Origin of the sequence: Janthinobacterium leeuwenhoeki (assembly GCF_051380795.1) — a bacterium.
Lineage (GTDB): Bacteria > Pseudomonadota > Gammaproteobacteria > Burkholderiales > Burkholderiaceae_D > Janthinobacterium.
Map to the genome: position 1 here is coordinate 1 of NZ_JBNYXT010000034.1, position 56,501 is coordinate 56,501.

The 56,501-nt window shown below is 62.9% G+C and carries 54 protein-coding genes and 1 pseudogene (1 of these 55 running past the window's edge); 36 read left to right on the forward strand and 19 right to left on the reverse strand.

Translation table 11 applies throughout. The annotated features are described in order from the left end of the window. The 12 genes from ACQ4WS_RS20925 to ACQ4WS_RS20980 all read left to right on the forward strand — a co-directional run. On the forward strand, window positions 1–2,094 hold a 2,094-nt coding region (locus tag ACQ4WS_RS20925; protein WP_436478947.1), incomplete at its 5' end, for a beta strand repeat-containing protein. A gap of 7 nt (window positions 2,095–2,101) precedes the next feature. Next, on the forward strand, window positions 2,102–3,796 hold the full coding sequence (locus ACQ4WS_RS20930) for a ShlB/FhaC/HecB family hemolysin secretion/activation protein (RefSeq protein WP_436478948.1): 1,695 nt from the start codon (window positions 2,102–2,104) through the stop codon (window positions 3,794–3,796). A 75-nt stretch (window positions 3,797–3,871) separates the two neighbouring features. Beyond that, a complete protein-coding gene (locus tag ACQ4WS_RS20935; RefSeq protein WP_436478949.1) occupies window positions 3,872–5,269 on the forward strand; it encodes a sensor histidine kinase in 1,398 nt (465 codons plus the stop codon). 7 nt (window positions 5,270–5,276) lie between these two features. After that, on the forward strand, window positions 5,277–5,969 hold the full coding sequence (locus ACQ4WS_RS20940) for a response regulator transcription factor (RefSeq protein WP_436478950.1): 693 nt from the start codon (window positions 5,277–5,279) through the stop codon (window positions 5,967–5,969). 297 nt (window positions 5,970–6,266) lie between these two features. After that, on the forward strand, window positions 6,267–6,767 hold the full coding sequence (locus ACQ4WS_RS20945) for an arsenate reductase ArsC (protein ID WP_436478999.1): 501 nt from the start codon (window positions 6,267–6,269) through the stop codon (window positions 6,765–6,767). Window positions 6,768–6,998: 231 nt separating this feature from the next. Beyond that, window positions 6,999–8,285 (forward strand): arsenic transporter, encoded by a 1,287-nt coding sequence (locus ACQ4WS_RS20950; RefSeq protein ID WP_436478951.1) that lies wholly within the window; start codon window positions 6,999–7,001, stop codon window positions 8,283–8,285. A gap of 141 nt (window positions 8,286–8,426) precedes the next feature. Beyond that, a complete protein-coding gene (locus ACQ4WS_RS20955; RefSeq protein ID WP_436478952.1) occupies window positions 8,427–9,080 on the forward strand; it encodes an NADPH-dependent FMN reductase in 654 nt (217 codons plus the stop codon). Window positions 9,081–9,289: 209 nt separating this feature from the next. Beyond that, a complete protein-coding gene (locus ACQ4WS_RS20960) occupies window positions 9,290–9,547 on the forward strand; it encodes a hypothetical protein (protein ID WP_436478953.1) in 258 nt (85 codons plus the stop codon). Between the two features lie 134 nt (window positions 9,548–9,681). After that, entirely contained in the window at window positions 9,682–12,228 is a 2,547-nt protein-coding gene (locus ACQ4WS_RS20965) for a cation-translocating P-type ATPase (RefSeq protein WP_436478954.1), read from the forward strand. 9 nt (window positions 12,229–12,237) lie between these two features. After that, window positions 12,238–12,555, forward strand: a complete 318-nt coding sequence (locus ACQ4WS_RS20970) for a hypothetical protein (protein WP_436478955.1) — start codon at window positions 12,238–12,240, stop codon at window positions 12,553–12,555. Between the two features lie 568 nt (window positions 12,556–13,123). Next, entirely contained in the window at window positions 13,124–14,689 is a 1,566-nt protein-coding gene (locus ACQ4WS_RS20975) for a M28 family peptidase (protein WP_436478956.1), read from the forward strand. Window positions 14,690–14,949: 260 nt separating this feature from the next. Further along, complete coding sequence (locus ACQ4WS_RS20980) at window positions 14,950–16,332, forward strand: chitinase (protein ID WP_436478957.1); 1,383 nt, start codon at window positions 14,950–14,952, stop codon at window positions 16,330–16,332. A gap of 36 nt (window positions 16,333–16,368) precedes the next feature. On the opposite strand, the gene ACQ4WS_RS20985 is transcribed toward ACQ4WS_RS20980, so the two are convergent. Continuing rightward, on the reverse strand, window positions 16,369–16,953 hold the full coding sequence (locus tag ACQ4WS_RS20985; protein WP_436478958.1) for a TetR family transcriptional regulator: 585 nt from the start codon (window positions 16,951–16,953) through the stop codon (window positions 16,369–16,371). A 92-nt stretch (window positions 16,954–17,045) separates the two neighbouring features. Between ACQ4WS_RS20985 and ACQ4WS_RS20990 the strand changes: the two genes are divergently transcribed. From ACQ4WS_RS20990 to ACQ4WS_RS21010, 5 genes are all read left to right on the forward strand, one after another. Next, entirely contained in the window at window positions 17,046–17,447 is a 402-nt protein-coding gene (locus tag ACQ4WS_RS20990; protein ID WP_436478959.1) for a nuclear transport factor 2 family protein, read from the forward strand. A gap of 139 nt (window positions 17,448–17,586) precedes the next feature. Next, entirely contained in the window at window positions 17,587–18,642 is a 1,056-nt protein-coding gene (locus ACQ4WS_RS20995) for a sensor histidine kinase (RefSeq protein WP_436478960.1), read from the forward strand. Then, entirely contained in the window at window positions 18,639–19,430 is a 792-nt protein-coding gene (locus ACQ4WS_RS21000; RefSeq protein WP_436478961.1) for a LytR/AlgR family response regulator transcription factor, read from the forward strand. The genes ACQ4WS_RS20995 and ACQ4WS_RS21000 overlap by 4 nt, the downstream gene beginning before the upstream one ends. A 166-nt stretch (window positions 19,431–19,596) precedes the next feature. Continuing rightward, the gene (locus tag ACQ4WS_RS21005) at window positions 19,597–20,328 is read left to right on the forward strand and encodes a DUF4386 family protein (protein WP_436478962.1); all 732 of its coding nucleotides are present in this window, start codon (window positions 19,597–19,599) and stop codon (window positions 20,326–20,328) included. Between the two features lie 150 nt (window positions 20,329–20,478). Beyond that, the gene (locus tag ACQ4WS_RS21010) at window positions 20,479–20,901 is read left to right on the forward strand and encodes a DUF2061 domain-containing protein (RefSeq protein ID WP_436478963.1); all 423 of its coding nucleotides are present in this window, start codon (window positions 20,479–20,481) and stop codon (window positions 20,899–20,901) included. A 20-nt stretch (window positions 20,902–20,921) separates the two neighbouring features. Here the strand turns inward: ACQ4WS_RS21010 and ACQ4WS_RS21015 are convergent, their stop codons facing one another. Next, on the reverse strand, window positions 20,922–22,025 hold the full coding sequence (locus tag ACQ4WS_RS21015; RefSeq protein WP_436478964.1) for an amidase: 1,104 nt from the start codon (window positions 22,023–22,025) through the stop codon (window positions 20,922–20,924). A gap of 169 nt (window positions 22,026–22,194) precedes the next feature. Between ACQ4WS_RS21015 and ACQ4WS_RS21020 the strand changes: the two genes are divergently transcribed. Further along, window positions 22,195–23,103: a LysR family transcriptional regulator gene (locus tag ACQ4WS_RS21020; RefSeq protein WP_436478965.1), complete on the forward strand. Its 909-nt coding sequence runs from the start codon at window positions 22,195–22,197 to the stop codon at window positions 23,101–23,103. Between the two features lie 3 nt (window positions 23,104–23,106). Here ACQ4WS_RS21020 and ACQ4WS_RS21025 read toward each other — a convergent pair whose 3' ends face one another. After that, window positions 23,107–23,913, reverse strand: a complete 807-nt coding sequence (locus ACQ4WS_RS21025) for an SDR family NAD(P)-dependent oxidoreductase (RefSeq protein ID WP_436478966.1) — start codon at window positions 23,911–23,913, stop codon at window positions 23,107–23,109. 71 nt (window positions 23,914–23,984) lie between these two features. On the opposite strand from ACQ4WS_RS21025, the gene ACQ4WS_RS21030 reads away from it, so the two are divergent. The 7 genes from ACQ4WS_RS21030 (at window position 23,985) to ACQ4WS_RS21065 (ending at window position 28,925) form a co-directional block, all read left to right on the forward strand. Further along, entirely contained in the window at window positions 23,985–24,377 is a 393-nt protein-coding gene (locus ACQ4WS_RS21030; RefSeq protein WP_436478967.1) for a MerR family transcriptional regulator, read from the forward strand. 3 nt (window positions 24,378–24,380) lie between these two features. Further along, window positions 24,381–25,031 carry an SMI1/KNR4 family protein gene (locus ACQ4WS_RS21035; RefSeq protein WP_436478968.1) on the forward strand — a complete coding sequence of 217 codons (651 nt, stop codon included), beginning with the start codon at window positions 24,381–24,383 and terminating at the stop codon, window positions 25,029–25,031. Window positions 25,032–25,226: 195 nt separating this feature from the next. Next, window positions 25,227–25,682: a DUF4142 domain-containing protein gene (locus ACQ4WS_RS21045; RefSeq protein WP_495542693.1), complete on the forward strand. Its 456-nt coding sequence runs from the start codon at window positions 25,227–25,229 to the stop codon at window positions 25,680–25,682. Between the two features lie 111 nt (window positions 25,683–25,793). Further along, complete coding sequence (locus ACQ4WS_RS21050; protein ID WP_436478970.1) at window positions 25,794–26,180, forward strand: hypothetical protein; 387 nt, start codon at window positions 25,794–25,796, stop codon at window positions 26,178–26,180. 13 nt (window positions 26,181–26,193) lie between these two features. Beyond that, window positions 26,194–26,619, forward strand: coding sequence for a hypothetical protein (locus ACQ4WS_RS21055; RefSeq protein ID WP_436478971.1), 426 nt, complete (start codon window positions 26,194–26,196; stop codon window positions 26,617–26,619). A gap of 227 nt (window positions 26,620–26,846) precedes the next feature. Further along, on the forward strand, window positions 26,847–27,314 hold the full coding sequence (locus tag ACQ4WS_RS21060) for a cache domain-containing protein (RefSeq protein WP_436478972.1): 468 nt from the start codon (window positions 26,847–26,849) through the stop codon (window positions 27,312–27,314). A gap of 60 nt (window positions 27,315–27,374) precedes the next feature. Continuing rightward, window positions 27,375–28,925, forward strand: a complete 1,551-nt coding sequence (locus ACQ4WS_RS21065; RefSeq protein WP_436478973.1) for a methyl-accepting chemotaxis protein — start codon at window positions 27,375–27,377, stop codon at window positions 28,923–28,925. Here ACQ4WS_RS21065 and ACQ4WS_RS21070 read toward each other — a convergent pair. Both ACQ4WS_RS21070 and cadR read right to left on the reverse strand, forming a co-directional pair. Then, window positions 28,922–30,004, reverse strand: a complete 1,083-nt coding sequence (locus tag ACQ4WS_RS21070) for a hypothetical protein (RefSeq protein ID WP_436478974.1) — start codon at window positions 30,002–30,004, stop codon at window positions 28,922–28,924. The genes ACQ4WS_RS21065 and ACQ4WS_RS21070 overlap by 4 nt on opposite strands. Window positions 30,005–30,016: 12 nt before the next feature. Next, a complete protein-coding gene (cadR, locus tag ACQ4WS_RS21075; RefSeq protein ID WP_034787498.1) occupies window positions 30,017–30,448 on the reverse strand; it encodes a Cd(II)/Pb(II)-responsive transcriptional regulator in 432 nt (143 codons plus the stop codon). A gap of 99 nt (window positions 30,449–30,547) precedes the next feature. Here cadR and ACQ4WS_RS21080 point away from each other — a divergent pair, with 99 nt between their 5' ends. Then, a complete protein-coding gene (locus tag ACQ4WS_RS21080; RefSeq protein WP_436478975.1) occupies window positions 30,548–32,818 on the forward strand; it encodes a heavy metal translocating P-type ATPase in 2,271 nt (756 codons plus the stop codon). A gap of 127 nt (window positions 32,819–32,945) precedes the next feature. Here the strand turns inward: ACQ4WS_RS21080 and ACQ4WS_RS21085 are convergent, their stop codons facing one another. After that, the gene (locus tag ACQ4WS_RS21085; RefSeq protein ID WP_436479000.1) at window positions 32,946–34,445 is read right to left on the reverse strand and encodes an MFS transporter; all 1,500 of its coding nucleotides are present in this window, start codon (window positions 34,443–34,445) and stop codon (window positions 32,946–32,948) included. 128 nt (window positions 34,446–34,573) lie between these two features. Further along, a complete protein-coding gene (locus tag ACQ4WS_RS21090) occupies window positions 34,574–35,158 on the reverse strand; it encodes a GNAT family N-acetyltransferase (RefSeq protein ID WP_436478976.1) in 585 nt (194 codons plus the stop codon). A 97-nt stretch (window positions 35,159–35,255) separates the two neighbouring features. Between ACQ4WS_RS21090 and ACQ4WS_RS21095 the strand changes: the two genes are divergently transcribed. Both ACQ4WS_RS21095 and ACQ4WS_RS21100 read left to right on the forward strand, forming a co-directional pair. Continuing rightward, complete coding sequence (locus ACQ4WS_RS21095) at window positions 35,256–36,137, forward strand: LysR family transcriptional regulator (RefSeq protein WP_436478977.1); 882 nt, start codon at window positions 35,256–35,258, stop codon at window positions 36,135–36,137. Window positions 36,138–36,302: 165 nt separating this feature from the next. Further along, the gene (locus tag ACQ4WS_RS21100) at window positions 36,303–36,761 is read left to right on the forward strand and encodes a hypothetical protein (protein ID WP_436478978.1); all 459 of its coding nucleotides are present in this window, start codon (window positions 36,303–36,305) and stop codon (window positions 36,759–36,761) included. A 17-nt stretch (window positions 36,762–36,778) separates the two neighbouring features. Here ACQ4WS_RS21100 and ACQ4WS_RS21105 read toward each other — a convergent pair whose 3' ends face one another. Further along, on the reverse strand, window positions 36,779–37,135 hold the full coding sequence (locus tag ACQ4WS_RS21105) for an FAD-dependent oxidoreductase (RefSeq protein WP_436479001.1): 357 nt from the start codon (window positions 37,133–37,135) through the stop codon (window positions 36,779–36,781). Window positions 37,136–37,191: 56 nt separating this feature from the next. Beyond that, window positions 37,192–38,337: pseudogene (locus ACQ4WS_RS21110) on the reverse strand (FAD-dependent oxidoreductase); the annotation flags it as partial. 100 nt (window positions 38,338–38,437) lie between these two features. Here ACQ4WS_RS21110 and ACQ4WS_RS21115 point away from each other — a divergent pair. The 3 genes from ACQ4WS_RS21115 to ACQ4WS_RS21125 all read left to right on the forward strand — a co-directional run bounded on the left by ACQ4WS_RS21115 (window position 38,438) and on the right by ACQ4WS_RS21125 (window position 40,718). Further along, complete coding sequence (locus ACQ4WS_RS21115) at window positions 38,438–39,622, forward strand: citrate synthase (protein ID WP_436478979.1); 1,185 nt, start codon at window positions 38,438–38,440, stop codon at window positions 39,620–39,622. A 45-nt stretch (window positions 39,623–39,667) separates the two neighbouring features. Continuing rightward, on the forward strand, window positions 39,668–40,192 hold the full coding sequence (locus ACQ4WS_RS21120) for a MarR family winged helix-turn-helix transcriptional regulator (RefSeq protein WP_436478980.1): 525 nt from the start codon (window positions 39,668–39,670) through the stop codon (window positions 40,190–40,192). 73 nt (window positions 40,193–40,265) lie between these two features. After that, entirely contained in the window at window positions 40,266–40,718 is a 453-nt protein-coding gene (locus ACQ4WS_RS21125; protein ID WP_034748275.1) for a PaaI family thioesterase, read from the forward strand. Between the two features lie 649 nt (window positions 40,719–41,367). Here the strand turns inward: ACQ4WS_RS21125 and ACQ4WS_RS21130 are convergent. Continuing rightward, window positions 41,368–42,387: a tyrosine-type recombinase/integrase gene (locus ACQ4WS_RS21130; RefSeq protein ID WP_436478981.1), complete on the reverse strand. Its 1,020-nt coding sequence runs from the start codon at window positions 42,385–42,387 to the stop codon at window positions 41,368–41,370. Window positions 42,388–42,608: 221 nt separating this feature from the next. Between ACQ4WS_RS21130 and ACQ4WS_RS21135 the strand changes: the two genes are divergently transcribed. Further along, window positions 42,609–43,631, forward strand: a complete 1,023-nt coding sequence (locus ACQ4WS_RS21135; protein ID WP_436478982.1) for a DNA-binding protein — start codon at window positions 42,609–42,611, stop codon at window positions 43,629–43,631. 277 nt (window positions 43,632–43,908) lie between these two features. On the opposite strand, the gene ACQ4WS_RS21140 is transcribed toward ACQ4WS_RS21135, so the two are convergent. After that, window positions 43,909–44,448 (reverse strand): hypothetical protein, encoded by a 540-nt coding sequence (locus tag ACQ4WS_RS21140; protein ID WP_436478983.1) that lies wholly within the window; start codon window positions 44,446–44,448, stop codon window positions 43,909–43,911. Between the two features lie 162 nt (window positions 44,449–44,610). Next, window positions 44,611–45,219 (reverse strand): hypothetical protein, encoded by a 609-nt coding sequence (locus tag ACQ4WS_RS21145; protein WP_436478984.1) that lies wholly within the window; start codon window positions 45,217–45,219, stop codon window positions 44,611–44,613. Between the two features lie 184 nt (window positions 45,220–45,403). On the opposite strand from ACQ4WS_RS21145, the gene ACQ4WS_RS21150 reads away from it, so the two are divergent. Next, on the forward strand, window positions 45,404–46,345 hold the full coding sequence (locus ACQ4WS_RS21150) for a VirK/YbjX family protein (RefSeq protein WP_436478985.1): 942 nt from the start codon (window positions 45,404–45,406) through the stop codon (window positions 46,343–46,345). A 405-nt stretch (window positions 46,346–46,750) separates the two neighbouring features. Here ACQ4WS_RS21150 and ACQ4WS_RS21155 read toward each other — a convergent pair whose 3' ends face one another. The 3 genes from ACQ4WS_RS21155 to ACQ4WS_RS21165 all read right to left on the reverse strand — a co-directional run bounded on the left by ACQ4WS_RS21155 (window position 46,751) and on the right by ACQ4WS_RS21165 (window position 50,267). Beyond that, complete coding sequence (locus tag ACQ4WS_RS21155) at window positions 46,751–47,104, reverse strand: hypothetical protein (RefSeq protein WP_436478986.1); 354 nt, start codon at window positions 47,102–47,104, stop codon at window positions 46,751–46,753. Beyond that, a complete protein-coding gene (locus ACQ4WS_RS21160) occupies window positions 47,101–48,669 on the reverse strand; it encodes an EAL domain-containing protein (RefSeq protein ID WP_436478987.1) in 1,569 nt (522 codons plus the stop codon). Before ACQ4WS_RS21160 ends, ACQ4WS_RS21155 begins: the two co-directional genes overlap by 4 nt. A 92-nt stretch (window positions 48,670–48,761) precedes the next feature. Further along, window positions 48,762–50,267 (reverse strand): MFS transporter, encoded by a 1,506-nt coding sequence (locus ACQ4WS_RS21165; RefSeq protein WP_436478988.1) that lies wholly within the window; start codon window positions 50,265–50,267, stop codon window positions 48,762–48,764. Between the two features lie 63 nt (window positions 50,268–50,330). On the opposite strand from ACQ4WS_RS21165, the gene ACQ4WS_RS21170 reads away from it, so the two are divergent. Then, window positions 50,331–51,224, forward strand: a complete 894-nt coding sequence (locus ACQ4WS_RS21170; RefSeq protein ID WP_436478989.1) for a LysR family transcriptional regulator — start codon at window positions 50,331–50,333, stop codon at window positions 51,222–51,224. A gap of 13 nt (window positions 51,225–51,237) precedes the next feature. Here the strand turns inward: ACQ4WS_RS21170 and ACQ4WS_RS21175 are convergent, their stop codons facing one another. Further along, a complete protein-coding gene (locus ACQ4WS_RS21175; protein ID WP_436478990.1) occupies window positions 51,238–51,804 on the reverse strand; it encodes a helix-turn-helix domain-containing protein in 567 nt (188 codons plus the stop codon). A gap of 91 nt (window positions 51,805–51,895) precedes the next feature. On the opposite strand from ACQ4WS_RS21175, the gene ACQ4WS_RS21180 reads away from it, so the two are divergent. Then, window positions 51,896–52,426 (forward strand): GNAT family N-acetyltransferase, encoded by a 531-nt coding sequence (locus ACQ4WS_RS21180; protein WP_436478991.1) that lies wholly within the window; start codon window positions 51,896–51,898, stop codon window positions 52,424–52,426. Window positions 52,427–52,439: 13 nt separating this feature from the next. On the opposite strand, the gene ACQ4WS_RS21185 is transcribed toward ACQ4WS_RS21180, so the two are convergent. From ACQ4WS_RS21185 to ACQ4WS_RS21195, 3 genes are all read right to left on the reverse strand, one after another. After that, the gene (locus ACQ4WS_RS21185) at window positions 52,440–53,630 is read right to left on the reverse strand and encodes a low temperature requirement protein A (RefSeq protein WP_436478992.1); all 1,191 of its coding nucleotides are present in this window, start codon (window positions 53,628–53,630) and stop codon (window positions 52,440–52,442) included. 49 nt (window positions 53,631–53,679) lie between these two features. After that, window positions 53,680–54,630 (reverse strand): 2-hydroxyacid dehydrogenase, encoded by a 951-nt coding sequence (locus ACQ4WS_RS21190; protein WP_436478993.1) that lies wholly within the window; start codon window positions 54,628–54,630, stop codon window positions 53,680–53,682. A gap of 113 nt (window positions 54,631–54,743) precedes the next feature. After that, the gene (locus ACQ4WS_RS21195; RefSeq protein ID WP_436478994.1) at window positions 54,744–55,364 is read right to left on the reverse strand and encodes a hypothetical protein; all 621 of its coding nucleotides are present in this window, start codon (window positions 55,362–55,364) and stop codon (window positions 54,744–54,746) included. Between the two features lie 289 nt (window positions 55,365–55,653). Here ACQ4WS_RS21195 and ACQ4WS_RS21200 point away from each other — a divergent pair, with 289 nt between their 5' ends. Then, window positions 55,654–56,501, forward strand: the beginning of a protein-coding gene (locus ACQ4WS_RS21200) for a TonB-dependent receptor (protein ID WP_436478995.1). It continues 1,351 nt past the right edge of the window; the window shows 848 of its 2,199 coding nt (coding positions 1–848); its start codon is at window positions 55,654–55,656; the stop codon falls past the right edge of the window.

The following is a 56,501-nucleotide window of genomic DNA, read 5'->3' on the forward strand; positions in this document are numbered from 1 at the left end:
GCTACGGGCGTGGCGGGACAGACTTTCAGCGTCAGCGGTTCCGGCGATGTTTCCAACCTGGCCAGCAAGAATGTGCAAGCAGGAGCGGCGCTTGCCAGCGCCACGGGTCTGGTCCTGGGCGGCAGCGGCAATGGTGGCGTGTCCGGCAACTACAATGTGCTGGGCACGGCCGGCAGCCGCTATACGGTGACGGCCAGGGGCATCACCCTGACGGGCATCGGCGCCATCGACAAGACCTACGATGCGACGACGACAGCGGGATTGAGTACGGCGAACGTGGCGTATGCCGGCATGGTCGCGGGGGATAACCTCAGCCTGGCCGGCCAGGGCGTGGGCAGCTTTGCGACCAAAGATGCGGGCGCCAACAAGACGGTCAGCGTGTCCGGCTTCAGCCTGGGCGGCGTGGATGCCGGCAATTACGTCGTCACGCAGCCGACGGGCTTGATGGCGACCATCGGCAAGGCGGATCTGGCGGTGTCGGGCATCAGCGCCGTGAATAAAACCTACGATGCAAGCGCCGGCGCAACACTGAGCGGCACGGCCGGCGTGAACGGCTTGCTGAGCGACGTCGTCTCGCTCGTCGGCACGGGTACAGGCAGCTTTGCCGACGCCAACGCCGGTACTGGAAAAACCGTCAGCGTCAGCGGCTATGCGCTGACGGGCATGGATGCGGGCAATTACAACCTGGTGCAGCCGGCTAGCGTGACGGCCACCATCCACAAGGCCGACCTGGTCCTGTCCGGCAGCAAGACCTACGATGGCACGGCGTTGGTCGCGGGTGGCACGCTGACGGCTACGGGCGTGGCGGGACAGACTTTCAGCGTCAGCGGTTCCGGCGATGTTTCCAACCTGGCCAGCAAGAATGTGCAAGCAGGAGCGGCGCTTGCCAGCGCCACGGGTCTGGTCCTGGGCGGCAGCGGCAATGGTGGAGTGTCCGGCAACTACAATGTGCTGGGCACGGCCGGCAGCCGCTATACGGTGACGGCCAGGGGCATCACCCTGACGGGCATCGGCGCCATCGACAAGACCTACGATGCGACGACGACAGCGGGATTGAATACGGCGAACGTGGCGTATGCCGGCATGGTCGCGGGGGATAACCTCAGCCTGGCCGGCCAGGGCGTGGGCAGCTTTGCGACCAAAGATGCGGGCGCCAACAAGACGGTCAGCGTCTCCGGCTTCAGCCTGGCCGGCGTGGATGCCGGCAATTACGTCGTCACGCAGCCGACGGGCTTGAGCGCCACCATTCGCAAAGCCGATCTGTCACTGGCGGGCCTGACTGCCGCCGACAAAGTCTACGATGCCACGGCCACGGCGGCGCTGAACGGCACCGCCAGTCTGTCGGGCCTCATGGGGCACGACGTTGTCTCTCTGAGCGGTGCGAGAACTGCCAGCTTTGCGGACAAACATGTCGGCGCCAGCAAAGCGGTGACTGTCAGCGGTTACGCGCTGAGCGGCGCTGACGCCGGCAACTACAATTTCGCCGATCACAGCGTGTTGAGCGCCAGCATTACGCCGGCATCGATCACGGTCAGCGGCATCACTGCGGTCGATAAAGCATATGACGCCACCACGGGGGTCACTGTCAACACCGGCAATGTCACGCTGGCCGGCAAGTTCGGGTCGGATGTGATTACGATTGCTTCGACTGGCCAGTTCTCTGACGCGGCCGTTGGTGACGGCAAGGCGGTTAGTCTGAGCAGTGTTTATGGCGGGGCCGATATCGGCAATTACACCATTGTGGGACAATCGCGCGCATTTGCCAGCATCCGGGCCGTGCCCGTCGTCGTGCCCGATACGCCGATCGTGAACGTCAGTGCCACGCAGAGGCAGCAGATTCAGAGCGCGGTAACGCAGTTGCAATCGTCCGTGTTGCCGCCGCAGGCCCTGGCGCAACCGCAGGCATTGGACCTGTCTTCCACGCTGCTAGTGCAGCAGACCGAGCCTGGCACCAGCGGCACCGGGCGTTCACAGGAAACGGCCGTCACCCGCTTGTTCGATACCCGCAGCGGATTTGGCACGCCAGCGCCGACGCTGCAAATTCTGAATGGCGGCATACAGTTGCCGCTCGTCGCCAACAGCATCACAAAATAAGAAATACATGACCACCAAAACCAAGCAATCCTTCCTGATGAAGCCCTTGTGCGCCGCATTGCTGCTGGCACCACTTGAATCGTATTCCGCCGCCCCTCAGACGCCGCCCGATGCCGGTTCGATTCTGCAACAATTAAAACCGGCGCTTCCTGCAGCAGCGCCGCCGAATGCACCGACGCTGGAAGTCAGACCGAAAAGCGATGCCGGTTTGCCACCGTCGCAGCCGATTCAAGTGAATGCGCTGCGCATTACCGGCAATACCGCGTTTTCCACAGAGACGCTGCATGCGCTGGTCGCCGATCAGGAAGGTAAAAGTCTGACCTTGCCGCAACTTGACGAACTGGCGGGACGCATCACGGCGTATTACCAGGGCCATGGATTTCCAATGACACGGGCCCTCATCCCGGTCCAGCCGATTACCGGCGGCGTCATCGCCATCCAGGTCGTCGAGGCACACTACGGCAAAGTCCGTCTCAATAACCACAGCGAAGTCAGCGACGCCTTGCTCCAGGCCAGCCTGATTCCGCTGAGTGGCGGGCAATTGATTGCCGATGCCGAACTGGACCGTGCCTTGTTATTGCTGTCCGATGTGCCCGGCGTGCGCGTGAATGCGGTCCTTAAGCCAGGCGCGGCGGTAGGCACCGCCGACATGGATGTCGAAGCGCGCTACAACCGCCTTGCCCTGGCGAATGTGTCGCTGGATAACTACGGCAACCGCTATATCGGGCGCACCCGCCTGAGCGCTAACTTTCATATCGTCAATCCGTTTCATCATGGCGATATTCTGAGCGCCAACGTGATCAGCACGGCTGAGGGCATGAATTATGGCCGGGTGGGATATGACACCTTGCTCAACGGCCAGGGGGCCAGGGTAGGGGGCGCCTATTCGGCATTGCACTACAAACTGGGCAGCACCGCCAGTGCGCTCGATGCCAATGGCACTGCCAAGGTTGCCAGCCTGTGGGCGAAGCAGCCATTGATACGCAGCAAGCGCCACAACCTCTTTGCGCAATTGCAATACGATGCCAAAAATCTGCGCGACCATATCGATGTCAGCAGCCTGCGTACCGACCGGCACCTGGATAACTGGATCGTGAGCCTGACCGGCGATCTGCGCGACGATCTGCTCGCTGGCGGCATGAGCATGGCCAGTCTCGGCTGGACCAGCGGGCGTACCGGATTTGATAATGTCTCCGCTGCGGCAGCGGATGCCTCCACCGCACGCACGCGCGGCCGGTTTTCAAAGTGGAATGCCAATATCGCCCGTTTGCAGGGGCTGACGCCGCGCGATTCGCTGTACTTCAACTTAAGTGGACAATGGGCTGACGGCAATCTTGACTCTGCTGAAAAGATGACGGCAGGTGGCCCTTACACCGTCCGCGCCTATGATATCGGCGCCATTTCCGGCGACACCGGTTATGCCGGCACGCTGGAAATGCGCCATGAGCTGGGGCCGCTGCTGTACGGGAAATGGCAGGTGCTGGCGTTTATTGACAGCGCCTGCGTCAAAGTCAATCGCCATCCCTGGAGCAAGGCAGAGAACAGCGCGACCTTGTCCGGTGCCGGTATCGGCCTGAACTGGGCCGGCCCCGAGCAGTGGCGCGCGAGCGTCTCGGTGGCAACGCGTCTGGGGGCGGCGCCGGCTATGCTGGCCAGGCCGTCATCGGTGCGTGCCTGGCTGGTCGCGAGCAAGGGCTTCTGATTTTCGCTTATTGCCGATCTGGTAAGATATGCGCAATACCGGATTCTCTGGAAATATTTTTGCCCAACTGCCCCCATGGATCATCAAACAGCCAGCATTGCATTATCCATCACGCAGCTATGTATTTCGGCAACGATGATCGGCGTCTATTTTGCCGCGCCCATCGAGCGTTATACGCGGCTGTGGGCCCTGTCCGGAGTGCTGACGGCCGCTGGAATGACCATCATTATATTCAATGCCTTCCGCCCACCCGGCTTGCTGTTAATGGCAGGAAATATCGCATTGTTTGCTGGCTGTATCCTCGTGTGGATCGGGCTGAGAGTGTTCTTTGGGAAAAGAGCAAGTCGCTGGGCGTATATTCTTGTCGCTTTGTTTGCATGTGCCTATTTGCTGTTATTGGAAAATAATGCGGCGTTTTCCTCGCGCGCATTTCTCTGCAGTGCCAGCCTGATTCTGGTTTTTGTACAATGCCTGCAAACGCTATTGGCAGGAAATCCGGAAGCTGCTTCCAGCAAGCTTGGGTATGCGCGAGAAATGGCGATAATCGGTTTATTGATGCTGATTGCGGCGCATGGCTTGCGCATCGCCGTTTTATTCTATCCGCCAGCAGCATTGAGTTCTGCTTTGATATCCCAGGTCAATATTGTGGCGGTCTATCTCGTGCCTCTGGCGGGAACCTTGTTGTTTTTCCCGGCCTTGCTGCTGCTATATTTTGAGCGTATCAAGCATCAACTGCTGCTGTCACTGGAAGCCAAACAGGAAGCGCTGGAAAATCAGACACGCTTTGTGGCGATGTTTTCGCACGAATACCGGACGCCGCTGGCTGTCATCCGCACCAATCTGGATATTTTGCAAAGCAAGGAGCGGTCCGGCGACCGGCACTTCGGTTCCAACCTCGAAAAGATGCAGCGCGCGGTATTGCGCCTGGTTGAAGTGGCAGAAACCGCACTGCAGAGGGATCAGCATAGTGACGGGAAAGCGGAGCTCCTCCATGAACCTATCCTCATGCCGGATTTTCTTTGCGCTGTTATCGAGGAAACCTCCGATTTCTGGAGTGAGCGCGCGCCACGGCTTGAGTTCACATGTACGCAACCCGTCGTCTTGCATGGGGATCGCAAGTTGCTGAAGACGGCGTTCTTGAATGTGCTCGACAATGCGATCAAATATGGGCCGAAACAAGGACACGTCAGCGTGCAGTTGACGAAAAATGATGGCACCATGTTCCTCACGGTCGACGATAATGGCACCGGTATTCCGGAGCAGGAGCTCGATCAGGTGTATGGCAAGTATTTCCGTGGCAGCCGCACGGCTTGCGTCGCCGGCAGCGGCATCGGCCTGTATCTGGTGCGGCGTATCATTGGTCAACATTCAGGCAGCATATTTCTGGTGAATCGTCCTGGCGGCGGCACTTCAGCGACAATCACCCTGCCTTTGCCTGTAGAGGAGGCGCACAGCGGTGCCATCAAAAATTAGAGTGTTATTGGTAGAAGATGATGAGGATTTGCGCGATAGCGTGGTGGAATGGCTGGATTTGAATGGCATGCAGATCATCGGCGTGCGCAACGCGGCCGAGTTTTATCAGGCTTTGCCCAAATGCGATTGTCAGATAGCCGTGATCGATGTTGGCCTGCCGGATCAGGAAGGCTATGTACTGGCCGAATATGTGCGCGCCAATACCAGCATGGGCATCATCATCCTGACCGCGCGTAGCGCGCTAGAAGACAAGCTCAAAGGCTATCAATCTGGCGCAGACCAGTATCTGGTCAAGCCGGTTGACTGCCGTGAACTGTCGGCGGTGATCGGCAGTATCGCACAGCGCGTGCAGAGAACGACCGTTGAGGCGGCAGACGTGCCGCAGCGGTGGACTATTTTCGTCACGCAATGGGAACTCCGTCTGGCCCAGGATGTCCAAGTCGCGCTTAGCCTGAAGGAATTGATGTTTCTCGAATTGCTGGCAATCAGGCCCGGCCTGCCGGTACAGAAAAAGACGATTTTGACCAAGCTGTATCAGCGCGATGACTACCATAGCGGCCGCTCGCTCGATTCGCTGGTGCGTCGCTTGCGGGCAAAAATCGTCAGCCAGACCGGCATCGACATCCCGATCCGTACCGTGCATTCGGTCGGCTATTGCTTCGCCGGCGAGATCGCTCTTGTGGATGGCGAGCCCGCGTAATGCTGCCAAGTACGCCCCAGTAAATTTCCGTAGGATTATCTGGCATCTATAAAAACAGGTTTACATTAATTCCATAATTCTATTATTATAGAATCATTGAATAAATTGGTACATGGAAAGCGTGAATGTCGTCCTCGCGCTTGACCATCGAAGCAACTGGCGTATGCATGCCCTGATCGGCTTTTTGAGTGGGAAGTGCTGCGGTAGTGCGCCTTGCACTACGTGGCAAAGCGCAGCCTGCGGCATCGCTTGAGCCGGACAGAACCCACCCCCAACGCAGTGATTGAAGGAGTCGTCATGACCGAAAAAGTATACAACGTGTTGTTCCTCTGTACCGGCAACTCAGCCCGTAGCGTGATGGCCGAGGCGCTCGTCTCGACCATGGGGAAAGGCCGCTTCCGCGGCTTTTCCGCTGGCAGCCATCCGGGCGGCAGCGTCAACCCGTTCGCCATCGAGCAAATTGAAGCGACCGGCTTTCCGCTAGACAAACTGCGCAGCAAGAGCTGGGATGAATTCGGCACCGCGGAGGCACCGCACATGGATTTCATCATTACCGTGTGCGATAACGCCGCTGGCGAGGTCTGCCCGTACTGGCCTGGCCATCCGCTGTCGGCGCACTGGGGTTTCGAAGACCCGGCCGCAGCCACCGGCACCGACGCAGAAAAGCGCGCGGTATTCCACAAGGTGTTTCGCCAGATCATGACCAGAATGAATGTTTTTATCAGCCTGCCGTTGCACATGCTGGAAAAAAATGCGATCCAGCACGAGATCAAAGCCATCGGGCAAAGCGCCGTCTAGCCGGCGAGCGCCGCGGTATGTCCGCAGATCACGGCAGGCCTTACTTTTCACTCTTTTTCGAAAACTCATGAACGTTCCGTGTACTGGCAACCCTTGCCGCTCCATCCTGGCAGAAGCCAATCTTAGTCATCCAACCTGGGCGGCCTGCCTGGGCCCTGTGCTTCCTAGCCATCGTGGCGTGGACGATCCCGGTCATGCCACGGGGGCGGGCGCAAAAAAGGCGGCACTCGCATGCTGACCGCTTTCCTGATTTTCCTGGCCACGCTGGTACTGGTCATCTGGCAGCCGCGCGGCCTGGGTATCGGCTGGAGCGCGGCCCTCGGTGCGGGCGTCGCGCTGTTGGCTGGCGTCATCCAGTTGTCGGACATTCCCGTCGTCTGGCACATCGTCTGGAATGCCACAGGCACGTTTATCGCCGTCATCATCATCAGCCTGCTGCTCGACAAGGCCGGTTTCTTCGAGTGGGCCGCGCTGCACGTGGCGCGCTGGGGCGGCGGCAGCGGCCGCAAGCTGTTTGTCTTGCTGATCCTGCTGGGCGCCGCCGTCGCTGCGCTGTTTGCCAATGATGGCGCGGCGCTGATATTGACGCCCATCGTGATCGCCATGTTGCTCGAACTGAAGTTTTCAGCCAAAGCGACCTTGGCCTTCGTCATGGCGGCCGGCTTTATCGCCGACACGGCCAGCCTGCCCCTGGTGGTGTCGAACCTGGTCAACATCGTGTCAGCCGACTATTTCAAGATCGGCTTTGCCGAGTATGCGGCCGTGATGGTGCCGGTCAACGCGGTGGCGGTGATGGCGACCCTGCTTGCATTGATGTGGTTTTTCCGCAAGGACATTCCGCAAGACTATGACGTCTCCCAACTGAAGCGCCCCGGCGCCGCGATCCGCGACCTGGCGACCTTCAAGGCTGGCTGGCTGGTTCTGGCGCTGCTGCTGATCGGCTTTTTCTGGCTCGAGCGCCTGGGCGTGCCGATCAGCGCCGTGGCCGCCGTCGGCGCCGCACTGTTGCTGGCTGTCGCCGCCAAAGGCCACGTCATTCCCACGCGCGAAGTCATCCGTAATGCGCCATGGCAGATCGTCATTTTTTCCCTGGGCATGTACCTGGTCGTGTATGGCTTGCGCAATGCGGGCCTGACCGGCTACCTCACTGGCGTACTCAATTACTTTGCCCAATATGGCGTGTGGGGCGCGGCCATGGGTACCGGCGTGCTGACAGCCATCCTGTCTTCGATCATGAACAATATGCCGACGGTGCTGATCGGCGCCTTGTCGATCGATCCGACCACGGCGCAGGGCGCCGTGCGCGAGGCGATGATTTATGCCAATGTCATCGGCAGCGACCTGGGACCAAAGATCACCCCGATCGGCAGCCTGGCGACCCTGCTGTGGCTGCATGTCCTCGAGAGCAAGAAGATTCACATCTCCTGGGGCTATTACTTCCGCGTCGGCATCGTCCTCACCTTGCCCGTGCTGCTGCTCACGCTGGCGGCGCTGGCTCTGCGCCTCAGTTATCAATGAGAGGATTCATCACGGATATCTGCGCGCATCGCCATCCCTGTAGCATGAGGCCACAAGCAGGCCAGCCGCGGTTGACACGGGCTGCTCGCAGGCCCATGGATGAACAATGACACAGCCAGGGCATGGGCTGGAAAGGGCAGCATGAAGATTCTGGTATTTCTCGGCTCGGTTCGCACCAGCACGCCCCCGCAGCCGGCGCGCGTGGGCGAGCGCGTGGCCAGGGCCTGCGTGGCACAGTGCGGCCGCGATGGCCACGCAGTGGTGCTCGTCGATCCGCTCGACTACGACCTGGGCGCGGCGTTCAAACCGCACTTCGCCTACGCCAAGGGGCGCGCGCCGGCGCCGCTGGAAGACTTGGCCGGCGAGATTGCCAGCGCCGACGCCTACGTAATGGTCAGCCCCGAATACAATCATTCGATGAGTCCGGCACTGGCGCATCTGCTGAACCATTTTGGCAGTTCCCTGTTCGCCTTCAAGCCCAGTGCCATCGTCACCTATTCGGCGGGGCAGTGGGGCGGCGTGCGGGCGGCGGTGGGCATGCGCGCTTTTCTGTCCGAGCTGGGCTGTTTGCCGGTGTCGGCCATGATCCACATTCCGGCCGCACACACCGTCTTCTGCGCCGATGGCAGATTTTCCGCAGAGGTGGACGGCACCCGCTGGACCTCTTACATGGAGCGCACCTTCTCGCAGTTGCTGTGGTGGGCGGTGGCCGCCAGGCGCGAGCGTGACCGTTCCGGCGTGACGGGCCCATCACCGGCGTTCCTGCGCGACCCGTCGCAGCGCAACGCACCTTGAATGCGCTGATGCGGCACAATTTTTGCTTGCATCGCATGCGGCGGCGCCGGGCAAACGATGGCGCCCGGAAGCAGTTCTGGGCCGCGTCGCTGGATGCGGCGCAAATCCGGCACGCGGCTCGGGGAACACACGGCGTGAGCATGGTGATTGACAACATGACGCTGGCGATATGATGTTAGGATGGCATGCCGGTTGTATTGCATTCGTCCATGATGTTATTCCTGGGCGTAGCGCTCTGGCCGCTGGCGGTGCTCGCGGCGCCGCCCGATCTGAGCGCCGACGCGTGGCGCGCGCAATTCGCCCGCGAAGTGGATCATCGGCTGGAGGTGCCAACGGCCGAGCAGGCACGCTATGTGGCGCTGTTAAAGCAGGCGCTGAGCGATGCCAATGTCACCGATATGTCGGCACAGACTTTGTATGGACGGTCGGCATTTGTGGGTGCTCAAAGCGGACCGCCATCTCATTGAATGGCCGGGGCAGTATATGGTCGTCGTCGATTCGCTGACGGAAGTGCGACCTGTATGATCGCCTGCGCCAAAATCCTGATGCCGCAATCACGACGAGCCACTACAAGTTGCCTCTCAGAAAAAGGATGGATGCCATGTCGCAGCCGCAGGGCAGTGAAGGGCTGACAACAGCGCAAGCGGCGCAGCGCTTGCTGGAAAATGGGCCGAATGCCTTGCCCGCCTCGCGTCCCTTGAGTGCCGGGCGCTTGCTGCTCGATGTCGTTGCCGAACCGATGTTTTTGCTGCTGGTCGCCTGCGGCGTCATTTATCTGCTGCTGGGCGACCGCAATGAAGCGCTGATGCTGCTGGGCTTTGTTTGCATCGTCATGGGCATCACTTTTTTTCAGCGCCGGCGCACGGAACGCTCGCTGCATGCGCTAAGCGACCTCTCCAGTCCACGCGCCCTGGTGATACGCGACGGGAAACAGGAGCGCATCGCAGGCAGGGAACTGGTGCCCGGCGACCTGGTGCTGCTGGCCGAGGGCGACCGCGTGCCTGCAGATATCGCGCTGCTCAGCGCATCGAATTTGACGGCTGACGAGTCCATGCTCACGGGTGAATCCGTGCCGCTAGTCAAGCATGGCTCCGGCGGGTCTGGCGGCAGTCTGGACAGCCTGGTGTATTCCGGCACCCTGATCACGCAAGGCACGGCGAGCGGCCTGGTGATCGCCACCGGCCCGCACAGCGCGCTTGGCCGCATCGGCGCATCGCTCGCCAGCATGGGGAGCGAGCTGACGCCGATTCAACGTGAAACACGGCGCGTCGTCAGGCATGTCGCCATCGGCGGCTTGTGTCTCGCCGCCGGCCTGGCATTGACCTATTGGTGCTTGCGCGGCGACGCCCTGCAAGGCTTGCTGGCCGGACTGACGCTGGCCATGGCGGTGCTGCCTGAAGAATTGCCGGTGATATTGACGCTTTTCCTGGGCCTGGGCGCCTGGCGCCTGGGGCGCGAAAGCATCCTGGCGCGCAGCATACCCGCAATCGAATTGCTGGGCGCGACGACGGTGCTGTGCGTAGACAAGACGGGCACGCTGACGGCCAACCGCATGGACGTGGCCCGGCTCTGCTCGGAGACCTCCACCCACGATTGTCAGGGCAATCCTGCCGCTGCCTTGCAGGAAGAGCTGCACGGCTTGCTCGAATATGCCGTCCTGGCCAGTCATCGGCGCGCGTTCGACCCGATGGAGTCGGCCATCGGCCAGACGGGCGCCCGCCTGCTGGCGAATACGGAACACCTGCATGCCGACTGGCAACTGATCGACGATTATCCGCTGTCGCGGCACATGCTGGCCATGTCGCGGGTGTGGCAATCGCCGGACCGTGCCGAGTTCCTGGTGGCGGCGAAGGGCGCGCCCGAGGCCATCATCGATCTGTGCCATCTGTCGCCGGCGCGCGCCGCCGCCATCGCGGCCCAGGTGCTGGCCATGGCGAAGGATGGTTTGCGCGTGATCGGCGTCGCCCGCGCCACTTTTGCCGCGCCGCCCCTGCCTGACAACCAGCATGTCTTTGCGTTTGAATTCCTGGGCCTGCTTGGCTTGCACGACCCGGTACGCCCGGAAGTGCCCGATGCGGTGGCGCAATGTCACGCGGCGGGCATACGCGTGGTGATGATCACGGGCGACCATCCCGCCACGGCACTGGCGATCGCGCGGCAGGCCGGTATCGCCGGCGTGGCCAGCGGTGAGATGTCCGGCACGGACCTGGCCGCGCTGGACGATACGGCATTACAGGCGCGCCTGGCCGATACCGACGTCTTTTGTCGCATCGCGCCGGAGCAAAAGTTGCGCCTGGTACAAGCTTTCCGCAGCCGTGGCGATATCGTCGCCATGACCGGCGACGGCGTCAACGACGCGCCTGCATTGAAGGCGGCCAACATCGGCGTGGCCATGGGCGCCCGTGGCACCGACGTCGCGCGCGAGGCGGCAGCGCTGGTATTGCTCAAGGATGACTTTTCTTCCCTGCTGCTGGCGGTGCGGCATGGCCGCCGCCTGTTTGCCAATCTGCGCAAGGCCATCGTCTTCATCGTCGCGGTGCATGTGCCCATCGTTGGCCTGTCCATCCTGCCCGTGCTGCTGGGTTGGCCCATGCTCCTGATGCCCGTGCACATACTGTTTTTGCAAATGGTGATCGACCCGGCCTGCTCGATCGTGTTCGAGGCCGAGCCGATCGAAGCCGATGCCATGACGAGCAAACCCAGGAGGCCGGACATGCATTTGTTCGACCGTGAAATACTGCTGCGCGGCTTGCTGCAGGGGGCAGGGCTGTTGGCCATGCTGGTTGGCTTCCACGTGTTTGTGCGGTGGACGGGAAATTCCGACGAGGTGGCGCGCGCGACGACCTTCCTCAGCCTCGTGCTGTCGAACCTGGGACTGATCTATGTCAATCGCCAATGGACCCAGCCGTCATGGAGGAGGGGGATCAAATCGAACCGGGCGTTCGCCTGGATCAGCATATCTGCCTCGCTGTTGCTGTTACTGGTGCTGGGCGTGGCACCCATCCGCGCCATGTTTGCCTTCGCGCTACCGGACATGGCATTGCTGCTGCAGTGCGCGCTGGTCGCCGTGCTCGGCATCGTCTGGTTCGAGTGCGTCAAGTGGGGGCTATCGACATGGCGATGGCCGTGCGGCGCGGCGGCGCATTGATGCACGGCAATGCAGATCAGACGTTCCGGTCTTCATGCTGAGATTGATCAGCGCATTGCATTCTATTTAATGCGATTTGGAAATTCGCCACAACGTGCCGAAGCTGTTGTATTGGATGAGAAGTTGCATGGGGTGGTTTTTAGTCGTACTCCTGATGAACTCTTTAAGGGGCAGCCATTTGGCCTGATAGGCGAGCTTGGTGGCATGATCAGTTGGGCATTTGCAGAACACACAATTCAAGATGGGCAGGTCATTGCATTAGATAGCTATTATGGCAAGGTGGGACATTATCCTGGTTCTATCGCCAAGAAGTATCGCCTGCTTTGATCCTATATTTGACATAATATAAATTATGCGAAGTATTGGAAGAATTTGAGAAACCGCCCATTTTGCCAACTCCCCAATCGCAAATGCGATTTCCCCCATCTGCGCGCCGCTGTCGAGGCTGCTGGATACCTTGGCTTGAACACGCTACATGAACTACGGCTTGCCTCCGTCCATGTTCGGTTTGTTCACGCTAAAATTGGCGTGCAGGTGCAAGTCTGGCGCTTCGAGGATGCTGGCGATCAGGTCTGCCACGCTACTGCGCGAGACCACCGTGCGTTTTCAGGTGTGCCGCCAGCCTGGCGTTGTTCCATTCGCCGAATTTGCCGGGATCTCATCGTAGATATCTCGTCATGGCACGGTGCCATGCAGGAAGTTAAAGGCTTTCTTTGAGGAAAGGAACACGGCGCGCTTGAAAAAAGGAAAAACCCGGTGATGCGTGCCGGCCCATCGACTTGTCTCGTGGTAAATTGCCGGCCATGGCAAACTTCCCACTGCCAGAGATACCGAGAAATCAGCAATAAAACCAGGCATTTACCGACTATTTTGAATGAGAAGTCTCAAGACACGCATGATCCACGCGCAGCCACGCACCGCGCTTCTTTTACCGCATTGCCGCCGCTTACTGTCGCTTGCCGGAGCGCTGTCCATCGCAGCCTCCCTGTCCGCCTGCGCCAGCAAGCCTGGCCCATGGCCGGCGCGCGCCCTGCCTGCATCGGCTGCCGTGACGGTCGACGCCACGCAATTCCTGTCCAGAAAACAACTGGTGGACTGGCAAGTCGACCTGGACGAGCGCCGCCTGCGCGCCACGGGCTCACCCCGGCATGAAGCGTATATCGACGCCTTGCATGAACGCCTGGCACGTGCCGGTGTCAAACAGCTGCGCTTCGAACCCGTCAGCTTCCGGCAATGGTCGGTACAACCGGCAGACTGGGGCCTGGAAGTGGTCCACGACGACAGGTCTGGCGTCTTGCCCTCGGCCGGCTACATTCCGTATTCGGGCGTGACGCCGCCGACCGGCATGACGGGACGCATCGTCTATCTGGCGCCCGGGACCCGCCCCGATGCCAGCCTGGCAGGTAAGCTGGTGCTCGTCGAGATGCCCAAAGTGGCGTGGACAGGCCAGGTTTTCCAGCAATCCGCCGTCCACATGCACGATCCGCACCCCGCCATGGGGCCGGACACGCCGTATGCGCGCCCGTTCCAGGTGCTGTGGCCGTTCGTCACCCTGCTGGACAGCCTGCAGGCGGCCGGTGCGGCGGGCGTGATCGTCATTCTGGATACGCCTGCCATGACGGCGGACGGCCTGTATGCGCCCTACGACGGCAAAGTGCGCCAGCTGCCCGGCGTGTTTATCGACCGCGACCGTGGTCAACGCCTGCGTGAAAGAGTGCTGGCCGGTACGGCCCCCGTCTTGCGGCTGACCATGGCGGCCACCGTGCGGCAGGTGCAAACGCGCAACCTGGTTGGCATCATCCCCGGCAAGTCCGAGGAATTGATGGTGCTGGGTAGCCACACGGACGGCACGAACGGGCTGGAAGACAATGGACCGAACGCCATCGTCGACATGGCCCAGTATCTGGCGCGCCTGCCGCGGGACAGCCTGCCGCGCAGCGTCATGTTGTTGCTGGCGAGTGGCCATCTCGCGGGCGGCGTGGGTACCGAACAGTTTTTCGAGCAGCACAAGGACGATGGCTTGATGCAGCGCATCGCCACAATGCTCACCATCGGGCACCTGGGCGCGCTGGAAGTGCTGCCCGACAGCAACGGTTACTTGCATCCCACGGGCAGGTTTGAACCGTCCATCCTCTTTTCGCCGCGCACGCCGGCGCTGATGGATGCGTCCTACGCCATGCTGAAACAGGCCGATGCGCCCCCCGCGTTCGTGCTGCCGCCATCCAAACCCGGCGCGATGTATGGCGCCTGGCCTGGCGAGCGCCAGTATTTATGCGCTTCCCAGCGCATACCTACGCTGCATTACTTCACGCAACCGACCTACCTGCTCAACCATGGCATCGACACCGTGACCCAGTTGGATTACCGGCTGATGCAGCGCCAGATCGTGGCTTTCACGCAGATGCTGCTGGACCTGTCGCGCGTGCCGTATGCCGAATTGCACCAGGAAACAGTGCCGTAGCCGCTGAGAGAGTCCGCCTCCCTTCCCCGCCCTGCTCCCACCACCATTCCCGGCACCATACCAGCGCACCGCAAAACAGCCACTGGTATGGCCCGCATCGCCCATCTCCTGGGGTATCGCTACAACTGGTATTGGGATCTTGCGCAATCAACAAAACCAGTTGACTACCACCTGCAATGCTTGCACTCTGAAAAATCGGACGGTGTCAGCCGCCCGGCCATACTAAAAACACACAAGGAGATGCGATGAACCGGACAGTCATGAATACCCTCATCATTACCCTCTTCGGGGGGACGCTGGCCGCCTGCGGCGGCGGCGACGCTGCCAGCACCAGCGCAAGCCAGTTGCTGGCGGCCTCGACGGAAGCAGCCGCCTGCTTTACGCCGTGGAACAGCGGCACGGCCTATAACGGTGGCGGCAAGGCCAGCTACAACAATGTCAATTACACGGCCAATTGGTGGACGCAAGGCAATAATCCGGCGACCAGCAGTGGCGGCGCCGGCAGCGGCCAGCCCTGGACGGCAGTGGGCGACTGCGGCACGCCGACACCGACTCCAACTCCTACGCCAACTCCTACGCCAACCCCGACACCGACACCGACACCTACCCCAACACCTACGCCGACTCCCACCCCCACCCCGACACCGACACCGACACCGACGCCTACACCCACCCCGACGCCGACACCAACGCCCACCGGCCTGGCCAAGCACGCGCTGATCGGCTACTGGCACAACTTCACCAATCCCAGCGGCGCCACCTACCCGATCAGCCAGGTCAGCGATGACTGGGATGTGATTGTCGTCTCATTCGGCGACAACGCGGGCGGCGGCAATGTCAGCCTGACCATCGATCCGAGCGCCGGCACGGAAGCGCAGTTCATCGCCGACGTGGCCGCCAAGCGGGCGAAAGGCAAGAAAGTCATCCTGTCGCTGGGCGGGCAAAACGGCTCCGTGTCCGTCGGCAACACGGCCGAAGCGACGAATTTCACCAACAGCCTGTACGCCATCATCACCAAATATGGCTTCGACGGCATCGACCTGGACCTGGAAAATGGCGTGGCGCAAGGCGCGGCCATCCAGACCTACCTGCCGATCGCCGTGAAAAACCTGAAAACCAAGGTCGGCAGCAGCTTTTACCTGTCGATGGCGCCGGAATGGGTGTATGTGGAAGGGGGATACACGAGCTATGGCAGCATCTGGGGCGCCTATATTCCCATCATCAACGCCTTGCGCAGCGAGTTGACGGTGCTGCATCCGCAGTATTACAACAATGGCGACATCTACACGCCGTACGCGACGGGTGCCATCAAGGCGGGCTCGGCCGACCAACTGGTGGCCACGGCGCGCATGCTGATCGAAGGTTTCAATTATGGCGGCAATACCTTCGCCGGCCTGCGCCCGGACCAGGTGGGTTTTGGCGTGCCGTCGGGGCGCAGTTCGGCCGGCTCCGGTTTCACGACGAATGCCGACGTCAGCAATGCCCTGAATTGCCTGACGCGTCTGCTCAACTGCGGCACCATCAAGCCGCTGCAGGCGTATCCGAACTTCCGCGGCGTGATGACGTGGTCGATCAACTGGGACCGCCACGACAACTATAATTTCTCTGTGCCGACGAAGAATGTACTGAAGACCTTGCCGTAACAGCCTTGGCCCCACTGCGCATGGGAGCTTGGTTGCTCACATGCGCAGCAGTGCCGCGCCCAGCACGCGCATCTGCAGCGCGATACCCTGGCGCAACGCCTCCCCTCCCCCTTGCGTGTGCTTGATGCCATCCATACTGGCCACCAGCAAGCCAGCCACTTGCGCGGCAGCCGCGTCCACTCGGCGCAGCGCGATATCGCCCGCCGCTTCGGCCTGCTCCAGCGCGCCGGCCAATGACGCCACCAGCGTCGCCCGCGCGCTCAAGGTGATGTCGGCGGCCATGGTCATGTTGGCGTCGAACAACTCCTGCCCGTGGGCGCTGGCTGAAATTTCCGCCATCAAGCCTTGCTGGAATGCCAGCAGCGCCGTTTCGATGCGCGTGAAGACGGGGCCGGGTTCGGCCAGCGCCGCTGCCACTTGCGCCATGACGGTGGCATGCGCCCGTTCGGAGCCGGCGCGAAACACGTCTTCCTTGTTCTTGAAATGTAAATACAGCGCGGCGCGCGACATATCGGCCGCCTGCGCGATGTCGAGCATGGACGTCTTGCGGTAGCCGTAACGGCAAAACACGGCCAGCGCCGCATCGAGTATCTGCTGGGTTTTCAGGGGGTGGAGTGACATGCTGGCATGTTGACACTATGGATATATAGTGTCAACATGACTTTTGGACAAAAACCGTCAAAGTGTCAATCACCTACTCGAACAGGACTGCCGTGAACGATTTGAATGCCGCACTGACTGAAGAACAGCAGATGCAACTGTTGCGCCACACTGAACGCAGCCGTTTGCGCGCCCTCGTGGACGCCGATATGCAGGCAGCGCGCGCCCTGCACGCCGATGACTTCCAGCTGATCACGCCTATCGGCAGCGTGCTGTCGCGGGAACAATATCTGGGCGCCATCGCCTCCGGCCAGATGCGCTATGTGAGCTGGGAAGCGGAAGCGATCAGCGTGCGCCTGTACGGCACGGCCGCCGTCCTGCGTTACTCGGCGCAACTGGAAATCGTCTTCGCTGGCCACACCGTGCCGCGCGCCCGCTACTGGCATACGGATAGTTACGAATGGCGCGACGAGCGCTGGCAAGCCGTCTGGTCACAGGCGACAGCAATACGCTGACGGCGACGCCTTCAACAGCGAGGCGCCGCAGGCGTCTCTCGTACCCAGGATACCGTGCTTCATGCCCGCCGCTATTGCGGGCCGCGTGGCTTTGCCCTATTCTGCTGCTCTTATGGCAATTCCTGGGGCCGTCACATTCATGTTCACACTGCGCTCCGCTATCGATGGCCTGCGAACCTGCCTGTCCGCGCGACGATTGTGCGTGGCCGGGCTGGCTGCACTATTCGAATTCGCCCTGTTTACCCTGTCCTGGGAAGACCCGCTAGGGTACCTGGCCATGGCGGTCTTCCTGCCGGCGCTGGCAGCGCTGCTGGCGTATGGCTTGTTCGAGCGCTGGCCGCGCCGGTTGCCCCGCAGGCTGCCGCACTGGGTGTTGCAGGTGGTGGGCGTGGCGCTGGCGATCGTGCTGACCCTCGCCAGCCTGTATCTGTTCAATACCCAGGCCGGTGCGCCGCCGTTCTGGCAGGTGCCCGAGCGCTTGCAGAGTTATGTCGCGCTCAGTTTCCTGGGACTGTTGCTCGGCCCATGGACAGCGATGGCCGCGCTGCTGCGCCAGCGCGACGCCCGCGTGCGCGAAGCCGAGCGCAGGCGCGGCGAGCTGGAACGCCAGGCCCGCGATGCGCGTGTGTGGCTGCTGCAGGCCCAGATCCAGCCGCATTTCCTGTTCAATACGCTGGCCAGCCTGCAAGCCCTGCTCGATGCGGGGTCCAGCCATGCGGCGCCCGTCCTGGCGCATCTCGTCACGTATCTGCGGGCCGCCGTGCCGCGCCTGAGCGAAGCGACCACCCGCCTGGAACAGGAACTGGAAATGGTGCGCGCCTATCTGGTGCTGATGCAGATGCGCATGCCAGACCGCTTGCAGTTCGGCATAGATGTCGCGCCCGGCTGCGAAAGACTGCAGTGCCCACCCATGACCCTGATGACCCTGATCGAGAACGCGGTGCGCCATGGCATCGATCCCTGCATGGATGGCGGGCGCATCGATGTGCTCATTACCGAGGTGAATGGCCGTTGCCGTATCGAGGTGAGCGATACCGGTGCTGGCCTGCAAGCAGGCAGCCCCGGCCTGGGCACGGGACTTGGCAGCCTGCGCGAGCGCCTGGCGCTGATGTTTGACGGCGAAGCGGCCTTGCGCATCAGCGAACTTGCCCCCCACGGTTTCCGTGTTTCCATAGAATGCCCCGCATGGCCATGACCTTGACTGCCCTGATTGCCGACGATGAACCCTTGCTGCGCGCCAGCCTGCGGCGCCAGCTAGCCGAGTGCTGGCCGGAGCTGCTGGTCGTGGCCGAAGCGCGCAACGGACCGGAGGCGCTCGCGCTGTTCGAGCGGTACCGGCCGGCGGTCTGCTTCCTCGACGTGCACATGCCGGGCCTGTCCGGCGTGGACGTGGCCAGCCAGATCGGCCGTCGCGCCCACCTGGTCTTTGTCACCGCCTTTGACCAGTACGCGGTGCGGGCCTTCGAACAGGGCGCGCTCGACTACCTGGTCAAGCCGGTGCAATTGGCCCGCCTGGCCGCTACCGTGACGCGCTTGCGCGAACGCCTGGCGGCCATCCAGCCCGGCGCGGCCAGCGAGACGCTGTTGCGGCAACTGGCGGCGTACCTGCACGCCACGCCGGCACCTGCGCCGGAACCAGCGCCCGCTGCGCTGCGCTGGCTGCGCGCCAGCGTGGGCCCGGCCGTCCGGCTGATACCGGTCGATGATGTCGATTACCTGAAGTCCGACGACAAGTACACGCTGGTTGCCTGGCGCGACGGCGGCAAACCCGCCGAAGCGCTGCTGCGCAATTCCCTCAAGGAATTGCTGTTGCAGCTCGATCCAGAGCAGTTCCAGCAAATCCACCGGGCCGTGGTGGTCAACCTGCATGCCGTGCGCCAGATTGTGCGCGGCGCGCACGAGACGGCCGAAGTGAGCTTGAAGCACCGGCCGGAAGTGCTGCCGGTCAGCCGCTCCTTCCTCCATCTGTTCAAGGCGGAATAGTCCCCGGGCGCGGCAGGGCCGCGTCACTCATCGTGCATAGGCGCACTTTGGCCCCTTGGGCGCGTGACGCGTCGGATCGGCCTTGCTGCGGCGCGCACGTGTGCCGACACTGCGCTGGCTGGTCCTGCCTCGGCAGGCTTGATCCCACTCCGACAAAGGTGTATCGATGAAGCAAACAATATCCGCCGCCACGCGGCAAGCCGCTCCCCTGTTCGCCTCGCCGCTGCAGCATGGCGCCGCCGCCCAGCTGGGGCGTTGCCTGGGCCTGGGCCTGCTGTTCATTTTCGGCCTGGGCATCTGGTCGAATTTCTGGCTGCAGGAGCAAGTATTTGCCGCGCCGGGCTTTCTGTTGCGGGCGGCCGGCATGCCGCTGCAGGTGGGGCTGATCGTCATGCTCGGGCTGCTCACGGCCTTGCTCGGGCTGGTCGTCGCGGCAGCCCTGCGCGGCCTGTATGGCGAGCAGCATCCCCTGTTGAGCCGCTGCTACGTGGCGCTGGTGGCAGCGGCGCTGGCAACGAGTCTGTTCGAAGGCACGCTGGTGCTGGCCATGCGCAACCTGAGCGTCGCCTTCCTCGCCTCCGGCGCCGATGGCAATGCCTATGAGCCGGCGCGCGTCCTGCTGGCGGGACTGCGCAACGGCATGCACTTTCCGGACAAACTGCTGGGCGGTCTCGGCGTGACCCTGATGTATCTGCTGCTGTACCGCGCCCGTGCGATCCCGCGCCTGCTGGCCCTGGCTGGCATGCTGGCCGGCATGCTGCAGTGGATCGCCGTGGCGCGCGAACTGTTTGGCCTGGACGTGATGCACGCCTTGCTGATTCCGCTGGGCCTTGCGTATCCGCTCACCGGCCTGTGGCTCTTGCTGCGGGGACTGGCGCAGCGCCCTGCCGGCGGTTGATGCTGTCGTCATCGCGGAGGCCGCAATGAGATGCAGGCTATTAATAGTTTGCATCTATTGATTCAGTTGAAATATTTTACTTCCTTTTGTAAATGAGAATCGTTACTATCTGAATCAAGGATAAGCGAATTCAATAGAAAGGAGCCTCCCTTGTTCACCGCCATCAAAACATTCAGCCAGGTCTGCACGCACATGTCGATCGCCTTTGGCCTCGCCTATTTGCTGACGGGGTCGGTGGCGCTCGGTGGCTTGGCCGCCATCATCGAACCGATCATTAACGTTGCCCTGCTGCCCTGGCATGAAAAAGCCTGGCACGCGATCCGCCGCCGCTACGCCGCCAGCCGCCTGGGCTTTGCCGCCCTGGCCGGCGAAAAGCTGAGCCAGACGACCTTGCACATGGGCGTGGCCTTCGGCGTCATGTACTGGGCCACGGGTTCCATGGCCTTCGGCGGCTTGCTGGCCGTGGTCGAGCCGATCTGCAACGTGATCGTCCTGCCCTTCCACGACCGGCTGTGGGGAAAAGCCCGCTTTCGCCTGGATAACCGCAGCGCGGCGCGTCTCGCCGCCCTGTAGTCCGGCTCCTTTTCCCCTTTTTAATGACCTGCCCACACGGGCGGCCGCCGTTGCCCCCATGGCGCCGCCCGCTCCAGCTGCCCTGCCAGGCGCAGCAGCACTCCATCCCTGGCGTAGCCGGCCATGAACTGCATGCCGACCGGCAAGCCCTCATTTGACATGCCGAGCGGCACGGACATGGCCGGCAAGCCCGCCACGTTCGCCAGCGGCGTATACGGTGAATGTTCGAACAGGCGCGCCGTCCAGCCAACACCGTCAAGTTTTTCCTCCTTTTCGCCATAGCGCCCCAGCTGCCACGGCACGTCCGGCATGGTGGGCGTTAGCAAGACGGCGTACTGGCCAAACAAGGCGCCGGCCTGGCGCGTGACCGTGTTGCGCACGTCGAGGGCCGCCACGAAATCGACTGCCGAGACGGTCTTGCCATGGCGGTAGCAAGCCAGCGTGGCCGGCTCCAGCGTGTCGAGCGATACGCCGCGCCCGCTCTCCCGCGCCAGGGCGTCTATCCACGGCACCAGGTTGGCGCACCAGATACTGGCATTCGCCTGCACGAACGCTTCCCACGACACGCCCAGCGCGGGCGACACTTCTTCCACGTGGTGGCCCAGGCTTTCCAGCAGGCGCACGGCAGTATCCAATGCGGCATCGATGGCGGGTGCGGGCCGGGCGCCATTGCAGGCGGCGCGCTGCAAGGCAATGCGCAGCTGGCCCGGCGCCACGCCCACCTGCGACAGCCAGCCGTGGCCCGGTGCACTCGTCACATACGGCTCGCCCGGCAGTACTCCCTGCACGGCGTCAAGCAAGGCGGCGCTGTCGCGCACCGTGCGGCTCACGCCCAGCTGCACGCCCAGGCCGCTGAAGATCTCATCCATGGCGGGGCCGTTCGACACCCGCCCCCGGCTCGGTTTCAAGCCGAACAGGCCCGTCGAGGCGGCTGGCACGCGGATAGATCCGGCCGCGTCCGTCGCATGGGCCAGCGGCACGATGCCAGCTGCCACGGCCGCCGCCGCGCCGCCGCTGGAGCCGCCCGCGCTCAAAGTGACGTTCCAGGGATTGCGCGTGGCGCCGTACAGCACCGGTTCCGTGGTGGTGGCAAACGCCATTTCGGGCGTACTCGTGCGGCGCAAACGTGGCCTTCGCGCAACAGCTGGGCCAGTCCCAGAGCATCAAAGCTTGTATATTCATGTAGTTGCATCAGTTAGCTCCTGTAAAAGATGAAGAGTGGGGATCACAGGAACTACTCTAGGGCTTGCGCTATCATAGTGGAAATGAATAGTTAATATACAAGGTATAGCCATGAACAATTTGCATAAGCTGGATTTGCATAAGCTGGACTTGAACCTGCTGCTGACCCTCAACGCCCTGTTGATCGAGCGCAACGTCACCCGGGCGGCGACGCGGCTGCACCTGAGCCAGCCGTCCGTCAGCGTGCAACTGAGCAAGCTGCGCGCGGCCTTTGACGATCCGCTGCTCTTGCCCGGTCCGCGCGGCATGCTGCCCACGGCCCGGGCGCTGGCTCTGTTCGCACCGTTGCAAGCCGTGCTGGCCCAATTGGAGCAAGTCTTGCAGCCGGAACCGGCGTTCCAGCCGGCCACGGCCGAGGTGCGCTGGAATCTGGCGGCGGCCGACGCCGCCGAATATGCGATCTTGCTGCCCATGCTGACCGCCCTGCGCGCGCAGGCGCCCTTGTCGCGCATGGCCGTGTTCGAAGCCGTGCCGGCGCGCATGGCGCACGACCTGGAAAGCGGCCGGGTCGACCTGGGTTTTCTGGCGCAGGAAGAAGCGCCGCCCGGCTTGCGCCACCGCACCCTGTTTACCGAACACTACGTGCTGGCGGGCCGCCACGATCACCCTCTGCTGCAAACGTCGCCCGATCTCGACCAGTTTTGCGCGCTGGAATTCATCGTCGTCTCACCCAACGGCGGCGGTTTCCGCAGCAATGTCGATACTGCCCTGGAACAGCTGGGCAGAACGCGCAAGGTAGTGCTGTCCGTGCCGCATTTCCTCATCGTCCCGCCCCTGCTGGCGGCGTCCGACATGGTGGCCCTGCTGCCGTCGCGCCTGCTGAAGAACGCTTTGGGCGCGCTGCGCACGTGGGAGCCGCCCGTCACCCTGCCCGATTACGAGATGGCCATGGTCTGGCACGAGCGCATGCACCTGGACCCGGCGCACCGCTGGCTGCGCGAGCGCATCATGGCCTGTTGATCCCTATGCCGTCTTCGGCTTGAGCATGCCTTCGACGATACCGAGCACGGTCTGGCGCGGCAGCAGTCGCGGCAGCAGTCGCGGCAGCCAGGCCAGCAGCCGGTTCGGCCTGCCGGCTACATGGCTGCTGCGGCCCCGGTCCAGCGCGCGCAGCGCTTCATCGACGACGGCTTGAGGATCCATGCGCTTGCCCACGGCCGCTTCGGGCGCCGCCACCACATCGAAGAAGGCCGTGTCCGTGGCGCCCGGGCACAGGGCTAGCACGCGCACGCCGCGGCTGCGGTTTTCCGCCCACAGGGCTTCTGAAAACGACAGCACGAAAGCCTTGCTGGCGCCGTAGACCGCCATGTAGGGATCGGGCTGCAGGGCCGCCGTGGACGCCACGTTGATGATGGCGCCCCGTCCTTTTGCCAGCATGTGCGGCAAGACGCAGTGCGTCATTTCCATGAGTGCCGTGCAATTGACGGTCACTTCGGCCGCCTGGCGCGCAAGATCGATGCTTTCGAAGCGGCCATGCGTGGCGAATCCCGCGTTATTGATCAGGACATCGGGCGCCATGCCCAACGTCCAGGCCTGCGCATGGGCTTGCGCCGCAGCGCCATGCAGGCTCAGGTCGGCCACCAGCGCGTGGGCGCGGATGCCGTGGCGCCGGGAAAGCTCCTGGGCGAGGTTGTCGAGCACGGCGCCGGAGCGGGCCAGCAGCAGCAAATGGGCGCCGCGCGCGGCCAGGGTTTCCGCAAAGACGCGGCCGATGCCGGACGAGGCGCCCGTGATCAGCACGGTCTGGTTGGTAAAATTGAAAGCGGTCATGGCAGTGGTGTGGAGTAGATGGAGTGGTTAATGTAAACTGTAGCCTTTAGTCCACGGTCAAGGGTAAAACGATGCGCATCGGAGAAATCACCCGCCTGACGGGCGTATCCAAGGACACGGTGCGCTTCTACGAGCGCCAGGGCTTGCTGGACGAAGCGCCGCAGCCAGGCTTGACGAATAACTACAAGGAATATTCGGCGCAGGCGCTACGGCGCATCGAGCTGATCGGCCACGCCAAGGCGCTGGGCTTTACCTTGAAGGAAATCGCCGAGGTCATTGCCGTATGGCAGGAAAACGCGCTCGATGCGCAGACCAAACGCGCCATGCTGGAAACGAAAATTGCCCAGATCGACGAGAAGGCCCGCTCGATGGCCGTGCTGCGCGCAGGTCTGGTCGATGCGCTGGCAAAGGTAGAGACGGGCTGCGAGGACGGTGTGGCGGTCGCAAGAAATTTACAAGGATAATCAATGACTTATTACACGCAATACCGCCACCTGGCGATTCAGGGCGCCAAGCCTGCCCCCACGGCGCAGCAGATCGCCGCCATCGAAACCTTGCTGGAGGCGCCCTTGCCGCCCGCCTTCCTGGCATTCCTGCAGGTGGCCAACGGCGCATACTTCGATTACACCACGGATGTGCCGGACGGCAGTGGCGGCGTGGAAAGAATGGGCTTCAACACCTTCTTCAGCGCCGACGAAGGTGATTTCTGCGATGAAACGCTGGTCGGTGAAATCCGCGCCGCGCGCCAGCATACGGACATGCCGGTGCGCATCCTGCCCTTCGCCCGCGACGGCGGCAATTCCATGCTCTACCTGGACTTGACGCAAGAAGGCGCCGGCCGGGTGCTGGCCTATGTGCAGGAGTTGCCGGAGTGGACGGGCAAGCGCGCCCACGGTTTCATCGAACTGGCGCCGTCGTTCGACGCCTGGCTGGACAGCCTGTATATCGACCGCGACACGGTGCTCGATGAACTCGAACACAGCGTCTCGGAGCCATCCCATCTGGATGCGATGGCGCAGTGGCTCGATATTGGCATGCCAGCCTGGCGCCGCGATGCCGGCATCGCCGCCTTGTTTGCTCTGAAACAAGTTGAACTGTGCGCTAACGAACAGGAATAGTCCTACGGGCATGTCCGGGACTGTCCTATGGGTGTGCGCAGGCTGGCGGCTTAACATTGCCATCAGCTTGCAGAAAAAACCAGACCTGAAAGGAATCCCATGCGCATCTCCACCACCAGTTCCCGTGCCCCCTCCCTGAAAAGCGTGGCCATCGGCGCCGCCGTGGCGCTGTAGAGCGGCATCGCCATCAATAGCATCGCCGCTGCCGCGCCCGGCGCGTACGACAAGCAATTCCTCAGCAAGGCGGCCGACGCGGGCAGCACGGAAATTGCTGCCAGCAAGGTGGCGCAAAGCAAGAGTAGCAATCCCGAGGTGAAGAAATTCGCCGACGCCATGCTTACCGATCACATGAAAGTGGCTGACGAACTGAAACAATTGGCCAGCAGCAAGCAGATCGAGGTCAGCGACCAGCCCGGCGCCAAGCACCAGGCGCAGATCGACAAGCTGGGCCGCCTGGAAGGCCAGGCCTTCGACAAAGAATATGCAGCCAGCATCGGCGTGGCCGCGCACAAGGACGCCGTGAAACTGTTTACGGATGCCAGCCAGAAGGCCAGCGATCCCGACATCAAGGCTTTCGCCGCGAAGACATTGCCAAAATTGCAACATCACCTGGAAATGGCGAATACCCTGCACGCGGCGCTGGGCAAATAGCCGAGTTGGCGACAATTAGCGGTCACATGCTTGCTGTACGTGCCGTACGGCAAGCTTATCTGCTCTTGACATACAATGCAGAAACTTTGTTTCCGGCCATGCCATGACCTCATGCAGCTACTCAAGAAAACCGGCCTGATCGCCGCCGCCTTCCTGCTCATCATTGTGCTGGCAGGCTGGCTCTTCATCAAGGTCAGCGCGGCGCGCAATGCCACCGTGTATGCACAGCAGTGGAACGACCAGCGCACGTGCGTGATCAAGACCTTCGTGCCGCACTATGGCAACGGCACGCCGCACAATATCGTGCGCGCGCTCAGCACTTCCACCTTCTTCCGCGTGTATCACAAGGATGGCACCCTGCTGGAAAGCACGGAATGGGTGCTGGACATGCATGAAGACGGCATTCTCGATCATGCCCGCTGGGGCCAGAATCAGCACCGCGCCATCTACCCGACCGACCTGGGCTACGAAGGCTGGACCTTGCCCGAATGTGCGTGAACGGGGAGTAAGCATGCAAAAAGGACTGCGCGGTCCCTGGAGCGACGCCCTCTACGTTCCCACCTTGCACCATTTCCTAGGCCCCTTCGATGTGTATGACCGCGAAGAAACCCTGGGCGTGGAACTGGATGCCTGGGACATGAACGATCCGGTCCAGCGCGCGGCGCTGATACGGCGCGACATCACGTCGCAATACAAGGAACTAAGCTACCGCCACCGCCATGCGCTGGTGGCCGTACTGGCGCAGGCGCTGCACGACCCCGCCTATGACTTCCAGGCCATCCTCGAACATGACCCCGAGAGTACTTACGCCCTGCCCGCCCGCTGGGACGAAATGACCGACCCGCGCGCCTTCTTCGCCGATATCTACCGCTTGGTGCGGCAGGACTGGCGCGATGATCTGGCGCGCGCGGCGGCGGAAGATCCCGCCGACTGGTAGCGCGGCGCATGCACCAAACTATCGTATCGATAGCCTGCAGCACCGTTTCCACTTTGAATACTGCGTTTTGGCAAGTTGCACGCGGCGTTGCAAAAACGCCCGTCTGCAAAAATATCTGTTGCACCAGCGCATGTGTGTTCGCATCGCGCTACTATGAATCAACAGCACTTCCCCCACCGCACCGGTTCCCCGCCGGCTTTCCCTGCCGCACTGTGAAGGAGATTCTCATGCCCAAGTTCGCCCCTGCCATTTGCCTGTCGCTCATCGTTGCCGCCACTACCTTGCCTGGTATCGCCAGCGCTGCCGAAGGCGGCGCCACGCGCGCCGACGCCGAAGCCATGGTCAAGAAAGGCGTGGCCCACATCAAGAGCGCCGGCGATGCCAAGGCGTATGGCGAGATCACTGCCAAGTCGCCGCAATTCATCCTGCACGATCTGTACCTGGTCGTGTATAAACTCGACGGCACGGTCGCCGCGCATGGCGCCAACCCGAAAATGGTGGGCAAGAACCTGATCGAATTGAAGGATATCGATGGCAAGGCTTTCGTCAAGGAACGCGTCGACCTGGCCAGGAGCAAGGGCACTTTCTGGCAGGAATACAAATTCACGAATCCGGAAACCAAGAAAATCGAACCGAAAGTGATGTATTGCGAAAAGCTGGCCGAGACCGTCGTCTGCGGCGGCATCTATCTGTAGCCCGCCGCCGCGCCGGCAGTGCCGGGATGCTTTTCCGCTCTCTTGACGATATGGGTTCCGATGAAAATCGCACAAAAGATGTTGATCGTCCCGGTGGTAGCGCTGGCTTGCCTGCTGGCCATGGGGGCCTTGTCCTACTTCGCCATGCAGCAAAACGAGCAGCGCATGCGCGAACTCAAAGACGTCACCCTGACGGCCGAGCGGCTTGCGAACCAGCAAGCCATCGCCCTAGGCCAGGTGCACGCCGACGTGTACGCGAAGATCGCCATCGCCGCCAGCCTGTCGGAAGAGCAGTTCAAGCAATTCGGCGCGCAAACGGAGGGCCAGCTGAACGCCATCGCGCAAGGTTTGCAGGAACTGCAGAAATTCCCGGGCGCCGCCACGGAAGCGGGCCAGGCGCTGCCGGGCGTCGAGCGCTACCGTGCCAGCGTGGCGCAGGCGCTGGACCTGGCGTCCATGGACCCGAATACGGGCGTGGCGGCGATGCAAAATGCCGCCACGCACTACCAGCAAGTGCGCGGGCAGCTGCGCCAGGTGCTGCTCAACCTCGACCAGCGCACGGTTGATGCGTTGCAGGATACCAAGAATGCGGGCCAGCGCGCCGGCTGGCTGTCGCTGGGCACCATGGCCATCGGCTTTGCCCTGCTGGCCCTGATCGCCACGTGGGTGGCGCGCTCCGTTGTGCGGCCCATCGACGAGGCTTGCCGCGCTGCCGAATCGCTGGCCGCCGGCGACCTGACCACGCGCATCGAGGCCCAGGGCGACGATGAGGTGGGCAAGCTGTCGCGCGCGCTGGCCACCGTACTGAAAAACTGGAACACCTTATTGGGCGAGATACGCCAGGCAGGCTCCACCATCACGGTGGAAGCGAGTGAAATCGCGCTGGGCAATGCGGACTTATCGGCCCGCACGGAGTCGCAAGCCCATTCCTTGCAAGAAACGGCGTCCTCCATGCATGCCTTGACGGACACCGTGCGCGAAAACGCCAGCCACGCGCACCAGGCCAACCAGATGGTGTTGTCGACCTCGAACGTGGCGCTGGAAGGCGGCCGCGTGGTGGGCCAGGTGGTCGAGACAATGGGCTCGATCAAGGCCAGTTCCGGGCGCATCGTCGATATCATCGCCGTCATCGACGGCATCGCTTTCCAGACCAATATCCTCGCCCTGAACGCGGCCGTGGAAGCGGCGCGCGCGGGTGAGCAAGGGCGAGGCTTTGCCGTCGTCGCCACCGAAGTGCGGGGACTGGCGCAGCGCTCGGCCACGGCGGCGCGCGAGATCAAGCAGTTGATCGAGGATTCCGTGGCCAGGATAGAAACGGGCAGCGAGCTGGCCGACAGCGCCGGGCGCACCATGGGCGACATCGTCGCCTCCGTCCAGCAGGTGACGGAAATCATGAATGACATCACGGCGGCCAGCCAGCGCCAAAGCAAGGGCATCGAGGAAGTCAACAATGCCATCACGGAAATGGACGAATTGACCCAGCGCAATGCCGCCCTCGTCGAGCAATCTGCCGCCGCCGCGCAAAGCATGCAAGACCAGGCGCATGATTTATTGCGCGTGGTCGACGCCTTCCGCCTGGGCGATGGCGGTCCGCCGTTGCTGGCGCGTTAGCGACGTTGCGGCATGGCCGCCTGGGCGCAGGCCAGCATTTTCCTGCCCGCCTCGGCCAGCGCAGGGTCCGGATCCGTCTGCAAGACGCTGCCCCTGCTGTTCTGGTCATCGTAACTGCCCAGCATGGCTGCATACAGCGAGGCCTGGTCCTGCTTGCGCCAAGTGGCGCTGGGGAGATTGCCGGGAGTGACAGGCATGCCGATGCTGAAGTAGCTATACAGGCCGCCAATTTGTTTCTTGTGCAGCCATTCCATCAATTGCACGATGCGATACTGTTCCAGCAAACTCAGTTCGCTGACATTGACGCTGGACAAGGCGTAATACAGTTCCAATCGGGCCATCCAGTTGCCCTTTTCGCCAGCCGCCACCAGCGCATCCCAGGCGGGGCCTGAGCGCACCTTGCGCACGTCGCGCGGCGCGCCTATCCAGGCGTCGACAGCAGCCTGGTCCGGCACGGGGCCGTAGTCATCGGGTGCCCGGCAGACGAACTGGCGCGCATCTGGCCCGCCATCCTTGAGCGCGTCGCCTATCTGTTTGGCAATCTTGTCGCCGCTGCGCAGCAGGCGCGTGCCATAACTCTCTATTGTCCAACTCGAAGGCAAGCGCCCCAGCCAGGCCAGCGCATCGTCGTTGGCGCGGGCCGCCACCGCATAAGCGGCGATCCTTGCCTGCATCTTGACTTCTTTCTGCTGCCCCGCCAGTTTGCGCGCATCTTGCTCTTCATCATGGCGGCTGGTGGTTTTGGCCAGTTGCATGCATTGCTGGAAGGCCTCGGGCGCACTCTGCCAGCACTGCGCTGGCACCTTCAGTTGCCAGCGCATGCTGACCGTTTTCAGGATGTAGTTTTCTTCGCCCTCTTCCCCTTTGACATAAGCGCGGCCGTCCGCCTTCGTCACGCCCTTTGTCAGCTGCTTGCCGCCAGCCGTGCTCCAGGCATACGGGTCATCGTCTTGCGGCACGCCGGGCACGGCGTACAAAGTCAGGTAGTGGCCAGTGGCGGCAGGCACATCGGCCGCCTGGCTCAGCGGCGACAGCAGGGACAAGGTGAGTAAAGTTCTTCCAAGTATCAGTTTCAGCATGAATCAATAGCTTTAATGGAGTTCGGTATGACAGGCGCAGTCGTGGCCGCTAGCTGCCTCGGACAGGTTTTGCAAAATCGCGCAGTCTTGCGACGGCTGCGGCTGGTCGCACTGGTGGCGCAGCGTCACCAGTTGCTGCTGCAAGGTTTGCAGGTTCGCCATTTGTTCGGCGATGCGCAAGATATGGTGGTCGAGCAGTTCGTTGACGCTCTGGCAACCTTCGGCCGGGTTGTTCTTGAACTCCAGCAAGGCGCGGATATCCGTCAAGCCGATCTGCAGGGAGCGGCAATGGCGGATGAATTGCAGCCGTTCCTGGTGTTCTTCACGGTACTCGCGGTAGCCGGCGCTGTTGCGTCCCGGTTCCTGCAGCAAGCCCGCCTTTTCATAGTAACGCACGGTTTCCACGTCACAATCTGTCCGTTTGGCCAGTTCTCCGATACGCATGGCATCCCCTTTTCATTCTTTGATGCAAATTCCACTTGACCCTGTAGCGGCTACAGGGTTTCTAATGGAAGCATACACGAAACCGGAAGGACGAATGCGATGCCGCACGATAGCCACGACCACACCCACGAGCACAAGCATGACCATGCGCAAGACGCCAAACCCAGCCACGGCGGCTGCTGTTCGCACAGTCACGCCGCCCCTGCTGGCGACACCGCGCCAGCGCTGCCCAGCACGGCCATCGCCGGCGCGAGCACGGCCAAATACCGGATCGCCAACATGGATTGCCCCACGGAAGAACGCTTGATCCGCAACAAGCTGGGCACTATGGCTGGCGTGGTGGGCCTCGATTTCAACCTGATGAACCGTGTGCTCGACGTGCACCACACCTTGCCCTCACTGGCGACGGTGGAAGCGGCCCTGCACGGCATCGGCATGCAAGCGATCCCCATGCAGGCGGACGCCGTTGTCGTGCGCGACCCGAACGAAGGCAGCCTGAGCCGCCTGCAAAAAGGCTTGTTGGTCGTCTCCGGCCTGGCCGCTGCCGGCGCCGAAGCGCTGGCCTGGACCACCCATGCAGACAGTTCGCCCCAGGTCACAGCCCTGGCCCTGCTTTCGATCGCCACGGGAGGCTGGCCGACCCTGAAAAAGGGCTGGATTGCCCTGAAAACGTTCACCCTGAACATCAATTTCCTGATGAGCCTAGCGGTCTTCGGCGCCATCGCCATCGGCCAGTGGCCGGAAGCGGCCATGGTCATCTTCCTGTTCGCCATCGCCGAGCTGATCGAGGGCCTGTCCCTGAACCGCGCGCGCAACGCCGTGCACAGCCTGATGCAGCTGGCGCCCGACACGGCGACGGTCGCCGACGCCAGCGGTGCCTGGCAGCCAGTACCCGTCGCCACGGTGGCCATCGGCACGCTGATGCGCGTGAAACCGGGCGAGCGCATCGCGCTCGACGGTATCGTGCAAAGCGGCGCATCGTCCGTTAACCAGGCGCCGATCACGGGTGAAAGCATGCCGGTGGACAAGGCCGTGGGCGACGTCGTGTATGCGGGCACCATCAATGAACGGGGTTTGCTCGACGTCACCGTGACGGCCAACAGCGGCAACAGCACGCTGGCGAAAATCGTCAAGGTGATCGAGGAAACCCAGGGCAAGCAGGCGCCGACGCAGCGCTTTGTCGACAATTTCGCCCGCTATTACACGCCGGCCGTGGTCGTGTTCGCCATCCTGGTGGCCGTGCTGCCGCCACTGCTGCTGGGCCAGCCCTTCATGGCCTGGGTGTATAAAGCGCTGGTGATGCTGGTGATCGCCTGCCCTTGTGCGCTCGTCATTTCCACGCCCGTGACGGTGGTGAGCGGCCTGACGGCGGCCGCGCGGCGCGGCATTCTGGTCAAAGGCGGGCAATTCCTGGAAACGGGCTACCGCATCAAGGCCATCGCCGTCGACAAGACGGGCACCCTGACCATGGGCAAACCGGCCGTCACGGACGTGGTGGCATTGGAAGGCAGTAGCGGCGACGCCATCCTGCTGCTGGCCGCCAGCCTGGATGCCAATTCCGCCCACCCTTTGGCCGCCGCCATCGTCAAGGCTGGCCCACCCGCCAGCAGCCATTTGCCCGTCAGCCAGTTTGCCGCCCTGCATGGGCGCGGCGTGCAAGGTAATATCGATGGCCAGACCTATTATCTGGGCAATGCGCGCCTGATGACGGAATTGAATGTCTTGACGCCAGCACTGCAAGCCATCCTGGCGCGGCTGGAACAGCAAGCCTACACGGCCATGGTGCTGGCCACCTCAGCCGGCGCGCTGGGCGTGATCGCCGTGGCCGATGTGCTGCGCCCCACGGCGGCGTCCGCCATCGCCAAATTGAATGCCCTGGGCGTCACCACCGTGATGCTGACGGGAGACAACTTGCTGACGGCACAGCGCATCGGCGCCGAAGTCGGTGTCAGCCTGGTCAAGGCCGAATTGCTGCCGGAAAACAAACTCGATGAAATCAAAGCCTTGCAGCAGCAGTTCGGCGTGGTGGCCATGCTGGGTGACGGCGTCAACGACGCCCCGGCCCTGGCGCAAGCGGACATCGGCTTTGCCATGGGCGCGGCCGGCAGCGACACGGCCATCGAGACGGCGGACGTCGCCCTGATGGATGACGAGCTGGGCAAGTTGCCCGAATTCATCAGCCTGAGCCAGCGCACGCGCAGCATCCTCGTGCAAAACATCAGCTTTGCCATCGGCATCAAGGCCGTCTTCTTCGGTCTGGCCCTGGCCGGCACGGCAACCCTGTGGATGGCCGTGTTCGCTGACGTGGGCGCCAGCCTGCTGGTGGTGGCCAACGGCTTGCGCTTGCTGCGCAATAACAAGCAAGCATAGTCCCGCGCAGAAATATGTCCATCTGGATAATTGCTGCAAAAAACGCTACTTTGGCGGCTGATCTCCACCGCCGCCAAAGTAGCCGATGACCTTCCCGCGCCGCCTGCCCTGCTGAAGCGCTGAGCAATCAGGCAGCGCGGCGCAGATCGCAAATCGCGCGGCGCTCCCGCAGATGCAGGTGGCGGATGGTGGCTGCGGCCGCCATCAGGATGGCGGAAGCTGTGGCCAGCACGACAATAAACGCCTTGTCGAAGGCCGAACGGGCCAGTTCCGACACTTGCAAGCCCAGTTCGGCTGGCAATTGTTCGGCGGCCAGCAACGCCGCATCGAGGGTGTCATGGGCATTCGGCAAGACGCCCGCGCTTTCCGGGATCACCAGGGTGGCGCTGTAGACGGCCGACAGAATCGTGCCCAGCACCGTCACGCCGATCACGGCGCCCAGCTCGTACGATACTTCCTCGATCGATGCGGCCATGCCGGCTTGCTGCGGCGCCACGTTCAGCATCACGGCGCTGGATGCGGCCGTCATGACGGCGCCCAGGCCCAGGCCCAGTATCACCAGGCTGGCCACTTGCGCCGAGACGGCGGCGTCATGCAGCACCAAATACGATGCCATGCCGATACCGGACAGCAACAGCGAACCCCACAGTACCTTGGCCTTGTCGGCGCGCGGCAGCATGAAACCCGTCAGCGGGCCCGCAAACACGGACGCCAGCGGCAGCGGCAACAACAGCAAGCCCGCTTCCAGCGGAGATAACTCACGCACCAGCTGCATGTGCTGGCTCAGCGCCAGTTCCATGCCGATCAGGGCGGCCGAGGCCACCATGGCGGCGGCCACGGCGCTGGAAAACGGCAGTTCGCGGAACAGGGCGAAGTCGATCAGCGGCTTGGCTTGGCGCTTCTGGCGGCGCACGAAAGTCAGCATGAAGAAGGCGCCCACGGCGAATGAGGCGGCGGCCAGCGCATACGATGGCTGTGACTTGCCCAGCTCCTTGATCGCATACACGCCACCCAGCAGACCCATCATGATTTGCAGGGAGCCCTTCAAGTCCCACGGCTTGTCGCGGTTGCCGGCCCGTTTCGGCAGGACGACGGCGGCCAGCACCAGAGTCAGCAGCACGATGGGCACGTTGATCAGGAAGACGGAACCCCACCAGTAATGTTCCATCAAGAAACCACCGAGCACGGGGCCAAACGCGGCGCCGCCCGAGGCAATCGCCGCCCACACGCCGATGGCGAACGAGCGCTCGCGGTTGTCCGTGAAGGTCAGGCGGATGATGGACAAGGTAGCCGGCATCATCAAGGCGGCGCCGATGGCCAGCAGGATGCGGGCAAAAATCAGCCATTCCGGCGCGGGCGAAAACGCGGCGCACAGCGAGGCGATACCGAACACGGCCAGGCCGGCAAGGAAAACGGGTTTGTGGCTCAAGCGGTCACCGAGGGTGCCGAGGCCGGGCAGCAGACCGGAGACGACCAGCGCGTAGACGTTGATGATCCACAGTTTTTGCGAGGATGTCGCCTGCAAATCGCGCGTCAGCGCGGGCAAGGCGGTGTAGAGCACGGTCATGTCGACCACGATCAGGAACAGGGCGCTGGAGACGATGGCCAGCGTCAGCCATTTTTTCATTGGATGCATAAACAACTCATGGATTTTAGTGTAACTTTTAACAACTATCGGTTTGGATGAATTTGGTGCTGCGCAAATATTTACGTTCCAGGCTGCCACGGGCCTGGCCTTGTCGGGGGCGGCGGGCGTCAGCCACGGTCGCCATCCTTGTCATCCACTGCGGCGGACACTGCAACTGCATCGAGTTCGCGCAGCATGACAACGGATACTTGCTTGAAGCCACGGCCATGGAAAAATTTCTGTGCCGTCAGGTTGTGCGCGCCGCATTCGAGGAACAAACGGGCGATGCCGTGGCTGCGCAGCTCGTCGGCTACCCACTCCACCAGCTGGCTGCCGATGCCGCTGCCGCGCACGGAGGGCAGCAAGACCAGGTCGTCCAGCGCGGCGAACGATTTCGAGGCGCGCTGGCGCGTGTCGATGGAAACGAGCGCCATGCCGACGATGGCGTCGCCGGCAGTAGCGACGGCCAGCAGGGTCGAATCGCCATGCGCCCAGTCGTGCGACAGGGCGGCGCGGATTTCGCCGCGTATCACCTCAGGCAAGTCCGCGCGCCAGTTGCCGGGCGCATCGGCGCGTTCGCCCTGCAGCTCCGAATGGGAGATATAGTCGGCGCTGACGTTATCAAGATATAACTTGCACAGGGTATCTTCGGCAGTGGCGTCGTGACACCAGCTAAAGCTGATGGCGGGGGAATTGGCTTGGGCGTTTTTCATGGCGAATCTCGTGTTATTGAATGAGTAAAGGCATTTTATGTCGCCCCTGGATGGCATTCAAGTTAAAATCAATCTGTAAAACAGATAGGTGGATGCCATGCAATGGACTTTGGAACAAATGCGCTACTTCGAAGCGGCCGTCGCGGCCGGTTCTTTTTCGGGTGCGGCGCGCCGGCTGGGCCGCGCCCAATCGGTGGTCAGCACCTCGATCGGGCTGCTGGAAGCGGAATTCGGCGTGGAACTGTTCGACCGTTCGCGCCGAAGCGCCGTGCTGACGGAAGCGGGCAAGGTGATGCACCTGGAAGCGTGCGAACTGCTGCGCCAAGCCGAGCGCTTGCAGCTGCGCGCGCAACTCTTGAGCGAGGCGCCCGAAGCGCAGCTGATCCTGGCCCTGGACGAAGCCCTGCCCTACCTGGCCATCAGCACGCTGGTGAAGGAACTGGCGGCGCGCTACCCGGCGCTGGAACTGGTGATGCTCAACGCCACGGCGTCGGAAGTGGCGCAATACGTGGAGCAGCAGCAAGCCGACGTGGCTTTTCATTTTGACCGCGGCCCCATCTCGCCCGTGCTGGAACAGCAGCACATCGGCAGCGTGGCGCAAGGCGTGTTCGTGGCAAAAGGCCACGCCATGGCCCACGGCCAGGAAGTGAGCCGCAACGAGCTGACCCGCTACCGCCAGCTGATCATGGATTCCGACCTTAACCGCGAACACGCCTTCAGCCCCGCCGTCTGGTTTTCCGACAGTTTTTACAGTATTGCGGAAATGGTGGCGGACGAGCTGGGCTGGGCCATTTTGCCGCTGAATATCGCCAATTACGACAACTACAAGGGCTATTTGCAGGAAGTGCCCTGCCCTGCCTTGGCCTTGTCGCGCCTGCCTGTGCGGCGGCTGTCGATCCATGGCAAGAAACTGAGCGAGACGAGTTTGTGGTTGACGACCAGGCTGGCGGAGTTGTTGGCGGATGGGCCGAGGGGGTGAGTCAAGGAACCGGAGCTTAAGGGGTAAGGGTCGAGGTATGGCACAATTCTGAATGGGCTGAACAGTCAAGTTACATCTTGATTGGCCACGCCTGTGCAAGCCACGCGTTACCAAGGCATGCGCATGCGTAAATAAACAGATATTAGTAAATATGAAAAGATTTACATGATTCACTCAACTGTCGTCAACAACTGGCTCACCATGGCAAAAGACGATGCCGTGGAGATTAATCCCGACTACATCAATCACGAAGCCATGACCAATATGTGGAGCTTTTCGCCCACGGAGGAGGAAACGCCGCAGATTCATGCGGCCGATATCGTTGAGTTCATCGGCCAGGTGATCGCGGCCCGCCGCAGCGCGCTCAAAGGCGAGGACATGCTGTTCTATTGCTGGCACGATGCGCAAGTCCGCCAGTTGCGCTTCAGCCTGGTGTCGCGCTCGCATGGGCGGTTGCCGTTTGGCCGCGAGGTACGCGAAACACAAGATTTGGCGCTGATTGTCGACCGGGTGGTAAACGGGGACTGGCACAACGATGATTTTAGGCAGGCCCCGTCGGAGGAAGGCGATGAGCAGGAGCAGGCGCCGTTCATCCCGCCCGTGTTTGTAGTGCCTGTGCCGTAGAAATCAGCGCGGCATCATCACGCCAGGAAACGCGCGGGCCGGCAAGCCTCCAGGGCTGACGCCGGCTGTCCATCAACGATTTCTTCGCTGGCGAGCTGGCCCACGATGGCCGCCAGCACCACGCCCGGATGCATGGCGCATACGTATACACCCTCGACCTGCGCCAAATAGCCGATGATGGGCACGCCGTCAAAGGGCATGGGGCGCAGGCCGATGCCCGCGAATGCCGGCGCGATGGCCTCGGTGCCCTTAAGTTCATTGCGGATGGCGCCAGCCGTGCGCTGCGCCATGGCGGCGGGCTGGTTTTCCGGCGCGTCGTCCACGTAATCTTCCGCGGCCAGCATGGTGCCGTCCTCGGCTTGGCGCACTTCCATGGCATGGCTGGAAATGATGCCACGCACCAGGCCCGGTGGCGCCTGGTAGCGCAGGAAGATGGCGGGCGAGGCGTGAATCGGCAGGCTGGCGCCCAGTTCTGCGCCAGCGCGGCAGTACCCGTGCCTGCCGCCAATACGATCACGTCCGCCTCGATGACGCCAGTGGCCGTTTCCACGCCCGTCATCCGCCCGTCCTGGACGGTAAAACCCAGCACGGGCGTGTGCGTGCGGACGGTCGCACCGAGCGCCCGAGCCGCTGCCAGCAAGGCGTGCGTGGCGGCAACGGCGTCGAGGGCGCCCTGTTCCGGCTCGTGGACGGCCTGTTGCGGCGGCTGGCGCAGATGTGGTTCAAGCTGGGAAATGCGGGCGCGCTCAATCAATATGCACGAGGGCGACACGCGCCCATCCTGCGTGCCATACGACAAGGCGCCATGCCAGCGCACCGTCAAGCCCGGCACTTCGGTTTCCAGCTGGCGCCAGGCGGCGATGGCGCCGCCGCGCAGAGCCGCAATGGGGTCCGGCCCGGCGCACGACGTGTTAATCCAGGCAAACGAGGTGCCCGTCACGCCCGAAGCGACACCGCCCGCCTCGACCACGGTGACTTGTGCACCCTTGCTGGCCAGCTGATATGCGAGCGACGCACCGACGATGCCGGCGCCGATGACGATGATGCGTTGGGGGGCTGCCCGCAGCTCCAGCGCGTAGGCATGGCCATCGACAACTTTATTTGCCACCATGGCAATATCAGGCACGACCACTCCCTGCGCGAAACCGCAGCGCTCCAGCACGCGGATCGAGGCCGCATTGCCATCGATGGCGTAGGCGCACAGGCTGGCAAGCTGCCATTCGTCTTGCGCCAGGCCAATCAGGTGGCGCAGCGCGGCCGTGGCCAGGCCCTTGCCCGCCTGCTGCTGCCCGATGCGGTAGCCGACTTCGGCTACGCCTTGTTCCCGATCAATGTCCTTGAGGTTGGCGCGCCCGATCAATTGTCCGTGTTCATCGACGATGACGCAGGGGTGCATGCGCCCCTGCGCGTGCTCATCCAGGAATTGCGCGACGTGCGCCTGGACGCCGTCAACGCTGTAAAAATCGTCCGGTCGCCCGTCGATATGGCGCTCGAACCAGGCCCGGTTGGCTTGCTCGAAAGCCAGCAAGGGTGCTGCGTCGTCCCGGCGCAGGGTGCGGATGGTAAATGTGCTCATGCAGACTCCTGGAAAGGCATCAGTCTAGTGACGCGCCAGCCGGCCCGTCAATCTTGATTTCATCAATCAATATAAAGTGACGAACGCTACAATGGCCGTCATGAACAACGATTTATCCGCTCCTGACGCGGCGCGCCTCCTGGGCGTCAGCCTGCCCACCCTGTATTCCTATGTCAGCCGGGGCTTGCTGGCCTCCGTCAGCAATGGAGCGTCGCGCCGCAAGCGCTATCCGCAAGAGGACGTGCTGCGCCTGGCGGCCCGTAGAAATGACGCCAAGCGCGGTGGACAGACAGCCGTGGCCGCCATGCACTGGGGCTTGCCCGTGCTTGAGACGCATATTTCGCAGATTCTCGACGGCCGGCTGCTGTACCGGGGCGGCGATGCGGCGGCGCTGGCGCAGCACGCGACCCTGGAGATGGCTGCCGGCCTGCTGTGGGACGATAACGCGCACGACTACTTTCAGCAGGACGCGCCTGCCCTGCCGCAGGGGCTGGCCAGCGCGCCGGATGCAGCACCGTTGATGCGCGCCATGCTGGCCATGGCCATGCTGGCATGCATGCCAGCGTCGGCGGACACGCTACAGTCGGGCCCGGCACTGATGCGCATCCTGGCCGCCGCCCTGCTGCAGACGGCGCCGTCCGCCTTGCCGCTGCACCGGCAGCTGGCTCAGGCGTGGCGAGCCGACGCAGGCCAGACTGAATTGCTGCGCGCCGCCCTCGTGCTGCTGGCCGACCATGAATTGAATACGTCGACCTTTGCCGTGCGCTGCGTCGCGTCGACGGGTGCCAGCCTGCCCGCCGCATTGGGCGCGGGCTTGGCGGCCTTGTCCGGCGACAAGCACGGCGGCGGCAGCGCGGCGGCCCGGCGCATGTTGACGCAGGCGCTGGCCGCGTCTGACGCCAGGGATGCCAGGGCAGCCATCGGCAAATTCTACGCGACCATCGCGCCGGAATTCGCCGGCTTTGGCCACCCGCTGTATCCGCTGGGCGACCCGCGCGCCGCGTATCTGCTGGAGCGCCTGTCGGCACTGTCGCACGCGCATCCGCAGCTGCGCGTCATCCTGGCAGCATGCGCCACGGCGGGCGAATTGCTCGATGCCAAGCCGAATGCCGACCTGGCGCTGGCGGCCATGGAGTTGGCGTTTGCTTGGCCCGAGGACGCCAGCATGAGCGTGTTTGCCCTGGCCCGCTCGGCCGGCTGGATTGCGCATGCGGCCGAGCAAGCCGCCAGTGCGGCCCTGATACGTCCACGTGCCCGCTACATCGGGCGACACGAGCGCGACTGAAAATAGTCGCTTGATTTATTACGCATACGTAGTAGTATACTTCGCATGCGTACCAATACCTCTCCCGCCCCAGACCTTCCCGATGCCGCAGCCTGCCCGCTGGGCGAGCGTTCGCCGCGCCTGTTCAATCTGCTCAACCTGGCGCGCCAGAACCTGTTTCGCTCGGCCGATGCCGTCTTCACCAGCGAACTGGGATTTTCCGGCACGCAAGTAGTCGCCCTGTTTGCCCTAAAGGGCGAGGAAGGCTGCCAATTGAAGGATCTGGGACGGGCCCTGCAATTGAAAAACTCGGCCGTCACGGGCCTGGTGGCGCGCATGGAAGAAAACGGCTTGATCGTGCGCGGCCAGTCGGCGCTCGACGCGCGCGCCGGCACCTTGCACATGTCGCTCAGGGGCGGCGAGGTGCTGGCCGCCGCCCTGCCCCTGCTCGACAGCTTGAATGAACAACTGAAGCAAGGTTTCAGCGAGGAAGAACTGGCCGTCGTCGCCCGCTTCCTGCTGCACGCCTCGCGCCTGCGTTTTGCGCAAGATCAAGCCAACCCACAGACAAAAGCTGGGGTCAGACCCTGAGGGTCTGACCCCGGTCATTGCCGTTGGCTTAAGCATTTTCATACCCTTTTTTCTAACCCACAGGAGTTACCCCATGCACCCCAACGACATGACCGGCTTGCAACTGATGCAAGCTTTCGCGCAAGGCCTGTTCCCCCGGCCCGGCATTTCCAAGACCATGCCCATGGACGCGCACACGGTGGAGCACGGCAGAGTCATCTTCACGGCGACGGCGAATGAAACGCATACCAATCCCATGGGCGGCGTGCATGGCGGTTTCGCCGCCACCGTGCTCGACACGGTCACGGGTTGCGCCACGCACACGGTCTTGCCGGCCGGCGAAAGCTACGGCACGACGGACCTGAACATCAAAATGTGCCGCCCCCTGCCCTTCAACGTGACGGTCTATGCGGAAGGCAAAGTCATCAATGCAGGGCGCAACCTGGTCATTTCCGAAGGCACGATCCGCGACGAAGCCGGTAAAGTGTACGCGCACGCGACGGCCACCTGCATGATCATCCGCCCCCGGGAGCAAGCGGCCGCATGATCCGAATTGGCAACATCGAGGAAGCCTGGCAGGTGCTGCAGGCATCCCGCCATGCTGCGCTTGCTGCTCCGCAATGGCTATCGGATACGCGCCGTGCAGCACTTCGGCGACCCTGACAGGGAGCGCATTCACTTCATCAAGCCGCCGTCCTGGAACGCCTCATAAAACCATTTGTTCGTTTTTCTTGCCAAAGGAATAACGGCGTCATACACTGAGCCATTCAGGCCGTCCGCCATCGGCCAGTAGTGATAGAGCGTTCAAACACATATTTACCGACCCGGGAGTTACCCATTGGACAAAGCTTACTTCTTCATTGCGGGCGCATTTGCAGTGTCTGTGTTCCTGGGTCTCCGGAACACAAGAGTATGGCCTGCTGTTTGTCTCGTAGCGCTAGCACCCGCCGTACTCGCCCTTGCAGGGCTAGGCCTCCCGTCGACAAACGTGATGTTCCTTAGCATGCATCTTGTCGGCCTGATAATTTTGTATACCTTCATCGGCTTTATAGGGCTGCTGCTGGGAAAAAGCATCCAAAAGCGATTAGTCGCAATGGCGGCTAGATAGCCCTGCATACGCGTGCGTGAGCATGGACAATGGCGGACGCCGGCACGGCCAGTATGGTGGTGGCGCATTCGTCAACCAACGGACATCCTCAGCCCGCCGCCTTCTTCTTCGCCTTCAACAAACTCCCCGCCGCATTTTCCTCGAAGCGCCCCGCCTCTTCTATATAACCATGGACGGTGCCGTCGTGGCGCCAGCCGCCCTGGCGCTTGATGGCCTGGAAATCGGCGCCTGCCCTGTGCGCGCTGGTGGCCATGCCGCGGCGCAGGCTGTGGCTCGATAGTTCCGGCACGTAATCGAGCGCCGCCAGGCTGGCGCAGCTTGCCAGGATCGTGTTGATGCTGCTCGCGTGTAGCGCTTTCACACTCACATGACCCCACTGATTGACGGTGCGCAAGAGCGGACCTGTGCGGATGTGCGCCGCAGCCAGCCAGGCGCGCAGGGCCGTGGCCGGGCAGCAGACGCCGTCGCCGAACGGGATCGCCTTGACGATGCCCTCCCCCGATTGGTCCGTTTTCGAGCGGGGCAAGGTGATCACCATGCCCTGCGGTTCCCAGCTCACGTCTTCCAGCATCAATCCCACCAGTTCGCTGCGGCGAAAACCGCCAAAAAAGCCCAGTTGCAACAGCGCGCTGTCGCGCAGGGCCTTAACGCTGCCTAGTGCTGTCAGTTTGGCGACGATTACTTCCAAATCCTCCAATGGCAAAGCCTTAGCCTTCTTCTTCGGCTTGCCGTGCATGCGGGCGATGCCGGCCAGGGTCTTGCGCACGGTGGGCGTGGACGCGGGGTCGGCAAAGCCCTGGTACACATGCCATTGCGACAGGGCCGTCAAACGCAGGGCCAGGGTACGGGCGTTCAGGCTGTCCGCATACGCCATCAGATAGCGAATGACGGTGGACTCGTCCGCAGGCAGCGCCCCGCCCCACGCCTGGAAGTGGCGGATGGCGGAACGGTAGGTGCGGCGCGTGTTGTCCGACGTGGCGGCAGCGAGAAACGCCTGGTGGCGCGCAGCCAGCTCGGCATCGATCAGGGTGCCGCGTAATGGCGCGGCGGCGACAGCGGCGCTTTTCGGTACGCCAACACGGCGTTTCGGGAGGGGCAAATCAGGCATGGCGGTGGCGAAATCGCGGTTTTGTACTGGGAAGTACGCAGAATAGCATGCAAACCACCACCATAACCCGCGATAAGCGATCTTATCGCTACTTATATTTTTTAAAAACAAGCAAAATTTATATCGTAATATTATTCGTTATAACGTATCATGTAATACATTACTAAATTTCGCTCATAGGTGATTTTATGGCCCGCACCGGCATTTTGTACTCTGATGTTATGAAAGCAGCCCAAATCGTCGCGGCCGATGGGCGCAATCCCACGGTCGACAGCGTGCGTGTAGCGCTGGGCAGCACGGGCAGCAAGAGCACCATCGCACCCCTGTTGAAACGCTGGAAGGAAGAGTTCCACGGTGCGGACGCCGTGAAGACGGAGGCGGGCTTGCCGGCCGAGCTGATGGAAGCGATGCGCGGCGTGTATGAGAAGCAGCAGCGCGATGTGGCGCAGCAGCTGGAAACGGGCATGCAGCAGAACCGCGCCGAACTCGACGCGGCGCTGGAAAAACTGAAGAAGACGGAAACGGAGCGCTGGAAACTGACGGAGGCGCGCGCCGCCCTGACCCAGGAATTACGCGCCACCCAACATGCGCTGGCGCAGCTGAAGGAAGAGCACCATTTTCGCGCCGTCACCCTGGCCACCTTGCACAGCGATAACGCGGGCCTGGCGCAGCGCCTGGCCGACCGGGGTGAGGAAATCGCGGCGCTCAATCGCCAGTTGGCGCAGGTGCGTTCGCAGTTTGACCATTACCAGGAAGCGGCCGCCACCCAGCGCAGCGAGGAACGGGCTCAGGCGCAGCAACGGGAAAGTCGGCTGGAACAGGATAACGCCCAGCTGCAGCAGCGTTTGCAGGGCCAGCAAACGACTTTGGTGCAGCAAGACATGCACTTGGCGCAGCTGCAGGCGGAACACGCGCGCCTGGCTGATGAAGCGGCCGCTGACCGCGCAGCGCTGGCCACCGTGCGCCCCGAGCGCGACCAGTTCGAGTTTCAATATTTACAGGCGGCCGCCTCGGCCGACGCCCTGCTGGCCAAACTCGATACAGCTTTGCTGGCGCTGAACGACGCCAAAGTGGCGCTGGCCGCGCAAGACCGCCAGCTCGACATGCTGGCGGAAAATACACAGGCGTCGCAGCAGAAGGCGGCAAGCCTGGCGCTGGAGCGCGACGGCTTGTTGCGCGAGAATGCCGGCATGGCGGCCAGACTGGCCTTGCTCATGGATAGCAAGGAGAAACGTGATGCTTGAACCTGTTTATATGCTGTGGGATATTACGATACCCCTCCCCGGACGGGCCTGGCCAGAAAACAATGGGAGATCTTCCGGCGCCGGGAGCGGCAATGCTACACGCTCACTGCTGGACTAGACAGTCATCCCGGACATCGCGGCATCGACACCCGCTACGATGCGCCAGGCGATGCCATCCGGGCGGCCCTCGCGCCGCTACCGGCGCAGGCAAGCACAGCGCTGAAGCATCACCCTCGCTCTGGGGTACAGGTGGCGGCCCCGTATCGGCCTGCAGCTGCTACAGGCGGCGGTTCAGCACGCTGTCGATGTCGTGGCTTGCCAGCTCAAGGTCGAGTATGCCATCTTGCAGCCAGTAGCCATCGCCTCCCTGTTGCAGCGCATGCATATCGAGCGCGCCCAAGCTTGGCGGGATGGCGCCGGTAAGCAAGGCCGCCACGTCTTCCCACGCCGCATAGAATAGTTTCAGATACCAGCCGTCGTCGTGGACAAAGGCGAGAAAGCGGCCGCGCAAGGCGGGCAGCGGACCGCGTGCGCCACGGTGGTCGAGCATCGCGGCCACGTCCACATCGTGGGAAGCGGGTGCTGCACCTTGCCAATCGGCCCAGGCATGGCTGCCGCAGGCAGACATATCCTCATGCGCCAGGGCTGGCAGTTGCTGATGCGTCAAGATCTGGTAGCTGGCAGGTTTCCTGGGCGTGCCGGCGCTGCCCTGGCGCAGCACAATGCCGTCAGCCATGCTGAGGGCCGGCAAGAAATCCTTGAATTCGATGCCGGAAGCGACCAGCATGCGCTCGGCCGGGTCATGCCAGATATACAAATAATGTCTCAAATGTTCGTTCGCTTCGGTGTGGGTGACGTAATTGCGGCCACGGCAGCGCGTATCAGCGCTTTGAACGCCGCGCCGTTCCGGGACTGTGGCCTGGCTCTGCTATGTTCATGGCGGTGATTTCTTATCGTGGCCTGCCTCTGTCCGCCTGCCTCACTGCGCCGTATCGGCCATGCAGGCGACCAGCGAGGCAAGAAACTGGTCGCGCAAGGCCTGGTACTGCGCATCCGTCGCGAATTCCCGCTTGTCCGCTGGCTGGTTGAGCAGATAGGCGCTGGCGACCGTCCCGCTGGCGGCATGCAGCAAAGTGTATAAACTGATCACGCCGGACGATTGCGTGATTTTCGGGTTGTTCAATCCTAGCACTTCCACGCCCTGGCGCGTGTCCGTTTCCAGCGGCACCAGCTGGGGCGGCTTGCTGTTGGCGGACATCTGCTGCATTTGTGCCACGATGGTGTCGCGGTCGGCGGCAAACCGGCCTTCGGCGCTGCGTTCAATTTTCAGATTCACGAAGGGCAAACTGCCCTTGTGGAACAACATCAGCCGATAGCCGTCGGCCACCGATATTTGGCCTTCTCCCGTCGCCAGCTTGACGCTGCGCGTCGTCACATGCGCGGGCAAGCGGTCTTGCTGACGGAACTGGAACTCGCTGCGGTGGATGCATTGCGCCAGTGGCGCCAAAGGATCGCCCGTGCGCTCTTGCGCCTGGGTGGCCAGAGCGGCGGCGAGCAGGGGAATGGCAAGCAATTGGCGGTGTTTCATGAAAGGTATCAGTCATCGGGTTGGCGAGCAGGGAGAATAAGCGTCAGCATTACTAAAAGGCAAATGTTTAGTTGTCATCCTCTAAATGAAAACAGCTTCTTAATATGAACTTCACCTGGCCCGCGTAGCATTCAGATTGGCAAGGCTCTGATTGTGCAGCGCCTGCCATTTTTCCGGCTGAATCATGAAAGACATTGCTTTACCCCTGCGCCACGGCGCCACCTTGCCACCCGCCGTGCCACCACCTTCCGCCAGCGGACACCGCCTGAAAGCGGCGCTGGGCGCCCTCTTCTTTCCCCGCCAGCGCACGCGCTGGCAAGCCTTCTTGGGCAGCATGCCCGGCTTGCATTGCCTGGCGCAATTGCACCCTTGTCTGCACTTCAAAATTTACCGGCCGTACGCCTCGCGCCAGCTCGGTTGCGCGGATCGCCTGGCCTTGCTGGAAGGACATTACCGCTTCCTCTGGCAGCTTGGCGCACGCGCGCTGGTCGAGCAGGCCGCGCGCCAGCCCGTGGTGCTGGCCGCGTTCGAAGGCAAGGATGGGGCACGGTACCGCTTGCAACTGACGGCCATCCACGACAGCCACCGCGAAGGAGAATTGTGCCTGCGCCTGACGCGCGATGGCCAGGCATTCTATCTGGCCAGCTTTCTGTTCCTGCCGCGCGCCGATGGCGTGTCCCTGCAGCTGGGCGCGCTGCAAGGCTTGCGCTCGGAAGCGGGCGCGCAAGCCGTGAAAGCGGCCACGCGGGCGCTGCACGGTTGCCGCCCGAAAAACCTGATGGTGACGGCCTTGCGCGATTTCGGCGATTTTTTTGCCTGTAATAACGTGTTTTTGATCAGCAATGACAACCGCATCGCCCTGAATGCGCGCCGGCGCCGCCATATCGCCGCCGATTACGATCTGGCGTGGCAGGAATTGCACGCCTTGCGCATGCGCGACGGCAATTATCACCTGCCCTGCGCCCCCTACCGGGCGCCGGACCTGGCCGACGTGCCGTCAAAGAAACGCGCCGATGCGCGCCGGCGCGGCCAATTGCTGCAATCCATGTCCAACGACATGCGGGCGCAGCTGGCGGGTTTGCTGGAAGCCCCTGCGGCGAGCAACTTATCAGTATTGCAATGGTGACAAAAAACTCAGGCAACCTTCATGTAATCGGCCTATGCTCGGCATGCACGCTAGCATCGTCATCGCCCTGATCGACGGCAAGGACAGCGCCGTCTAGCCGCTGAAAAAGCCGCAGGCCGCCATCGAGCTGCCACGCGCAAGGTTGGCACACTACGTGGCCGACTATGTGGGCGAGTATCCGCTGGGCAATGAATTCCCGTTGACGGTGAGCCTGGGCAAGCAGGGACTGGAAGCGGCCGGCACGGGTGTCGGCTCGGCCCCTTGTTTGCCAGCACGAAAGACTGATTTTTCTTCCGCGCCATCGAGGCAGAGCTGGCGTTTACGCGCGACGCCAAGGGCAAGATCGCCAGCGCCATGCTCAGGCAAGGCGGACAGGAAGTGTTCCTGCCGCGCAAACCGTAAAACTCAAGCTGCGGGGTCTTGCATGAATTGCTCGACCCGCTCGACAAACGCCGCCCTGCTGCGCGTGCGGAACTCGCCCAGGAAGGCGTCGCTGCCCTGGACGATCTTGCCGTGGCGGTCGTATTCCACCTTGCCCATTTCCAGCACGAATTCGCCCTGTGGATCGTCCTCAGGTTCAAAATGCGAGTTGAAGCAGTAACCGCTGTCGCGGCAGCTGCCCCACAGCAGCAGTGCGCTGCTGAACCATTCCATGGTGTCCGGGCTTGGCTCCACGTCGAACAGGGTATTGACGGTAATGTGCCAGCCGCCCGGTACGCGCAGCGGCTGCAAGGGATAGGGAAAGCGTGGCTGTTTCATGTGGACGATGGCGCGCGGCGCGCCCGGTAAAAGGTTAGGAACTCGGCAGCCGGCAGCGCTTTGGCAAACAGCCAGCCCTGGCCGAATTCGACTTTGCGCTCCAGCAAATAATCGGCTTGCTGCTGGGTTTCGATGCCTTCGGCCACGATCCGCATGTTCAAGGTGCGGGCCATGGCGATGATGTGCGGCGTGACGCTGCTGGTGGCGGCGTCCGTGCCGATGGTGTCGACGAAGAATTTATCGATTTTCAAGTTGTCGAGCGGCAGGTTTTGCAGGCTAGCCAGGCTAGAGTATCCCATGCCGAAGTCGTCGATGGCCACCAAATGGCCCCGTGCACGGGCTTCTTCAATGGTGGCGCGGGCCGCTTCCACGTTGATGAAGCCCCGCTCCGTCGCTTCCAGCCAGATTTGCTGCGCCTCGATGCCGGTGCCGGCCAGCGAGCGTTCCAGCACCCCGAGCACCCGGCCCGTTTCGATGTCGCTGGCGCACAGGTTGATGGCGATGTGCAGCGCGCGGTCGGCCAGCAGCGCGTCGCGCATGTCGGCAATAACGCAAGCTATCACCTGGTCGGTGATGGGCAGTATCAGCTCGGTTTCCTCGGCCACGGGGATGAACAGGTCTGGCCGTATCATGCTGCCATCAGGACGGCGCCAGCGTATCAGCGCTTCGGCGCCCACGCACGCGCCCGTGTCGAGGGCGATGATGGCTTGATAATGGACAAAGAATTCGCGCCGCTCGATGGCGATCTTGAGTTCGCCCGTCAGGGACAGGCGGCACCGCGACAGCCACACGACGATGCCGACGATCAAAGCGGCCATCAGCAAGCCCAGCGGCAGGAGCAGCAGCTGTTCGCGCCGCAGCCTGTCGTTCAGCTTGCTACGCGGCTCAATCATGACGGCCGTCAAGCCATCGCGGTACAGCGTCGCATGGATGCTGCCTTCGCGCGTGGCGCTGTCCGCTTCTGGCTGGCCGGCGAGCAAGGCCTGCACCAGCGCTGGGTCCGGATGGTGCAAGGTGTCGAGCACGCCGCCCTTGCCGATGGCCACGGCCATCTGGATATCGCTGTCGACGATGAGGTCGGAAAAGCGCACGGGATCGATCAGCACCTTATAGGCGCGGTAGGACAGCCCCACCATGCGCTTGCCGCCGCTGACGACGGGGCGCAGGTTGAAATCGAGGCCCATGCCATTGTCCATGATGAAATCGGCGGGCGTGATGGCGATGCGCTCGTCCTCGACTCCGGTCGACGTGCATTTCAGCAAACCGTTTTCCACATAGCCGATATCGTCGATGCTGCGCGTGCTGATGGTGATGCGGCGCAATTGCTGGACATGCGCTTCCGAGCACGGCGCCAGGTCCAGCGCATCGGCGCTGCGCAGGGCCATGCTGGCCGAGGCGATGGAACGGTGGGCGCGCTCGAGCGCGTAGCCGGCGAGCAGGCGCAGGCGTTCCTGCTCGCCCTGCTCGGCGTGCATGGACGACAGATAAAAGACCAGGCTCAGGGGAGCGGTCACGCCGATGACTGCCACCAGCACGCTGGTGACGATGATGCGTTTCCTACACATGCGATTACCTGTGGTGATTGTATGATTGCCATGTATTTCCTTATGGCATCATATTACAGGCAAAGTCCGTGTACTTGAATATGGATGAACAGTTACACTTTCCCCACTTTTTGCACCGGCCTGGCCAGCACAAACACCAGCGCCGCCACCACGCCAGCCAGGCCGCCAGCCAGGTACAGCACGCTGGCAAAACCGTCGATGAAGGCATGGCGCGCCGCTTCCTGCGCCACGGCCTGCATGGCGGGTGGCAGCTGGCCGAAAGCCTCGGCCGCGTTGCCGGCGACGATGCGCCCTATCATCTCGGGCGAGGCCTTCAAGCCATGCAACCACGCCAGCTTCTCGAACGCGGCCGCCGTGCGCATGGCCAGCACGGCGCCCAGCGCGCCCACGGCCAGCACGATGCCGACAAAGCGCGTGGTGGTGCTGATGCCTGAACCCATGCCCGTGCGCTCGCGGGGGATGCAGGCAAGGATGGCTTTTTGCGTCGTGCCGTTCAGCAATCCCGCCCCCGCGCCCGTGACTATCATGCCGCCCGCTACCCAGCCGTACTGCAAACTGGCGGCGGCAAAGGCCGTGGCGACGTTGCCGACGGCGACGATCAGCAGACCCGTTACGAGGATGCCACGGTCGTCCAGATGGCGCATGGCGCGCGGTGCCAGGCGCGACAGCACCACCATGGCCACGGCAAACGGCAGCATGGCGCAGCCGGCCAGCACGGCGGAAAAGCCGAAGGCATTCTGCAAATACAGGGGCAGAAACGTCATCATCACTTGCGCGGCAATGGCGTAGCCGAACATGCCCAGCACGGCGCCGACAAACACGCGGCGGCCAAACAGGGACAAATCGACCATCGGCGCGCGCTGGTGCCGCTCCACCAGCACGAACACCACCAGCAGCGCTGCGCCGGCCAAAAAGCGCAGCACAGTGGCGCGGCTGGACCAGAGCGCCACGCTGGCATCGATCAAACCCCAGATGATGCAGAACAGACCGGCGGAAAACAGCAGCGCCCCCAACGGGTCGAAACTGGCGTTCGAGGCATCCTTCGACTCATCCACGTGCTTGCGTACGAGCAGCATCAATATGGCCACGACGGGCAGGTTCAAGTAGAAAATCCAGCGCCAGTTGATGGCGCTCGTGATCAGGCCGCCCAGCAGGGGCGCCACTGTCATGGCCACGCCCATGGCCGCGCCCCACACGGACCAGGCGCGCGCCCTCTCCTTTTCCGCATGAAAGGTGTGGCCGATGACGGCCAGCGCGGAGGTCAGCAGCAGCGCCGCGCCCAGGCCCTTGATGGCGCGCGCCACATTGAGCACGAACGGCGTCCACGCCAGGCCACACAGCAGGGACGCCAGTGCGAACACGGACAGGCCGAACAGCATGACCCTGCGCCGTCCCAGGCGGTCGGCGATGCTGCCGGCCGGTAGCAAAAACGAGGCGAACGCCAGCATGTAGGCGCTGACCACCCATTCCACATCGACGAAGCTGGCGTTCAGCGAGCGGGCAATCGATGGCAAGGAGACGGCCACGACGTTGGTGTCGAGCATGATCAGCGCGCACACGCCCGAGCAGGTATACAAGGTCCAGTTGGAATTTTTCATGCCACGATTGTAAGCAGGCCGACATTATTTCTTGTTATAAGACAAGCGCCTTATAATTTACTCATGGTGAATACAGACAAAGACATGGAATTGCGGCATTTCCGCTGCGTACTGGCCGTGGCGCACAGCCTGCATTTCGCGCGGGCCGCGGCGGAACTGGGCATTTCGCCGCCCGCGCTGACCAAACAGGTGCAGGAAACGGAACAGTTGCTGGGTACGCGCTTGTTTCAGCGCAGCAAGCGCGCCGTGGCCCTGACGGCGGCCGGGGAATTGTTCGTCATCGAGGCTGCGCGCGCGCTGGGGCAGCTGGCGCAGGCGCAGGACGTGGCGCGGCGGGCGGGACGGGGCGAACTGGGACGGCTGGAAATCGGCTACGTGGCTTCGGCCGCATACTCAGGCGTGCTGCAAGACCAGTTCGCCCGCTTTCGCGCCAGCCACCCGGGCATCCACATCAGCGCGCGCGAATACGCGATGGATGCCCTGCCCGGCTTGCTGGATCAGGGCCGCGTCGACCTGGCGTTCGTGCGCCCGCCCCTGCACTTGCCGGATGGCAGCGATAGCGTGGTCTTGCTGCGCGACCGCTTCGTGCTGGCCGTGCCGGCCGACAGCCCGCTGGCCTTGCTTGATGTGGCGGGGCCGGCGGCGCTGGCGCAGCAGGCCTTCATCGTGCCGGAACAGGAATTGGGCACCGTTGAGTTTAGCCGGCGCGGCGGCTTTGCGGCGCAGGTGGTGTCGCGCCCGGGCAGCCTGGTGGCCGTGCTGACGGAAGTATCGCTGGGCGTGGGCTGCGCCATCGTGCCCCATTCCGTGATGGCCAGCGTGCAATTGCCCGGCGTGGTGTTCCGTGAGCTGCAAGGACCGCAGATCAGCTCGGAAATCGCCGCTGCCTTCCGCCGCCACGAACAGGCGCCCGCCGCGCGCGCCTTCATTGCGCAGCTGCGCGCTGTTGCGCTGTAACGCTGGCTAGACCTCAGTTTTTCAATACCGCCACGGCGTAGGTGCAGGCGACAGCCGTTTCATTGCAGAACACGCAGTCGGCGGGCGGCCCCAGTTCCAGGCAGTCGCCCGCGTCCAGCACGTGGCGCGTATCGCCTTCGATGAAGACGAGACTGCCGATCAGCGACCATATGAGTTGTCGCCGCGCCACGTAGGCGGCGGCCGGCATGGCCACCACGGCGCCCGGCGGCAAGCTAATATGCACGAGGTCGAGCGGCATGTCGGACGCGGGCGACACGTGCCGCCGCACATAGCCGCTCTGCGGATCGATCCACACGGGCTGGTCAGCCTGGCGCAGCAAGCGCCCCGCGCGCATCTCGGCGCGGGCGATCAGTTCGGACATGCTCAGGCCGAAGGCGCCCGACAGCCGCGCCAGCAAGGTGGCCGTGGGGCTGCAATCGCCCCGCTCCACCTTGTGCACCATCGCGCGCGACACGCCCGAGCGGGCCGCCAACTGCGTCAGCGACCAGCCCAGGTTTTCACGCTCAAGGCGCACCCTGGCGCCGATGCGCTGGTTCAACTCGTCTGGTTTGGTGGACATTTATCAGCTTCCATTCGAATTATATTGGACAAGGGCTGGGCGTCAATCTATCATTTGTCCATTATAGTGGACGCTTGACGAGGAGAGCAACATGCAGATACGCGACGCCCAAGCGGGCGACATCGAGGCCATCACGGCCATATACAACGATGCCGTCAGCAACACCCTGGCCATCTGGAATGAACGCACGGTCGATGCGGCCAACCGCGCCGCCTGGCTGGCCGACCGCCAGCGGGCCGGCTATCCGGTGCTGGTCGCCATCGATGCGGAAGGAACTGTCGCTGGCTACGCCTCGTTCGGCGACTGGCGCCCGTTCGAGGGTTTTCGCCATACGGTCGAGCATTCCGTGTATGTGCGCGCAGATCGCCGCGGTGCCGGCGTCGGCAAGGCCTTGATGGGGGAACTGATCGCGCGGGCGCGCGGCCTGGGCAAGCACGTCATGGTGGCGGGCATCGAGGCGGGCAACGCCGCCTCGATCACCCTGCACAAGCAACTGGGCTTTGCGGAAGTGGGTTTGATGCGCCAAGTCGGCACCAAGTTCGGCGCCTGGCTGGACCTGGCATTTTTGCAGCTGCAGCTCGATACGCGCAGCGATCCGGACGGCATTGCGCCGCCCGGCTAAGTTCAAGCAGGCATCAGGGATCGATATCCGGGGGCGGACGGCGCAGCGCCATATGTTCCCACACGGCGACCAGTACCAGCACGCAGCTGGTGATGCAGGCCAGGGTCAGCGGTGAATACAGCCTTCCGTAGGCCATCGGGATCAGCGCCAGGATGATCAAGATGCCCAGCAGATGCGACAGCGGCGGCGCGGCGCGCTCGCTGCTGACCCATTTGAACAGCGCATTGCCCAACAGATACAGGATCGGCCCGCCCAGCAAGGCGCTGATGCCGGCGAAACTCGCTTCGTCCGGATGCACGAGGGCCAGTTCGTCGGCCACGGCACAGACGATCACGCCGCCCACGATCAGCACGTGGATATACGTGTAAGCCTTGCGGGCGATACGGCCCGGATCCTTCGAATGGGCGATGCGGTGATGGCCCGCCTCGGCGCCCGTGTCAAAGTAGATCCACCACATGGCGATACTGCCGACCAGGGCCGACAAAAAGCCCAGCCAGTTGGCGGCTGTCCATTCCAGCCCCGCGAAGGTGGCGCCCGTCACCAGCAAGGATTCACCCAGGGCGATGATGACGAACAGGCCGCAGCGTTCGGCCATGTGGCTGCCATCGACATCCCAGTCGGCTATCGTTGAACGGCCCAGGCCAGGCAGGCCGAACTGCATCCATGGGCCGGCCAGGTCGATCGCCAGTGCCAGTCCCCACCAGAAGATGCGCTGCTCGGGTGACGCGATGCCGCCGCCGATCCAGAAGATGCCGGACAGCACGGCCCACAGGGCGATGCGCTGGAAATTGCGGCGGCGCGCCACGGTGTCATTGCGCACGGCCCACCAGGCAAACAGGGGACGCCCCACCTGCATGGCGACATACGCGCCCGCAAACGCCAGGCCCCGCGTGCCGAACGCTTCCGGAATCGAAGCCGACATGATCAGGCCGCCCAGCATCATGGCAAACAGGCTGATACGCACGGGTATGCGCTCGGGGTCGAGCCAGTTGGTGATCCACGACGTAAAGATCCACACCCACCAGACGGCCAGCAGCAGCAAGCCCGTCTGCAGCCAGCCCACGGCGCTCAGGTGCGCCAGCAAACCGTGCGAGAGTTGCGTGACGGCAAACACGAACACGAGGTCGAAGAACAGCTCGATCATGCCCACCTTGCCGCTGTCCTGTCCGCCGCGCGTGCGCAACAGCGATTTTCTTAATTCCATGGCTACTCTTTCATTCATGCTTGATTAAAACGGTTCATCCTGGGCCTTATCATTTTACTGGCGTCAATAGCGGCAAGCCGGCAAAGTGCGCGGCCAGATTATCCACCACCAGCTGCCCCATCGCATGGCGCGTTTCCACCGTCAGGCTGCCCACGTGCGGCGTCAGCACCACGTTCGGCAAGGCGCGCAGGGCGGCTGGCACGCGCGGTTCGTCCGCAAACACGTCGAGGCCGGCCGCGCCCAGGTGGCCATCCTGCAGGGCGGCGATCATGGCGTCTTCGTCGATGAGGGCGCCACGGGCGATGTTGATCAGGGTGCCTTGCGGACCGAGCGCGTCAAGCACGCTGCGGTCGATGATCTGACGCGTGGCCGGCGTACCCGGCGCGCAGACGATCAGGACATCGCTTTCCTGCGCCAGAGCCAGCAGGGATTGCGCGCGCGGCACGCTGGTGCCGGCAATGGCACGCGGCTGGAAGTAGCGGACCTTGACACCGAAGGCGGCCAGGCGCAGCGCGATGGCTTGCCCGATCTGGCCGAAACCGAAGATGCCGGCCGTCTTGCCGCGCAGGCTGGACGCGGGGGCGATGGCTTCGCGGCGTTCCCAGCCGCCATCGCGCACGAAACGGTCGAGCGCCACGATATGCCGCGTGCTGGCCAGCAGCAAGGCCAGCGCCACGTCGGCCACGTCATCGGTCAACACCTTGGGCGTGGTGGTGACGGCGATGCCGCGCGCGCGCGCCTGGTCGAGCGCCACGCCATCGAGTCCGACGCCATTCACGGCGACGATTTCCAGCTTTGGTAACAGGGCCATGTCGGCGGCGTTCAAGCCCAGCGCGCCCGTCGTGACGACGGCGCGGATGGCGGGCGCGCGCTGGGCCAGCCAGGCGTGGCGTTCTTGCGCCGGCACTTGCCAGGCATGGTGGCAGCTATATTGCTGTTCCAGCTGGGCAGTGACGGCAGCCGACGGGCTGGGTGCGAGGATGAGGAGTTCGGGGAGCATGGGCGTCCGGGTTGGTGTCGACAAGATTTGCAGACGCAACTTAGCATATTTGACGCCCAGCCGGGGATGACATCCCCCGTTAACAGCCTTAAACCCTGCCCTGCGCGCGGTCTTTAGCCCGGGCAAGGCACGCGTTTCACCTTGCCGCCCGTCTTGAACGGGTCGGCGCCCGCGCCAGGATTCTCGGCCAGGCCATAGCACGTGGCGCCGCCGGCGCTGACGACGCGCGTGGCGGGCCGGCCATCGGCCGTCAGGTATTCCTCCACGCGGAGGATCGGGCCGCCGCGCCAGGCGGAAGCGACCAGCTTCTGGAAGCTGCTTTCGCTCTTGAGGTCGGCTGTGGCCAGCCAAGGCTGGTCCCGCTTCAGTTCGCTACGCAGGGCCTTGTCGGCAGCGCCTGCAGCCAGCCTGGCGCGCGTGCGCAAATCGGCGCCGGCCGGTGCGGTACTGGTCGCTTCGGGCAATTCCTCGGCGGGTACGGTGATGCTTGGTGCCGTCGCGGCAGGCGTCTCAGGGACGGCGGGCGGCGCAGGCGCCCGCGCGCGCGGCGATGGGGCCGGCATCGGCATGGGCAAGGCCATCGGTGGCGCCTGCGGCGTTGGCCGGGGCGGCAGCAAGGTCATGAACGCCACTTCCGTGTATTGCTTGAGTTGCCGCGCCGGCAAGAGCAGGAAATACAGGCCCAGCGCGTGCATGGCCAGGATCAGCGCGACAGCCGCGCTTCTCAAGCGCAAGCCCCGGCATATGCGCATGCGCCTGGAAGCGGACTGTAGATGGCGGTGCATGGGCATGCGGTTTCCTGTGGGCGCCGGGCGCGATGGCCCATTCTAGCGAAACTGAAGCATAGGCTTTAATAAATCCGCAAGGTATCGTTCGGCGCGCCCTTTTCCGCCAGATTCCAGTGCCTGGCCCTTCAAGTGTTGTACAAACGGCGACTTTTTGAAGACATTCTCACACTTTCCCACGTCGCGCGCCACGCTGGAATATAATGATAATCATTCTCATTAATATCCAAACAACACCATGCGCTCCTTCCGCCTCACCCCTACCCCGTTCGCCCTGGCCGCCTTCCTGCTGGCCAGCGCCGCCGTCCACGCCCAGACCACTCCCGCCACGCCGACCGGCGATGCGCAAAGCATGCCCACGGTGGTCGTGAATGCCTCGGCCGATGCGTCGGCGGAAGGCTTGCCGAAGGCGTATGCAGGCGGCCAGGTGGCGCGCGGCGGACGTTTGGGCTTGCTGGGCAATGTCGACATGATGGAGACACCCTTCAACAGCACCAACTATACGCAGGCGCTGATCCAGGACCAGCAGGCACAGGGCGTGGGCGATGTGCTGCAAAACGATGCTGGCGTGCGCGTGACGCGCGGCTTCGGCAATTTCCAGGAAATGTACATGATCCGCGGCTTCGCCGTGAATTCGGACGACCTCGCGTATAACGGCCTGTATGGCTTGCTGCCGCGCCAGTTTGTCGCTTCCGAGTTGCTGGAACGCGTGGAAGTGTTCCGTGGCGCGAATAGCTACATCAATGGTGCGGCGCCCGGTGGTGGCGGCGTCGGCGGCACCATCAATCTGGTGCCCAAACGCGCCACCGATGCAGCGCTGACACAAATTACGGTCGGTACGGAAAGCGGTGGCCAGGGCTATGTGGCAGCCGATATCGGCCGCCGCTTCGGTCCCGACAACAATACCGGCGTGCGCATCAATGCAGTACGGCGCGATGGCGACACCGCCGTCGACCGCGAAAAGCGCGAACTGAGCGTATTCTCTATCGGCGCCGATTACCGCGGCCGCGATTTCCGCCTGTCGGCCGATGCCGGCTATCAGGAACACAAGCTGCGCAATCCGCGCCCAAGCGTCAGTGTGGCCAG

Bases quoted from the DNA above. Each gene is read 5' to 3' on its own strand.
- ACQ4WS_RS20960 (WP_436478953.1), top strand. From the start codon at position 9,290: ATGATGTTATTCCTGGGCGTAGCGCTCTGGCCGCTGGCGGTGCTCGCG.
- ACQ4WS_RS21155 (WP_436478986.1), bottom strand. From the start codon at position 47,104: ATGAAACAGCCACGCTTTCCCTATCCCTTGCAGCCGCTGCGCGTACCG.
- ACQ4WS_RS21065 (WP_436478973.1), top strand. From the start codon at position 27,375: ATGAAAATCGCACAAAAGATGTTGATCGTCCCGGTGGTAGCGCTGGCT.
- ACQ4WS_RS21135 (WP_436478982.1), top strand. From the start codon at position 42,609: ATGAAAGCAGCCCAAATCGTCGCGGCCGATGGGCGCAATCCCACGGTC.
- ACQ4WS_RS20980 (WP_436478957.1), top strand. From the start codon at position 14,950: ATGAATACCCTCATCATTACCCTCTTCGGGGGGACGCTGGCCGCCTGC.
- ACQ4WS_RS21100 (WP_436478978.1), top strand. From the start codon at position 36,303: ATGATTCACTCAACTGTCGTCAACAACTGGCTCACCATGGCAAAAGAC.
- ACQ4WS_RS21145 (WP_436478984.1), bottom strand. From the start codon at position 45,219: ATGAAACACCGCCAATTGCTTGCCATTCCCCTGCTCGCCGCCGCTCTG.
- ACQ4WS_RS21105 (WP_436479001.1), bottom strand. From the start codon at position 37,135: ATGGAAGTGCGCCAAGCCGAGGACGGCACCATGCTGGCCGCGGAAGAT.
- ACQ4WS_RS20945 (WP_436478999.1), top strand. From the start codon at position 6,267: ATGACCGAAAAAGTATACAACGTGTTGTTCCTCTGTACCGGCAACTCA.
- ACQ4WS_RS21130 (WP_436478981.1), bottom strand. From the start codon at position 42,387: ATGCCTGATTTGCCCCTCCCGAAACGCCGTGTTGGCGTACCGAAAAGC.
- ACQ4WS_RS20930 (WP_436478948.1), top strand. From the start codon at position 2,102: ATGACCACCAAAACCAAGCAATCCTTCCTGATGAAGCCCTTGTGCGCC.
- ACQ4WS_RS21190 (WP_436478993.1), bottom strand. From the start codon at position 54,630: ATGCTCCCCGAACTCCTCATCCTCGCACCCAGCCCGTCGGCTGCCGTC.
- ACQ4WS_RS21070 (WP_436478974.1), bottom strand. From the start codon at position 30,004: ATGCTGAAACTGATACTTGGAAGAACTTTACTCACCTTGTCCCTGCTG.
- ACQ4WS_RS20970 (WP_436478955.1), top strand. From the start codon at position 12,238: ATGCAGATCAGACGTTCCGGTCTTCATGCTGAGATTGATCAGCGCATT.
- ACQ4WS_RS21160 (WP_436478987.1), bottom strand. From the start codon at position 48,669: ATGTGTAGGAAACGCATCATCGTCACCAGCGTGCTGGTGGCAGTCATC.
- ACQ4WS_RS21005 (WP_436478962.1), top strand. From the start codon at position 19,597: ATGAAGCAAACAATATCCGCCGCCACGCGGCAAGCCGCTCCCCTGTTC.
- ACQ4WS_RS20950 (WP_436478951.1), top strand. From the start codon at position 6,999: ATGCTGACCGCTTTCCTGATTTTCCTGGCCACGCTGGTACTGGTCATC.
- ACQ4WS_RS21165 (WP_436478988.1), bottom strand. From the start codon at position 50,267: ATGAAAAATTCCAACTGGACCTTGTATACCTGCTCGGGCGTGTGCGCG.
- ACQ4WS_RS21085 (WP_436479000.1), bottom strand. From the start codon at position 34,445: ATGAAAAAATGGCTGACGCTGGCCATCGTCTCCAGCGCCCTGTTCCTG.
- ACQ4WS_RS21120 (WP_436478980.1), top strand. From the start codon at position 39,668: ATGCGTACCAATACCTCTCCCGCCCCAGACCTTCCCGATGCCGCAGCC.
- ACQ4WS_RS21185 (WP_436478992.1), bottom strand. From the start codon at position 53,630: ATGGAATTAAGAAAATCGCTGTTGCGCACGCGCGGCGGACAGGACAGC.
- ACQ4WS_RS20985 (WP_436478958.1), bottom strand. From the start codon at position 16,953: ATGTCACTCCACCCCCTGAAAACCCAGCAGATACTCGATGCGGCGCTG.
- ACQ4WS_RS21095 (WP_436478977.1), top strand. From the start codon at position 35,256: ATGCAATGGACTTTGGAACAAATGCGCTACTTCGAAGCGGCCGTCGCG.
- ACQ4WS_RS21175 (WP_436478990.1), bottom strand. From the start codon at position 51,804: ATGTCCACCAAACCAGACGAGTTGAACCAGCGCATCGGCGCCAGGGTG.
- cadR (WP_034787498.1), bottom strand. From the start codon at position 30,448: ATGCGTATCGGAGAACTGGCCAAACGGACAGATTGTGACGTGGAAACC.
- ACQ4WS_RS21150 (WP_436478985.1), top strand. From the start codon at position 45,404: ATGAAAGACATTGCTTTACCCCTGCGCCACGGCGCCACCTTGCCACCC.
- ACQ4WS_RS21125 (WP_034748275.1), top strand. From the start codon at position 40,266: ATGCACCCCAACGACATGACCGGCTTGCAACTGATGCAAGCTTTCGCG.
- ACQ4WS_RS21170 (WP_436478989.1), top strand. From the start codon at position 50,331: ATGGTGAATACAGACAAAGACATGGAATTGCGGCATTTCCGCTGCGTA.
- ACQ4WS_RS21020 (WP_436478965.1), top strand. From the start codon at position 22,195: ATGAACAATTTGCATAAGCTGGATTTGCATAAGCTGGACTTGAACCTG.
- ACQ4WS_RS20995 (WP_436478960.1), top strand. From the start codon at position 17,587: ATGTTCACACTGCGCTCCGCTATCGATGGCCTGCGAACCTGCCTGTCC.
- ACQ4WS_RS21115 (WP_436478979.1), top strand. From the start codon at position 38,438: ATGAACAACGATTTATCCGCTCCTGACGCGGCGCGCCTCCTGGGCGTC.
- ACQ4WS_RS21025 (WP_436478966.1), bottom strand. From the start codon at position 23,913: ATGACCGCTTTCAATTTTACCAACCAGACCGTGCTGATCACGGGCGCC.
- ACQ4WS_RS21055 (WP_436478971.1), top strand. From the start codon at position 26,194: ATGCAAAAAGGACTGCGCGGTCCCTGGAGCGACGCCCTCTACGTTCCC.
- ACQ4WS_RS20975 (WP_436478956.1), top strand. From the start codon at position 13,124: ATGATCCACGCGCAGCCACGCACCGCGCTTCTTTTACCGCATTGCCGC.
- ACQ4WS_RS21030 (WP_436478967.1), top strand. From the start codon at position 23,985: ATGCGCATCGGAGAAATCACCCGCCTGACGGGCGTATCCAAGGACACG.
- ACQ4WS_RS21080 (WP_436478975.1), top strand. From the start codon at position 30,548: ATGCCGCACGATAGCCACGACCACACCCACGAGCACAAGCATGACCAT.
- ACQ4WS_RS20965 (WP_436478954.1), top strand. From the start codon at position 9,682: ATGTCGCAGCCGCAGGGCAGTGAAGGGCTGACAACAGCGCAAGCGGCG.
- ACQ4WS_RS20935 (WP_436478949.1), top strand. From the start codon at position 3,872: ATGGATCATCAAACAGCCAGCATTGCATTATCCATCACGCAGCTATGT.
- ACQ4WS_RS21090 (WP_436478976.1), bottom strand. From the start codon at position 35,158: ATGAAAAACGCCCAAGCCAATTCCCCCGCCATCAGCTTTAGCTGGTGT.
- ACQ4WS_RS21000 (WP_436478961.1), top strand. From the start codon at position 18,639: ATGACCTTGACTGCCCTGATTGCCGACGATGAACCCTTGCTGCGCGCC.
- ACQ4WS_RS20955 (WP_436478952.1), top strand. From the start codon at position 8,427: ATGAAGATTCTGGTATTTCTCGGCTCGGTTCGCACCAGCACGCCCCCG.
- ACQ4WS_RS21050 (WP_436478970.1), top strand. From the start codon at position 25,794: ATGCAGCTACTCAAGAAAACCGGCCTGATCGCCGCCGCCTTCCTGCTC.
- ACQ4WS_RS21035 (WP_436478968.1), top strand. From the start codon at position 24,381: ATGACTTATTACACGCAATACCGCCACCTGGCGATTCAGGGCGCCAAG.
- ACQ4WS_RS21180 (WP_436478991.1), top strand. From the start codon at position 51,896: ATGCAGATACGCGACGCCCAAGCGGGCGACATCGAGGCCATCACGGCC.
- ACQ4WS_RS21060 (WP_436478972.1), top strand. From the start codon at position 26,847: ATGCCCAAGTTCGCCCCTGCCATTTGCCTGTCGCTCATCGTTGCCGCC.